This is a genomic window from Streptomyces sp. Y2F8-2, assembly GCF_014905555.1.
GTDB classification, from domain to species: domain Bacteria; phylum Actinomycetota; class Actinomycetes; order Streptomycetales; family Streptomycetaceae; genus Streptomyces; species Streptomyces cynarae.
Genome location: NZ_BNGS01000005.1, coordinates 623,434 through 681,104 on the forward strand (window position 1 = coordinate 623,434; position 57,671 = coordinate 681,104).

A 57,671-nucleotide genomic window follows, 5' to 3' on the forward strand; every position below is an offset into this window, starting at 1 on the left:
TCGTCGAGCTGTCGCCCCGTACCGAGCCGACGAGCGGATTGCTGCGCCGCTGGCTGGTGAGGGAGGGCAAGGACACCGAACCCGCTGATCTGCTGGACGCGCTCAACTCCCGTATCGACGACCCGGACTTCCGCATAGGCCCCTCGTACCTGATGAAGAAGGGTGTCTATCGGGCGGGTGGCCTCGAGCGGACCTGGCGGACGAAGATCCTTCCGCTGTTGGAGGAGCACCACTACGGCGAAGGCGTGGACATCGAGAAGCGCTACGGACTGGCCGCGCTGCGGGAGTCCCTGGCGTGACGGCCGTCGTCGCAGTCGAGGGGCCCGCGTCGTCCGTCGAGCTCGTCGAGCACGCGCCGGCGGTCAGCCTCGCCCTGCCCGACAGCATCGGCCGGGCCCTCGCCGCCGGAGACATCGTGGATGCGGCTCCCGATCCCTACACGCCGGGCCGCTGGTCGTTGCGCGCCGGCAGCAAGGTCGGCGCGGTGGCGGTCGCGGTTCCGGGCGGCGGGGAGCCGGTCACCGTGCGCGTCAGGCCGAAGGTGCCCATCGCCCGGCTCTTCTTCCTGCTCGGCTACAGCCTCGACCCCAAGGGCGCATGGCGGGACGGTGACGTCGAGGTGGCCGAGCACCGCGATCTGCTGCCCGCCCTCGCGCACGCCGTGGAGCGGCAGGTGGACCGGGCTCTGCGGCAGGGCCTGTTGCAGGGGTACCGGACGACTGAGGAGACCGGTCTCGTCGTGCGCGGCCGGATCCGGGAGGCCGAGCAGATACGGCGGCGGTTCGGTGCGACACTGCCCGTAGAGGTGGCGTACGACGAATTCACCACCGACATCGCGGAGAACCGCATCCTGCGCACGGCCGTCGAACGCCTGCTGCGCCTGCCCGGCGTACCGCGCGACGTGCGCCGGAGACTGCTGCACCAGCGTGCCCGGCTCGCCGACGTCCCGGCGATCGTGCGCGGACAGCCGGTTCCCGAGTGGCGGCCGACGCGCCTCAACGCCCGGTACCACCATGCGCTCCGCCTCGCCCGAGCCGTGCTCGACGGCACCTCGGTCGAGCACGCGCCGGGCGGGCTGCGGATCGACGGATTCCTGCTCGACATGAACAAGCTCTTCGAGGACTTCGTCACGGTCGCTCTGCGGGAGTCTTTTCGCGGCTCGAGGTTCTCCGCCCGGTTCCAGGACACGCACCACCTCGACGACGCCGCCGCGATCCGGATGAAGCCGGACTTCGTGCTGTACGGGCCGGACGGCACCCCGTGCGCGGTGGCGGACGCGAAGTACAAGGCGGAGAAGTGGGGCGGCTTCCCGGACGCCGACCTGTACCAGATGCTGGCGTACTGCACCGCCCTGGGTCTGAACGAAGGACACCTGGTGTACGCCAAGGGCAACGCCTCGCACGCGGCCCACCGAGTGCGTCACGCGGGCATCGTGATCCACCAGCACGCCCTCGACCTCGACCAGGAGCCGGCGGGACTGCTCACGGATATCTCGGCGGTCGCCCAGCGCATGACCGGCCTGTGCCGCGACTGACCTGCGCGGACCACCCCGCGCGTATGATCGACTGCGCAGGGTCCGTTCAGGGTGGGGAGTGCACGTCGTGCCGCAGCTCGCGTTCGCCAACAGCTTCTGGGAGAGCTACGACGTCCTCGAGAGGCCCGTAAGGGCCGGCGTGCGCAAGGCGATGCAGAAGTTCCAGCAGCTGACCGTTCCGGAACTGCAGGCGGACAAGGGGCTGCACCTGGAGTCGGTCGAGAACGCCCGGGATCCGCGTATGCGGACCATCCGCATCAACGACTTCTGGCGCGGGGTCGTCCTCGCCCCTGACGACGGCGGTGACGTGTTTCTGCTCGTCAACGTCGTTCCCCACGACGACGCGTACACCTGGGCGGCCAAGCGGCTGTACACGACGAACTCCGCGACCAGGGCGCTCGAGGTGCGCAACGTGGTGGCGATCGAGCAGCTGACCCCCCAACTGGAGAAGGCGGCGGCCGCCGCCGACTCCCTTTTGTTCGCCGCCTACTCGGACACTGTGCTGCGCGAACTCGGCATCGACGATCAGGTGCTGCGTGCCGTCCGCACCATCGTGGACAAGGCGCAGCTGGAGGCGTTCGGGACGCTGCTGCCGGAGGACCAGTTCGAGGTGTTGCAGTACCTCGCCGAAGGGTTCAGCCCGGAGGAGGTCTACCGGGATGTGGTCGCCGTGCGGCGTCCCGTCGATGCCGGTCCCGATCCGGACGAGAGCCTCGCCGTGGCGATCGCCAACACCACGAGCCGCATCACGCTGGTCACCGGCCCCGAGGAGCTCGCCGACATCCTGGAGAAGCCGTTCGCGGCCTGGCGCGTGTTCCTGCACCCCTCGCAGCGCCGGGTCGCCTACCGGGTGTCGTACGGCGGACCGGTCCAGGTCACGGGTGGTCCGGGAACCGGCAAGACGGTCGCGGCGCTGCACCGGGTGAAGCACCTGCTCAGTCGCTCGCCCGACGCCCGGGTCCTGCTGACCACCTACACCAACGCGCTGGCCGCCTCGCTGCGCGAGAACCTCTCTCTCCTGCTCGACGGGGACGAGTCGCTGCTCGCGCGCGTCGAGGTGACGACGGTCAACGCCTATGCGCACGGCATCGTGACCCGCCTCGACGGCAAGGCCCCCTCCCCCATCAACGACCGGGAGGAACGGCAGCTGTGGCAGCGGGTCGTCAAGAAGCTCGGGCTGCCGTGGACCGAGCAGTTCCTGGCGCAGGAGTACCGGCACGTGATCCTGGCCCAGGACCTGCGCAGCCTGGACGCGTACCGCGCGGCGACCCGCCGCGGCCGGGGCAGCGCACTGTCGCCGGCCAAGCGGGACCAACTGTGGCCCGCGGTCGAGCTGTTCGAGTCGTTGCTGCGCGAGCAGAAAGCCACCACGCACCTGAAGGTGTGTTCACGGGCCGCCGAGCTGTTGGCCGCCTCGACGCCGACGCACGACCACGTGGTGGTCGACGAGGCGCAGGATCTCCACCCGGCCCAGTGGCGCGTCCTGCGCGGCGCGGTGGCTCCCGGCAGCGACGACCTGTTCATCACGGGCGACCCGCACCAGCGGATCTACGACTCCAAGGTCTCCCTCGGGTCACTGGGAATCTCGGTCACCGGGCGCACCCACCGCCTGCGCATCAACTACCGTAGCACCGAAGAGATCCTCGCCTGGTCGACGGGGATACTCAGCCCCGTATCGGTCGACGACCTGGGCGGTGAGGGCAGTGACACCCTGGCCGGCTACCGCTCGCTGCTGCACGGCCGCAGACCGCAGGTGGACGGGTACGGCTCGGAGCAGGCAGAGGTGGCTGCTCTCGTCGAGCGCGTGGAGGGGTGGATCGCGCAGGGCATCTGTCCCTCCGAAATCGGTGTGTGCGCCCGCTTCAACGTGCTGCTCGACAAGGTCTACGACAAGTTGACCGCCGCCAGGGTGCCGGTGGTCCGGGTCCGGGACAATCCCGGGCCGGACGTGGACGGGGTGCGTCTGGCCACCATGCATGCGATGAAGGGGCTTGAGTTCCGCTGCGTCGCCGTGCTGGGAGTCACGGCCAGCGCGGTGCCGTTCGCGCGCGAGGTGACGTCGGCTTCGGTGGACGCACTCCAACACGAGTCCGACCTGCTGCGCGAGCGGTGCCTGCTGTTCGTCGCCTGCACGCGAGCCCGGGAAGCGCTCGCGGTGTCGTGGAGCGGAACGGCCAGCTCGTTCGTACCACCGGTGAAGTGACGTAGCGGCCCTGGCAGGCCCAGAAGCGACGGTTCGTCAGTCGTCCGGTGCCAGAGCGCCGTTACAGAGGCCGTCCCGCGCCAGCGCTGCGGCCTCCCGGCTAAGCTCCGCCAATCTCCTCGCCCGCTCCTCGAACTCCTGAAGGGCGCGGAACGCAGCCCCGTACCGCCGCTGCTCGGCGATGTCCATCTGCGGGACACGGGCCCCCTTGCCGTCGAGCCGGAAGGTACCGCTGGCGCTCGTGGAGCGGCGAGTATTGGCCGCGCTACGCAGGAAACCCTGGAGGAAGTCGGTGTCGAGCTGGTCGCTGGCCGATACCGGCTCTGGATCGCCGTACTCGACGAGCCCGGCCCGCGCGAGGTCTGCGACACTGACGGAACCATCCAGGGTGCTTGGTCCGCTGCCCGCCCTCAGTGTCGGAAGGGGTTCGGCCAGGAGCCGGACCTGTTCGGCCAACTCCCTCTGGAGGGCCTGGTATTCGGCCGCGTAGTCGCGATGGGATCCCTCCACGTGGCGGCCCGGAGTCAGGTCCACCATGTCGTCGAGAAGCTCGATCAGAGAGACGTCAGCCGCTTGATCGGGCCGTGGGTCCAGCGAGCCGTCCGGGTCGTTCGCGGTCAGATCGACCATGCGCACACTGGTGGCGGCGTCACGGGGTGACTGTGGGCGGCGCAGGTGCCAGAGATGCACAGGCAGTGAGTGCGACACCGCCGAGCCCGGCGGCAGCGCGGTGACCTGGGTGAGGATCCCGCGGCGCACGAGTTCCCCGCGGATGCGGCGGCCCGCCTTGCGGTAGGCGACCGAGGCGGGCATGACCATGAGGACGCGGCCACCAGGTGCGGTGTGTGCGTAGGCGTGCTGCAACCAGGCCAGCTCTCCCTCGGCGCGCGAGGGCGTGCCGAGCTCCCAGCGGGAGTCGAGAAGCAGCTCCTCGCGCCCCCAGTCGGTGTCACCGACGGGCGGATCGCACACCACCAAGTCCGCCTTGAGGCCCGTCCATTGGTCGTCGCGCAGGGAGTCGCCAGTGACGATGTCGACGCGAGCACGTCCGGTGAGATCGGCTCGCAGCTGCGCGAACCTGGCGCTACGGACGTCGGACTCCTGCCCGCACCGCCTCGGCCCCCGCTGGGGTCCCACCGCGAGCAGTAGGGTGCCTATACCGCACGCCGGGTCGAAGAGTGTCGCATCCACCTCCACCTCACCGGCGAAGTGCCGCACGGCGCGGACGATCCGCGGTGAGGTGACCTGGTCCGAACCCGCCCTGCGCACGGATTCGGTGAAGCGCTCGGCCAGGGCGTTCACCACGTCCCCCGCCGAACTGCTCTCGACCAGGCCGCGCACCAGTCGAACGACATCCTCGGGCAGCGCGTCCGGGGCTGCCTTCTCCGGGGCGGTGACGAGCTGCGCCACATCAGCGACGCCGGCGATCATCTCATCGCCAAATGCACTGCGCAGGGCCTGCCACAGTTGAACCTCCTCGGAGAGGTCCCGCCCCTTGCGCTGCTTGTCCAGCCAGGCCTTAACCTCGGCCAGGTCGAAAAGCGGGCTGTTCACGCCGCCGCCCGCCGGCGCGGGGAAGTCGTCGTACCGCCGCCTCCAGTTCGAGACCGCGGCCCGCGTGACGCCCGCGAGCCGAGCGATCTCGGAGCCGGTGACCAAGGGACTGCCCGAGGCGGCGGGTGTGTCTGCCATACGGGCCACCGTACACAGGGCGGCGTCAGCCCTTCAATGAAGTCACTTGTTGACGACGTAAACGAGTTGCTTCACCCTTAAACGTTTACGTCCGCGTCGTATCCGACCGGTGGCCCGCCCAGGAGCGCCGCAGTACTGCGCAGCTGGAGCGGGCGCTTCGGCCGCTGTGGTCTGGGGCTATATGGGCGGCAAATGGCGGTGCCCCGCCGTCACGGGCGCCTCACGCCCGCCCATGCGCCTCCTGCGACCGTCGTGACAGTGCGTCGATGACCGCCGCGGCGAAGAGGACTCCGCCGGTGATCACGAACTGGACGGCGACCGGGATGCCCGTGATCGACATGCCCGAGGAGATCGACTGGATGATCAGCGCGCCGAGCACCGCGGACCAGGTGGTGCCGCGTCCGCCGAAGAGGCTGGTGCCGCCGATGACCGCGGCCGCGATGGCGTTCAGCAGCAGGACGCCCGAGCCGGAGGACTGGCTCACGGAGGTGATCCGTGAGGCGAGGAACAGGCCGCCGATCGCGGCCATCGTGCCCGAGAACGCGAGCACCGCGGACTGCACCCAGACCACGCTGAGACTGGCGCGGCGGGCCGCCTCGATGCCGCCGCCGAGGGCGTAGACCTGCCGTCCGTAGCGTGTGCCGCGCAGGAGGACGTCCAGGCCGGCCGTGATGACGAGGAAGATCAGGAGGGCCAGCGGCAGGCCCTGGAACCGGTTGAGTACGTAGGCGGCGCCGAACGCGACCACCGCGAGTGCTCCCGTGCGTACCCCGATCTCCCCGAGTGAGCGGTGCGGCAGGCCGAGGGCGCGCCGGCGGCGCCTGTCCCGGTAGGAGATGAGGAACAGCAGGCCGGCGCCGAAGGCCGCCAGACCGTAGGCGACGCTGTGGTTGCCGAAGTAGTAGCTGGTCAGCTTGGCGACGAAACCGTTCTCGTCGAGGTCGATGGTGCCGGTGGTGCCGAGGATGTAGAGCATGACGCCGTTCCAGGTCAGCAGTCCCGCCAGCGTGACCACGAATGCGGGTACGCGGGTCCGGGCGACGGAGAGGCCCTGGATGGTCCCCGTGGCGGTGCCCGTGAGGACGGCGAGGATGACGGCGAGCCATTCGGGCATGCCGTTGTTGACGTTCAGTACGGCGAAGACGGCCGCCGCCAGGCCGCTGATCGAGCCGACCGACAGGTCGAGCTCGCCGATCAGCAGCACGAAGACGATGCCGACCGCGATCAGGCCCGTGCCCACGATGTCGACACTGAGGTTGGACAGGTTCCTGGGTGAGAGGAAGTTGGGGTTGAGGGACTGGAAGACGATCCACACCGCGGCGAGCACGAGGATGACCGGGAGCGAGCCCAGTTCGCCGGCGATGAACCTGCGCCGGGACGCCGCGGCCCAGCCCGCCACGACAGGGGCGATCTTCCGCCCGGGTTGCGGCTGACGGGGGGCGCTGGGGGCGGCCCGCGTGTCGTCTGCCCTCTTGCGGCTCTCTTTCACCACTCCACCTCCCGGTGGGCCACCCGATGCGGAACGTTCTCCGTGGCCCCGGTGATGGAGGAAATGATCTCTTCCTGCGACGCGGTGTTCACGTTGAAGAAGCCGTTGTTGCGGCCCAGTCGCAGCACCGCGGCCCGGTCTGCGAGAGCTTTGACGTCGGCCATGTTGTGACTGATGAGCAGTACTCCCATGCCGCGGTCACGCAGATGGTCGACGAGCTCCAGGACCTCGGCGGTCTGCTGGATGCCGAGAGAGGCCGTCGGCTCGTCCAGGAGGAGGAGCCGCGGGTCGCCGAGGAGCGAGCGGGCGATGGCGACCATCTGCCGCTGGCCGCTGGAGAGGGAGACGACCGGGGAGCGTAGATCGGTCAGGCCGGTCGCCAGGCGCTTCAGCAGGTCCCGGGTACAGCGTTCCATCTCCACCTCGTCGAGGAATCCCCACTTTCGGATCTCGCGACCGAGGAACAGGTTGCCGACGACGTCGAGGTTCCCGCACAGGGCGAGGTCCTGGTAGACGGTGGCGATGCCGAGTCCCCGGGCGTCGTGAGGACGCCTGATCTGCACCGGCCGGCCTTCCCACTCGATGACGCCCGTGTCCGCGGGCGCGACGCCCGAGATCACCTTGACCAGGGTGGACTTGCCGGCCCCGTTGTCGCCCAGAAGCGCCACGACCTCGCCGGCGCGAACCTCCAGCTCGATGTCGGTGAGGACCTGAACGACGCCGAAGCGCTTGCAGACGCCGTGCAGTGCCAGCAGGGGTTGAGCCGGCACGGAAACCATCTCCTTCCCGGGCCCGGCCGTGTGAACGGCTCGTCCGGCCCGTCCGGCCCGTCCAGCCGCCCGCTCGACCTGTTCGGCCTGTTCGGCCGCCCGTCAGTCCTGTTGGGCCTATCCGGTGAGTCCGGCCTTGTCGCAGGCCGCCCTGAGTCGGGGAATGCAGATCTGCTGGATCGTGTACACCCCGCCTTTCACGAGGGTGTCCTTGATGTTGTCGACGGTCACGGCCACCGGGGTGAGCAGGACGGCCGGAACCGCCTTCTCGCTGCGGTTGCTCACCTTGCCGGTGGCCATGCGGTCGAGACTCTCGCCGCGGGCGGCGGCCACGGCCATGGCGGCACCCGCGGCGGCCTCGGGCTGGAACGGCTTCCAGACGGTCATGTACTGCTCGCCGTCGACGATGCGCCGGACGCCTCCGAGGTCCGCGTCCTGGCCGGTGACCGGGGGCAGTGGGCTGATCTTGTTCGCTTTGAGGGAGGAGATGATGCCGGAGGCGAGGGCGTCGTTGGCGGAGTAGACGCCGTCGATGTGGTCGGCGCCCAGGTCGGCGATGGCTCCCGACATGTTCATGTTGGCGAGGTCCGACCGCCACATGGGTGTGTCGAACATCTTGCCGATCTTGACTTTGCCTCTGAGCACCGACAGGGCTCCCTCCTTGAACGCGACGGCGTTGGGGTCGGTGGGGTCGCCGTTGATCATGACGATCTCGTCGCCGTGCCCTCTCTCGTCCATGGCTCGCAGGAGCGCCCTGCCCTGGAGTCTGCCGACCTCCTGGCCGTTGAAGGAGACATAGCCCGAAATGGGGCCCTCGGAGAGGCGGTCGTAGGCGATCACCGGGATACCCGCATCCTCCGCCTTCCCGACCGCGGAACTGAGCGCCCTGGCGTCGACCGCCACGAGCACCAGTGCATCGACCCCTCTGGTGATCATGGAGTCGACTTGCTGCTGCTGGGTGGCCACATCACCCCGGGCGTTGGCGTGTACGACCGTGCAGTCGCCGCACAACTCCTTGATCTTCTTCTCCAGCAGGGGCCTGTCGTTCGTCTCCCAGCGGGACGTGACCGCATCCGGCACCAACAGGCCGATACTCGGACCGCCGCTCCCGCCGCCGACGGCACTCTCGCCGCTGTGTCCGCAGGCCGCCAGAGCGACGGCCACCGACACCGCGGTCACAGTGAGGACGGCGTTCCGTATGCAGGTCTTCATGCGGGAGACCTCCCTGGGCCTTCCCACCGGGGCGAGGTCCGATCAGGTCCTCAGTCGAGGGCGGCCTCGGACCGGCAGGTTTCCACAGGCCCCGGCCGTGACGGATACCGGGTCGGAACCGATACCGGGTCGGGACCGATACCGCGTAGGGACAGGTCCCGGCGGGACAGATCCCGGCGGGACAAGTCCCGGGTCCGGAGTCGTCGGCCCGGCGGCGCACGTGGGCACGGCTGCGCCGTTCGGCGGCGGGGCCCTCGGCGGCGGCGTCGACAGGACAGGTCGTCCAGCGGGCACGGGCGCCTCCCTGACTGCGCACGGCGGTACCCGGCCTCCTCACCATGCCACGCGTACTGGCAGGCCGAGGCCCGCCGGAGGGCGGACGGCGACGATGCGGGCGCCGGCGCACTGCGCCCGCAACGTGCCGTCTGAGAGTGACATGACGGCCACGTCGTCAGTCTGGCATCGGCTGCGACGACCTGCGAGCGCAACGGGTCCATAGCGGTGGCCGGCGCGCGGCGGCGGCCACCGGGCGTCGGCGAACCGGTCATCCTCAGCCGCGTAGGAGCGGGTTACCGGGACCGGCGGTCAGCCGCGGTCGCGGAGGCTGGCTTCCTCGAGGTCGAGTTCGTGCTGGATCCGGCGCCGGGTGGCGTTGCTGATCTTGTTGGCTTCATAGAGGCGCTGGAGCTCGGCCGCCTCGATCGCGATGAGTGTCCGGCGTATCTCGCGGTAGACGTCGGCAGGACGGGCGTCCGGGTCGCTGTAGTCGGCGTCTTCGACCTGGTGGATACGCGCTTCCAGATGGCGACGGGCCTGCTTCAAGGCGGCCTCGGCGGCGGCACCCAGTTCGGCGAGCTGATCCAGATCGCCGAGCTGTTTGAGCTCTTCGAGAGCGGCGTGGGCGATGTGCCGGCGGGTCCGGGCCTCCTCGCGGGCGGTGTGCTCGGGTTCCAGAGCGATGCCGGAGCGGTGGACGACCGAGGCGAGGGTGAACCCCTGGAAGACGAGGGTGAGCACGACGGTCCCGGTGGTGAGTGTGAGGATGAGCGCCCGGTGCGGCAGCGGAGTCCCTGCGTCGGTGGTCAAGGGGATGGAGAGCGTGGCGGCCAGCGGCATGACGCCCCGGGTGCCCGCCCAGGACAGGACGGCCGGAACGCGCCAGGAGAGACGACCGTCGCCCTCGCTGTGCCGGTGCTGCATCAGGGCGGACAGCGGGAAGATCCACAGCAGGCGGATCGCCAGCACGGTGAAGGCGATCACCGGCACCCACAGCGGCCAGCCGCGCTCGTCGTGCGCGAGGTGGCGGACGGCGGAGGGGAGCTCCAGGCCGATGAGGGCGAAGACGACGCTCTCCAGCAGGAAGGCCACCGTGTCGTAGACGGCGTGGACCTGGAGGCGGATGGGGGCGTTGCTGAGCTTGTGACCGGTGCTCCCGAGCACGACGCCGGACACGATGACGGCGGTCACGCCCGAGGTGTGCACTTGCTCCGCGATGACGTACGAGGCGTACGGAGTGACCAGTGCGATGACGGTGTCCAGCATGGGGTCCTCGGTCCGCCGGCGGATGAGGGCCACCACTGCGGCGACCGCCGCGCCGATGAGGACTCCCCCGCCTGCGAGGATCAGGAACTGCTCGACGGTGCCGGACAGGGTGATGGCGCTGCCGGAAACCGCGGTGGCCACGGCGACCTTGTACAGGACCAGGGACGTGGCGTCGTTGAACAGGCTTTCCGCCTGCACCATGGCCTGGACGCGCGGTGGGAGGGACAGGCGCCGGCCGAGCGCGGTCACGGCCACGGGGTCGGTGCTGGCCAGGACCGAGCCGAGGATGAACGCGGTCGCGGCGGTCAGCGGGGTGATCGCCCGGGCGACGTACCCGACGGCGACGGCGGAGGCGAGGACCAGGCCGAAGACCAGGCCGGTCACGGGCCGCCACACGGTGCGCAGGTCGCGGACGGAGATCTCCCCGGCCGAGGCGAAGAGCAGTGGCGGCAGCACCAGCACGTTGATCGTGTGAGGCGGCAGGCTCACCTCGGGAACCCACGGCATCAGCCCGACGACGAGGCCGGCGACGACGAGCAGTGAGGGGGCCGGCAGGCTCCAGCGCCGCGCACCGGTCGCCACGGCTGTGGCCAGGACCACGAGCAGAAGGACGACGGTCAGGCCGGTCATGGTGCGTCCCCGGGTGGGTTACGGCCTGTCACTACGCTCTGACCAGGCTTTATCAACGTAACCGACCACGGGCCGCGACGCAGCCGACGACGTCTCGCGACCTCGGCCCACAGGGCGGTGCGGGTGCCCGCTCATCAGGCGCTTCCCGCACCGGGCGCGGTGGCCGGTGCGGTCGCCGGGCCGCCGGGGTGGCGGACATGCCGGGCAAGGAAGACCGACATGCCGGCCAAGCACCACGCGGCGAGCACGACGTAGGGCTCGACGTGCTGGTCGTGAGGGAAATAGATGGCGTTGCGCTGGGCGCTCACCGACGCGCCCGGTGGCAGGAACCGCCCGAGAAAGCCCAGGAGCGGGGGGAGCAGCGGCCAGGCGACCGCACCCCCGGAGGAGGGGTTGCCGAGGACGACCAGCAGCACCCACGTCGGCAGCAGCGCCCAGCGGCCCAGGAAGGTGTGGAACGCGGTGAAGATCATGCCGGCGGTGAACATCGTGAGCGCGCAGATGCCCCACGACTGGGCGAACGGCAGCCGCACCACGCCGAGCACCCAGTCGGTCATGGCGCAGATGGACAGGCCGCCCAGCACGGAACAGCCGGCGGTGGCGGCGATCCGTTCGGCGGGGCGCAGTTCCAGGGCGTGCGCTCCGAGCTGGATGGCGCCGACGAACCCCAGGATGGTCGACCCCAGGGCGATGTAGAAGAGCGCGAGCCCCTGCGGGTCGGTGGCCGGAAGCGGTTTCACGTCCCTGACCTGGACGGGGATGCCGAGCTTCCGGCCCACCGCCGGGGCGCTCCGGCTGAGGACCCGGGCGACCGACGCACCCGCCGCGCTCGCCACGTCGACCTCCACCCCGGCCGGACGGCGCTGCAGGATCGCGAACTCCCGCTGTGCGTCGACCGCGGCGAGGGCCCTGTCGTAGTCGGCATACGGGTGGAGGACCAGCGAGGTGCGCAGCGCGGCCTCCAGCGCGCCGACGAACCGTTCGCCCTTGGCCGACTTTCCCGTCACCGCGACGGGGATGCGATGCGGTACGGGAGCGGCCATGGCCAAGCAGTAGGCGCCGACGAAGAGCCCGGCCAGGGCCGCGACGATGAGGGAGATCACCACGGCCGGGACGAAGCGCGAGGACGTCAGCCGCGACCATCCGCCCTGGCGAGGCTGCCGACCAGGCTCCGCTGCGGACCGATGCTCGCCCATGGCCGTGATCGTATGGCGGTGCGGAGGGTGGCGCCCGGCTGCCGCACCGGACGCGTCACCGGCATGCCGGACCCGTGTCGACCGCGTCGGGCACCTCGATGTGCCGTCCTCGTCCTCCCTCTTCGACGCTCCGGCTGCGCGGGTCTTGACCCGCCCTCACATCAGCACGTACAACGTCGTCAGAAAACGCTTACTACATCTTTCACTCGGATCAGGCCGTGCGCGGACGACGCACCCTTCAATGGGAGAGGTCCCTGACGATGAGAATTTCCGGCGACCAGGAAGAGCCCACCGCAGACAGAGCAGGCCGCTCGGGGGCGCTGTCCCGTCGGGGGGTGCTCAAGGGCGCGGCCGTCACCGTCGGTCTGGCGGCGGGGATCGGCGCAACGCCGCCCGCCTACGCGGCGGGGGCCTCGGTCAGCGCGACCGCGCGCATGGGCGGCAACTCCGTCACGATGTCGGTGGTGGACGGAGCGCTCCAGTGGTCCGCCCAGCACAACGGCAGGACGGTGATCGACACCTCCGCCCTGGGCCTCAGGCTGAGCGACGGGACCGTCCTCGGCGGCAATGTGACGGTGACCCAGAACCAGCACTGGACCCTCCACAACACCTGGTCCCCGGTGTACGGGCGCAACGCGACCGTCACCGACCACTACCAGGAGCAGCGCTGGAACCTCCAGGACACCGCGTCGGGGCTCCGCTTCAGCGTCCAGATCCGCGCCTACAAGACCGGCGTCGCGCTGCGCTACGTCCTGCTCGACACCGGCGCCGCCTCCGTCTCCGACGAACTGACGACGTTCGTGTTCCCCGACGGCACCACCGTCTACAGCGCCCGCGACGAGAACCCCTACAACCCGGTGGCACCGGGTTCCATCCCCGTCACCGGCACCTCCAGCACGGACAACGGCCCCCTGACCGACCTGCCGCTGACCGCCACCCTCCCCGGCGAGCTCATCGCCTGCATCTGCGAGTCCGCGCGGATCGACTTCCCACGCCTGATGCTCAGTTCGACACCCGGGCAGCCCAACTCCCTGGCCGCCTTCCTGATGGAGCACACCGCCCGCGGCACCGGACCGGTCGCGACCGCATCCACGGTCACCACCCCGTTCGCCACCCCGTGGCGCGCGGTGGTGATCGGCTCCACCCACGCCGAACTGGTCGACAACGCCGAGCTCGTACTCAACCTCGCGCCGCCCAGCGCGCTCGCCGACACCTCATGGATCAAGCCCGGCAAGGTCTTCCGGTGCGAGCTCACCACCGCCGCCGGCCTCGCGGGCGTCGACTTCGCCGTGGCCCGCGGCCTTCAGTACATCGAGTACGACGCCGGCTGGTACGGACCCGAGTTCTCCACCCCCGACGCCACGAAGCCGATCGCCGCCATCGACCTGCCGTCCGTCATCTCGTACGCGACGAGCAAGGGCATCGGCGTCTTCCTCTACGTCAACCGGCTCGCGCTGACCGACGCGGACTCGCTGTTCGGCCTCTACAAGAGCTGGGGCGTCGCGGGGATCAAGCTCGGCTTCATCAACGACGGCACCCAGGCGATGACGAACCAGATCACCGGCTGGGCGCAGACGGCCGCCAAGTACGAGTTGCTGATAGACATGCACGACGACGTCCGGCCGTTCGGCTACGAGCGCACGTACCCGAACTACATCAGCCTGGAGGGCGTCCGGGGCAACGAGAACTTCCCGACCGCCACGCACAACGTGATCCTGCCCTTCGCGCGCAACATCGGCGGCCCGCTGGACTACACCATCTGCTACGGCCAGTCGCGCGACAAGACGACCAACGCCCACCAGATGGCGATGGCGGCGGTCTACTACCAGCCGCTGAACTTCCTCTTCTGGTACGACAAGCCCTCGAAGTACTCCAACCCCGCGAACTGGCCCGGGCTGCCCTGGTTCAACGCCATCCCCACCACCTGGGACGAGAGCAGGGCCCTGGCCGGGTCCATCGGCGAGTACGTGGCGGTCGCCCGCCGCAACGGGGACACCTGGTACCTCGGAGCGATGACCAACGAGACGTCCCGGACCCTGTCGATCCCGCTGTCGTTCCTGGACGCCGGAACCTACACCGCGACCGTCTACGCCGACGGCACGCCGGGCACCAACCCGTACCAGACCCCGGTCGTGGTCAGCACCCGGACCGTCACCTCGCAGTCCACGCTCGACATCGCCATGGCCGGCGCGGGGGGCCAGGCGATCATCCTGAAGCCGAGCTGACCTCAGGCGGTCGTCGTCTTCGCCCAGTCCTCGATGAGCCGGATCGTGCGGTCGACGTGTTCCTCGTGCAGGTAGTGGCCGGAGTCAGGCCGGTGCTCCACGCGGGACCCCGGCACGTGCAGCGTGCCGCGCTCCCAGGTCGCGGCCTCCTCGGAGGTCCATACGGTGAGTGCCGGCCGGGTGCGCAGGCGGAGGTACGCCTCGCTGTGCGGGCGGACGCCGACCGCGCCCCGGTCGGTGTACATGCCGGCGTACGCCTGGGCGATGACGTGGTCGGGCGTGCCCAGCATGGTGCGGACGTGGGCTGTGCGCAGGCCGGCGAGAGCGTGACGCGGCACCATCCGACCCTGCTCCCGCGCCGTCCGACCCTGATCTGTCTCGCTGCTGCGCCTGGCCTGCTTCGCCGCTGAACGGCCGCGGCATCCCGCGACATCGAGCCCGCCGACCCTGCCACCGCCGCGTGACGTACATCACAGGCTCCCGAACTGCGCGCTCAGGTCATCATATGACCTGACGACTCGGGGTGACCTGAACACCGGACGGCACAGCAAGACGAGGATGAGCATGAACGACCAGGACAATCCGGCACTGCCGCGCGTGGGCGTGGTGGGACTCGGAGCCATGGGTCTCGGCATGGCCCGCAGCCTGCGGAACGCGGGCTACGACGTAGGGGTCCACGACCTGCGATCTGATGTGGCCGCTGCCTTCGCCCGTGACGGCGGGACGGCATTCGCCTCCCCCGGCGATCTGGCGGCCGCCGTCGACGTCCTGGTCGGCGTGGTGGTCAACGCGGCGCAGGTCGAGTCAGTACTGTTCGGCACCGCCAGGGCGGCCGACCGGCTCCGCCCGGGAGCCGTCTTCGTGATGTGCTCGACGGTCGACCCCGCCTGGTCCGCCGGGCTCGAGGCGCGTCTGGCCAGGAAGGGCGTGCTCTACCTGGACGCCCCCGTCTCCGGTGGCGCCGCGCGCGCGGCGGCCGGCGAGCTCACCATGATGACGTCCGGCTCCGACGCGGCCTACGCGGTCGCCGACCCGGTACTCGAGGCGATGAGCAGCACCGTCTACCGCCTGGGGGACCGTGCCGGGCTCGGTTCGAAGGTCAAGATCGTGAACCAGCTGCTCGCGGGGGTGCACATCGCCGCGGCCGCCGAGGCGATGGCTCTGGGCATCAAGGCCGGTGTTCCGGCCGAGGCGCTCTATGAGGTCATCACGCACAGCGCCGGCAACTCGTGGATGTTCGAGAACCGCATGGCGCACGTCCTCGCCGGTGACTACACGCCCCTGTCAGCGGTCGACATCTTCGTCAAGGACCTGGGGATCGTGCTCGACTCCGCCAGGCCCGAGCGATTCCCACTCCCCCTGGCCGCCACCGCCCACCAGATGTTCCTCCAGGCCTCGGCGTCCGGTCTGGGCGGCGAGGACGACAGCGCGGTCATCAAGATCTTCCCGGGGGTCGACCTGCCCGAGCCGACGGAGGTCTGACATGGCAATCCGACTCGGCTGCATCGCCGACGACTTCACCGGCGCCACGGACCTGGCCAACAACCTGGTGCACGCGGGCATGCGCGTGGTCCAGCTGATCGACGTACCGCAGGGCGGCACCGAGGAGGCGATGGACGCGGACGCCGCGGTCATCGCGCTCAAGTCGCGGACCGTCCCGGCGGCCGACGCCGTCGAGGCGTCGCTCCGGGCGCTCGCCTGGCTGCGGTCCGCGGGGGCCGAACAGATCTACTTCAAGTACTGCTCCACCTTCGATTCGACACCCGCCGGCAACATCGGGCCGGTCACCGAGGCCCTGATGGACGCACTGGGCACCGACTTCACCATCGCCACACCCGCGTTCCCCGACAACGGACGCACGGTCTTCAAGGGCCATCTCTTCGTCGGTGACGTGCTGCTCAGCGAGAGCGGCATGCGCCACCACCCCCTCACCCCGATGACGGACTCCAACCTGGTCTCGGTCCTCGGCGCGCAGACCACGCGAACGGTCGGCCTCGTCGACCACACGGTCGTCGCCGGCGGCGTCCCGGCGATCCGGGCCCGCATCGACGACCTGCGCGAGGACGGCTTCGGGATGGCCGTCGTCGACGCCGTCTCCAACGACGACCTCCTGCGGCTGGGCGCGGCGGTCCAGGGGCTGCCCCTGGTGACCGCGGGCTCGGGCCTGGCGATCGGTCTGCCCGCGAACTGGGGGTTCAAGCCGTCCCGCGCCGCCGCACAGTTGCCCGCACCCGGCGGCCACGCGGCCGTCGTCTCGGGCTCGGTCTCCGTCGCCACCAACCGCCAGGTGCTGGAGTTCCTGCGCGGCGGCCGACCCGCGTTCAGCGTGGACCCGTTGCGCGTCGCAGCCGGCGACGACGTGGCCGGCGAGGCCCTGGCCTTCACCGAGTCGCACCTGGACGACGGGCCGGTCCTCGTCCACTCCACCGAGTCACCCGACACCGTGCGTGCCGTCCAGGGCCGGCTCGGCGCCGCCGAGGCCGGTGAGCTCGTGGAGCGGACTCTGGCCCGTGTGGCCCAGGGGCTCGTGGAGCTGGGTGTCCGACGGCTCGTCGTCGCGGGCGGCGAGACCTCGGGAGCGGTCGTCCAGGCGCTCGGCATCACCGGACTGCGGATCGGACCGCAGATCGACCCCGGTGTGCCGTGGTGTGCCGCGACCCTTCCGGGCGGGGACACGCTCCACATCACCCTCAAGTCCGGCAACTTCGGGGCCCCCGACTTCTTCACCTCCTCATTCGCCCTCCTCGACCGGGAGACCTCATGAACCAGCCCCTGGAGACGGTGGGCGACAGGGCACGCGACGAGGCCTACGACGAGGTCGACGCGGCACGCGACGAAATCGTCCGGGTGGGCACGAGCCTGTTCGCCCGGGGCTACGTCCACGCCAGCGCCGGGAACATCAGCGCCAGGATCGGCGACCACCATCTGATCACACCCACCGACGCCGCCCTGGGCTTCCTCGAACCCCACCGCCTGGCACTGGTCGGCGCCGCCGGCGAGCAGATCGCCGGCGACCGCGCCAGCAAGACCCTGACGCTCCACCGACGCATCTGCGCCACCGACCCGACGGCGCGGTTCGTCATCCACACCCACTCCACGCACCTGGTCGCACTCACGCTGGCCGGCGTGTGGAGCGGGAACGACGTGCTCCCGCCCCTCACGCCCTACTACGTGATGAAGGTCGGGCACGTCCCGCTCATCCCCTACCACCGGCCCGGCGACCCCCGTGTGGCCGACCTGGTGACCGCCCGTATCACCGAGCGAGCAGCGAGCCGCACACCCCTCAGGGCCGTCCTGCTCGACCGGCTGGGCCCCGTGGTCTGGGGCCCCGACGCGGCCACCGCCCTCGCCGTCCTCGAAGAACTCGAGGAGACGGCACGTCTCTGGCTCCTGACCGACCGTCGACCCGAGCCGCTCCCCGCCGACGCGATCGCCGAACTGAGGGACACGTTCGGCGCCGCGTGGTGACCAGCTCCTCCCCAGTCGGAGAATCCCCCGAGCCGCACGAAGGATTCCGCTCATGTCCATGCCCACGACAACGGCGGCCGGCCTCCCCGGTCTCGCCCGTGAGAACGCCGTCTTCCGCAAGGTCACCGCACGCATCGTCCCCTTCCTCATGCTCTGCTACGTCGTCTCCTATCTGGACCGGGTCAACGTCGGCTTCGCCAAGCTGCAGATGTCCGCCCAGCTCGGGATCAGCGACGCGGCGTACGGCCTCGGTGCCGGCCTGTTCTTCATCGGCTACTTCTTGTTCGAGGTCCCCTCGAACCTGATACTGCAACGCGTCGGCGCCCGCACCTGGATCGCCCGGATCATGATCAGCTGGGGCCTGGTCTCCGCGGCCTCCATGTTCGTCACCAACGAGGCGACGTTCTACGTGCTCAGGTTTCTCCTCGGTGCCGCCGAGGCGGGGTTCTACCCGGGAGTGATCCTCTACTGCACCTACTGGTTCCCGTCACACCGTCGCGCCCGGGTGATCGCGCTGTTCATGTCGGCCATCCCCGTGGCCGGTATCTTCGGCAACCCCCTCTCCGGCTGGATCATGGACCGGTTCCAGGGCCTGAACGGCTGGCAGGGCTGGCAGTGGATGTTCCTGCTGGAGGCGATCCCCGCGGCCGCCATCGGTGTCATCGCGCTGTTCTACCTCGACAACGGTCCGCGCAGCGCCAAGTGGCTCGCCGATGAGGAGAAGGCCGTTGTCGAGCGGGCACTCGCCGACGACGTCGCGGACCACACGGTGCACAGCCGGCTCGGGTCCGCCTTCCGCGAGCCCAAGGTGTGGCTGATGTGTCTCATCTACTTCTGCTTCGTGCTGGGCCAGTACGCCCTGACCTTCTGGATGCCCACGTTCGTCCAGTCCACCGGCATCAAGGGGAACTTCGAGATCGGGGTGCTCAGCGCCGTGCCGTTCGTGGCCGCACTGGTCGCCATGAACCTGTTCGGGCGTTCGGCGGACAAGCGGCGTGAGCGCCGCTGGCACCTGGTCGTCCCGTCCCTCACGGGTGCCGTCGGGTTCTCGCTGGCCGCCGGCTGGACCGGGTCGACCACGCTGTCCCTCGTCGCGCTGTCCTGCGCCGCGGCCGGGGTTCTGACCTGCGCGCCGCTGTTCTGGTCGCTCCCCACCGCGTTCCTGGGCGGGACCGCCGCGGCGGCCGGCCTCGCCGTGATCAACTCGGTGGGCAACCTCGCCGGCTTCGTCAGCCCCTACATGATCGGCGCGATCAAGGACGCCACCGGCTCGGCCTCGATCCCGATGTACGTCCTCGCGCTCAGCCTCGTCGTCGGCGCCGCAGCGGTGCTCACCACCAAGAAGCACGTCGTCAACCACTGACCCGGGCCGCACTCGGCCCGAACACGGGAGCCACCATGCCGAGGTTCGCAGCGAACCTGTCCATGATGTACACCGAACACGATTTCCTCGACCGCTTCGCCGCGGCCTCGGCTGACGGCTTCGAGGCCGTCGAGTACCTCTTCCCCTATGCGTACGACGCCACCGAACTGCGCCGCCGGCTCGACGACCACGGTCTGCGGCAGGTGCTTTTCAACGCGCCTCCCGGGGTCTGGGAGTCAGGGGAGCGCGGTATGGCGGCACTGCCCGGACGCGAGGCGGAGCTGCGCTCCGGGATCGACCGGGCACTGGAGTACGCCGCGGAGCTCGGCAGCCCGCGGGTGCACGTGATGGCCGGTCTGGTCCGGCCGGACGCGACGCCGGTCGAGCGGGCCAAGCACCGCGACACCTATCTGGCCAACCTCGCCCGGGCCGCGGAACGGGCCGCCGCGGCGGGCGTCGACGTCCTGATCGAGCCCATCAACGGCCGCGACATGCCCGGGTACTTCCTGACCACCCAGGCCGAGGCCCACGCCGTGGTGCGGGATGTGGGAGCCTCGAACCTCAAGGTGCAACTGGACCTCTACCACTGCCAGATCGCCGAGGGCGACATCACCGCGACCCTGCGCCGCGACGTGCCGACCGGGCGGGTCGGTCATCTGCAGATCGCGGGGGTGCCCGACCGCCACGAGCCCGACCTGGGCGAGCTCAACATCCGCCACCTCTTCGACGTCATCGACGAGCTGGGCTTCGACGGGTGGATCGGCTGCGAGTACATCCCCCGCGCCGGCACGAGCGAGGGTCTCCGCTGGCTCGACGCCTACCGAAGCGACCGGAGGAACAACGCATGAGGATCGTCATCACGGGTGGCTTCGGCTTCCTGGGACAGCAGGTGGCCGCCGCGCTGCTGCGGACACGAACGTTCTGTGGTGCACCGATCGACCGGCTGGTGCTCGCCGACCGGATCGTGCCGCCCGAAGCGACGGCGGCGGCCGACCCGCTCGTGGATGTCGTACAGGGCGACCTGGTGGACCACCTCGACGAGGTGTTCGGTGAGCCGGTGCATGTGCTGATCCACCTCGCCGCCGCGGTCTCGGCCGCCTGCGAGGCCGACTTCGACCTCGGCATGAGCGCCAACGTGGACACGACCCGTGCGCTGCTCGAAGCCACCCGGGCACAGTCGGCCGCCGGTGGCCCGACGCCGCGGGTGGTGTTCTCCAGCAGCGTCGCGGTATACGGTTCCGACCCGATGCTGCCGCTGCCGCCGGTGGTCAGCGAGTCGACCCTGCCCACGCCGCGGTCGAGTTACGGGACGCAGAAGCTCGTCTGCGAGCAACTGATCGCGGACTACACCCGCCGCGGCTTCGTCGACGGACGCGTCGCCCGCCTCATGACCGTCTCCGTACGGCCGGGCAAACCGAACGCGGCCGCCTCCGGTTTCCTGTCCGGCATCATCCGCGAGCCGCTCGCGGGCCTCCCGGCCGGCTGCCCGGTGCGTCCCGGGCTGCGGGTGGCCCTGGCCTCGCCCCGGCGCACGGTCGAGGGCATCCTCCGCGTCGCGGAGGTCGAGCGAGGCGCCGGGCCGGGCCGCCTCGACGGCGGCGTGCCGGTCAACCTTCCGGCTCTCACGGTTTCGGTCGCCGAGATGCTGGCCACGCTGCGGCGAGTGGCCGGTGACACCGTCGCCGACCTGGTGACGATCGAACCGGATCACGACGTCGAGGCCATCGTGGGCTCATGGCCGGCTGTCTTCGACAACGCGCGCGCCGCCGCCCTCGGGCTGGAACCCGACCCGAGCTTCGAGTCGGTGGTACGGGACTACGTCGAGGACCACGCCGACGCGGTGCTGGTCGACGTCGCCCCGCTCGCAGCCGGGGCGGACGGGGCCGTGCCGATAGACTGAAGACCATGTTTTCCAAGGTGAACGGTCCCGTGCGGCTCGCGGACCAGGTCGCCGCTCTGCTGTCGGACGAGATCGAGTCGGGGCGGCTGGCCGTCGGCGACAAGCTGCCGACCGAGGTGGAACTCGTCAAGCAGCTGGGCGTCAGCCGCACGGTGGTGCGCGAGGCCGTCTCCAGGCTTCGCAGCGCGGGCCTGCTCGAAGCGCGCCAGGGCCTCGGCGTGTTCGTGCTGCCCCGGCGCACCCGACCGCTCGACCTGGAAGCCGAGGCCTCTCAGACCAAGTCCAAGGTCCTGCAGATCGTGGAGGTACGTCGCCCCATCGAGGGTGAGGCGGCGTACCTCGCAGCCGCCCGTGCCGCACCGGACGACCTTGCCCGGATACGTCAGGCCCTCGATGCGATCGACGCGGCCGTGGCGGCCGGGGGCGACGGCGTGGACGAGGATCTCGCCTTCCACACGTCCATCGCCGAGTCGACCGGGAACCCCGTGATGGTCTCGACGGTCCGGTACCTGGGCGAGGTACTGCGCAGCGGAATCCGCGTCACCCGCGCGAACGAGGCGCGGCGGGGCGACTTCATCGAAGCGGTCCGGCAGGAGCACCACGCCATCTTCACCGCCATCGAGGCAGGTGACACCGAGGCGGCACGCGCCGCCGCGCGCCGCCACCTGAAGCACGCCGCCTCTCGGCTCCAGGATGCGGACGACAGGTTCTGGACCGAGGCGCAGGACCTCGCCGTGGATCTCGGCACTGCTCCGTGACGGGTATGGCAGCCTTGATCGCCGTTCGGGGCACGCGCGCCTGCGCCAGCCCCCTTACGGGGTGCTTCGCAGGGGTCGCAGGGCAGCGGCACCGACCCGCGCCATCGCGGACACCGGTGACGCTGCCCATCGCATGAGGTCGCGCGGGAAGCCGGCGTCGAGCTCGATGGTCACCCGCACGTATCGGGTGTCCAGCCGAGTGACCTTGACGGGACGCGGTGCGGCGGCGTCCGGTTCGCGCTGCAACGCGGCTCGGTAGGTGTCCTTGCGCTGGTTCATGCCTTGTCCTGTCGCTTGATGAGTTCGTCTGCGAGGTCCATGTACGCCGAGCCTTTGACGTCGACGGGGCTGCCGAACGACTGGGCGTACAAGTCGAGCCGCGGAATGTGGGTGGACAACACGTCGAAGCCCCGCTCGGTGAGAGCCTCGCGGGCGTCGGCGTCGGGACCGGTGCGCGTGGCCTCGGCACGGTTCGTTCGGTTCAGCAGAACGGCGGCGCGGGCCGGCTGGGCGCGCAGGGACTGTACGTCGCCCATCTCGCCGCCGATGGGCGCCATGCGATCCAGCTCGATGGGGGCCGGGGTCACCGGCACGATCCACTCGCTTGCGTACCTCATGATGCTCCGGGTGATGTGCGCGTGGTCCTCGAGCTGCGGGGCGTCGAAGACGACGGCCTTGCGGTCGCCGAGGAAGTCGTTCACGCGCCGGTGCACGTCACCCACCGGAAGAGCGACCACCGGAAACGGGAAGCCACCTGCCAATTCGCTCCAGCGCAGCGCGGAGGAGGCGGCGTCGCTGTCGACCAGCAGCGGTGGGATACCCGATTCGTGAAGTGCGTGCGCCAACCAGACCGCGCTCGTCGTCTTTCCCACTCCGGGCTTCAGGTTCACAAAGGCGTAGCTCAGCGGCACAAGAGTCAACGTACGGTCACGAGCGGCCGTCGGCCGTCGGCTCGAGGCACCCGGTCCCCTCGTTCACCCTGCGGCGCCGGTGAATCATTCGTATGGGCCAGTGCGGAGGCCGCAAGTCCCCATCGGGGCCGGTACGGAGGCCGCAAGTCCCATCGAGCTCAGTCGGCCGCCGCGACCGCGTCCCTGATGAGGCGGCGAGCGGCCGCGTCGGTACGGGCCACGTCATGGGTCACCAGGCGGTCCTGGCACAACCCGCGCAGGCCGGAGACGAGCAGCGTGGCCCCTGCCCGCGCCTGCTGTGGCGGGTGCCCCAGCCGGACGTAGGCGGCGGCGATGGGGCCGATCATGACCTCGACGCTGTCGGCGGCGAGGTTGCCGTACTGCTCCGGATCGGTGGCGGCCAGGCTGAGCAGCTGCAGCAGCATGCGGACCGGTCCGGACTGCTCCCCGACGGTCATCGCTTCCCACAGGGCTTGCGCGGCCTCGCGCAGCCCGGCGGTGTCGTGGACGTCGTCGAACATCGCGTGGGCGTCGGGGCGGCTGGCGGCCAGTGCCTGGGCCAACAGGTTCTCGCGGCTGCCGAAGTAGTACAGAAGCATGCGCTTGGTGGTGCCGATCGACTCGGCGAGAGGGCTCAGCGACATCTGCGCGACGCCGTGGTGCTGGAGGTGGTGCACGACCTGCTTCAGCAGCTCGGCACGCTTCTCGACGTTGACGGGGCGAGGCACGACTTTGACTGTACCGGCCGGTACACGTATGGTCCACCCAGCATAGATGTGCCGATCGGTACATGAATGGGATGGCGCCACGGTGACGGGCCGGCGCGGGCAACGGAGACAAGGGTGGTTCCGTGAAACACCGGATCGAACGTCCTCGGCGCATGCCCTTGGCCGGGACTCTGGCCGAGGCGCTGACGATCCCGGCGCTGCTCTTCCTCGGCCTGCTGTTCTGCTTCCCCCTGGCCTTTCATGAGCCGCAGCCGAACCACGTGAAGATCGTGAACGCCGATCCGGCAGTGGAACGCAAGATCGACACCGCTCTGCAACGGCAGCATCCCGGTGGCTTCGAAGTCGCCGCTGTGGCAGGCGCCCGGGAAGCCCGCCAGGCGGTACTGGACCGGGGCGCCGTGGCGGGCTACGCCGCCAGGGGCAGACATGCCGTGCTGTACGTGGCCAAGGCCAACGGGGTGGCCCTCGAGCAGGTGCTGACGAAGGGCTTCACCCAGCTGGCGGCGCACGACCACCAGAGGCTCACGGTCACGGACGTGGCGCCCACCGTACGCAAGGACGGGCTCGGCGCGACCCTGGTCCACTTCGGAATCGCCTGGAACGTCCCCGGCTACATACTCGCGACGACCCTGCTGCGGGCGGTGACGTTCAACCGTCGGAAGAAGCTCATGACGATCGCGGGCGCAGCCGCGCTCTTCAGTGTCGCGGGCTTCTTCGTCGGCGTAGGGCTGGGCTTCTTCCCCGACGAGCCCTCGGCCCTGGCGATCGCCTTCCTGCTCACCACGGCGGTGGCCACGTTCTCCCTCGGCGTGGCGCCTTTCACCAAGCAGTTCTTCCCTCTGGTGGGTCTGGGTCTGTACATCGTGCTGAGCGTTCCCTCCAGCGGCGTGGCCCCCGTCCAGTTGCTGCCGGGGTTCTTCCAGGGCCTGCACGCCGTCATGCCGCTGGGCAACGCCGTGGACGCCCTGAAGGGGGTCCTGTACTTCCACGGTGCGGGGGTGCTCAAGCCGGTCCTCGTGCTGTGCGCGTGGACCACGGCGGGAATGGTCCTGCTGGGCCTCGACGCGTGGCGGCACCACCGCATGGCCGTACGGCGGGGGCCGGAGGACGAGCAGGAGGACGTTCCGGAGCCGCCGGTGGAGGACCCGTCCGTGGAGGCGCCGACGCCCACCGCGCTTCCGGTGCACCGGCACCACTTCGGCGAGCCGTTGCCGATGCTGGAGGGCACCGTCCACGACGGCGAGCAGCATCCCCTCCGCCATGCCGCGGTGACCGTCATGGACGCCGGCGGCCGGCAGTTGGTGCGGACCGCGACGAACGCACGCGGCGAGTACGCCGTGACCGGTCTACCCGAGGGATACATCAGCGTCGTGGTCTCGTACCCCGGCCGCAATCCAGTGGTCCGCCAGAAGCTGCTGCAGTCCGGTGTGGCCGTCCGGTCCGACTTCACCATGCATGACCGGCGCAACGGGATGTCACCTCTCGCGGCTGCTCAACGCCACTGACAGTGACACGGGAGGTGTGAGGGGGCTTGATCCCATTCAGAAGCAACACTGCTGAATCCGATGAATCGGCGCTATTGGACTTCAGAGTCGCGCAGGAGCACCGTTGGGAGCGCCCCCTCGAACCCGACGGGGGCATCCTTCACCGCACCACCCGGAGATCGCCCGATGAACCACGTCGCTGATCCTGAGCGCTACAACGGCACCATGCGCTACCGGCGCAGCGGCCGCTCAGGGCTCGACCTTCCCGTCCTGTCCCTGGGCTACTGGCACAACTTCGGCGACAACCGGCCGTTCGAGGCCCAGCGGGAGATCGCGCTGCGCGCCTTCGACCTCGGGATCACCCACCACGATCTCGCGAACAACTACGGCCCGCCCTACGGCTCCGCGGAGATCAACTTCGGGCGCCTGATGAAGCAGGACCTCGCGCCGTACCGGGACGAACTGGTGATCTCCACCAAGGCCGGCTGGGACATGTGGCCCGGCCCCTACGGCCAGGGCGGCGGCTCCCGCAAGTACGTGCTCGCCTCGCTCGACCAGTCGCTGCGGCGCATGGGCCTGGACTACGTCGACATCTTCTACTCCCACCGGCTCGACGCGACCACCCCGCTCGAGGAGACGATGGGCGCGCTGGCCACCGCCGTCCGTCAGGGCAAGGCGCTCTACGTCGGCATCTCCTCCTACGACGCCGAACGGACCCGCGAGGCGGCCGCCATCCTCCGGGACCTGGGCACGCCGCTTCTCATCCACCAGCCGTCGTACAGCATGCTCAACCGCTGGATCGAGACCGACGGTCTGCTCGACACCGCCCAGGAGGAGGGCTTCGGCGTCATCGGGTTCACGGCCCTCGCCCAGGGGCTCCTGACCGGCCGCTACCTCGACGGCATCCCCGGTGACTCGCGGGCCGCGCAGGGCACGTCGTTCGACACGGAGTGGCTGTCGGACGACATGCTGCACCGGCTGCGCGCCCTCAACGACATCGCGGCCCGTCGCGGGCAGACCCTGGCCCAGATGGCCCTCGCCTGGGCCCTGCGCGACGAGCGCGTCACCTCCCTCGTCATCGGCGCGTCGCGCACCGAACAGCTGGAACAGAACGTCGCCGCGCTGGACAACCTCGACTTCACCGCCGAGGAACTGGCCGAGATCGACAAGTACGCCACCGACGGCGGCGTCGACCTGTGGCAGGACGCCCGTCTCGGAAACCTCGGCTGACCATCACCGGTACGACAGAGAGCAGCGAAATGATCTTCATCACTGCAAAGTTCCGGATCAAGCCGGAGCACGCGGACCACTGGCCGGAGATCGTCCGGGAATTCACCGAGGCCACTCGCGGCGAACCGGGCTGTCTCTGGTTCGACTGGTCACGCAGCCTGGCCGACCCGGCCGAGTACGTACTCGTCGAGGCCTTCCGCGACGCCGACGCCGGCGCCGCACACGTCCAGTCCGCCCACTTCAAGGCCGCACAGCAGACCCTGCCGCCGTACCTGGCGGAGACACCGCGGATCGTCAACGCGGAACTGGAACAGGACGACTGGTCCTTGCTCGGGGAGATGGCCGTCGAGGACTGATCCGCGTCGCAGTGCCCGAGGTTTTGCCGTGCGCCCGCCGACGCACACGAGGGTCACGGACGCAACGCGGTGCGGTCGGACGTAACCCCAGGTCCCGTGCGGTCGCCAGGAGGCGCGCACGGCAGCAGGGCCCGCTGAGACGCCGAGCGCACCGCGAGGGAAGGACCGGTCAGGCAGGCGAGGAATTGTTCGGAGCCCTCACGCGCTGACGTAGCCAGAGGGTATGGGACGCCGACGGTGTGCGAGCCGGGCGGCGCGAATGACCGAGGCGACAGACAGTGGAAGGGCCGACATGGCAGCGCAGACGCAGAGGGCCGTACTGGCGGGCGGTTGTTTCTGGGGAATGCAGGACCTGATCCGCCGGCTCCCGGGCGTGACGGCGACCCGGGTGGGCTACACAGGGGGCGACGTGCCGAACGCCACGTACCGTAACCACGGGACCCACGCGGAGGCCATTGAGATCCTTTTCGACCCCGAGAAGATCGACTTCCGCACGATCTTGGAGTTCTTCTTCCAGATCCACGACCCGAGCACCAAGAACCGCCAGGGCAACGACATCGGTCTCAGCTACCGCTCGGCGATCTACTACGTCGATGACGAGCAGAAGCGGATCGCCGAGGACACCATCGCGGATGTGGACGCCTCCGGACTGTGGCCGGGCAAGGTCGTCACCGAGGTCGAGCCGGTCGGGCCCTTCTGGGAGGCCGAGCCCGAGCACCAGGACTACCTGGAGCGCTACCCCGACGGCTACACCTGCCACTTCCCTCGCCCGGGATGGCGGCTGCCCGCCCGCACCGAGGGCTGAACCACTCCGCCACCGGCACAGGCCACGATCCGCATCAGCGCGTCGCCGCACCGGTGCTCACGTCGTCCGCCCCACCGGCGGTGCCGGGCCGGCCGCTGATGGAGGCGTGGTCGCTTGACGAGGCCGGCCGGATGGACGGCAGGGGCCAGGGGGTCGGTGTGCCGTGGGAGCGGCCGGCGGATCACCGGCAACCGGACGTCGGCGCCCTGCCCGGGCTCGCCGACGTCTCCGAGCCCGAACTGCTGAGCCTCCTCCGCGGCGGGGCGCCGCGCCCGTCTCTGCTTCGGCGGCTTGCGCCCGCGCTCCGGCTGCACACCGCGGACCTCTTCGTGATCGCGGGTGCGGAGGTGCCCGGCGCCTTGTCCCTGCGGACACCAGGGCCGGAGAGCGGGCGCCCGGCCTCGTCCGTCACGCCGTCGCTCTGCCGCCGGAGAAGCGTGCCGAGTGGCGCGATTTCGCGGCGTCCCTGCCGCGCCGGGAGCGCACGCAGCCTGTTCCCGGCCTGCCGGTCCACGAGCGGTGTCTTCCGGCCCCCGGGGCTCTGCTGATGCGCATGGCCCGGAACCGCAATCTCGACCGGCTCACCACCGCCAGGACGTTCTTGATGGTCACCGGCCGGCATTGGTCGGCTGCCACCTACGGCGAGGTGGCCACGGTCGCACGCAGCTGACGCCCGAGCTGCTGGTCGACGTCTCCACTGTGCTCGACGTGCCCGCCGGCGACCTGGCGGCGTTGACCGGCGTCCCGCTCCAATCGCCTGTCCCCGAGCCTCTGGTCCGCCGCTGCCGGCCTCGCCGAGCTCATCCGGGACGTGCGGCGTCTCACCGCCAGTCAGCTTCAGCAAGTCAGCGACATGGCGGAGTCCATGCTGCGGTAGCTCTGCGGACGGAGTCGGGCGGAGCCGGGGCGGTGTCAGGCCCACCCTCGCGGCCACGGCGACCGGGGCGGACGGGCGGTGCGCGGCTTCCTCCTGCACGGCGACGACGCGGGCAAGCCGCCGTGAGCAGTCGTCGTCCGCGTTCGTTGCCGTCATCGCCGTCGCCGGCCACCCCCAGCGCCCTGCGACGGCGAACGCGGTGGACCAACAGCGAAGGGTGCAAGGGCACTCGTTCCCCTTGCGGTGCTCGGCCGTCGCGCATTCAACTCCCGTACGCATCAAGGCGTCAAGGGAGTCGAGCGGGATCTGTGACGCAACTTCGTGAAACGGCGCTGCGGGCCGGGACGCGCAGCCGTTCGAAGAAGTCGAAGTCAGCGACGACAGGAACCTTTCCTGTCAGTTCTCTTGCGCATTGCTTTCTTCGCTAGTTGACTTCGCGCTGCTCGGCCGCTCCATCTCCTCCCCCACGAACCGGTCCCTCACCAGACCCAGTTGGATGGCCCATGCGCATCAGACATCTGTCCCCCCTCGTCGGCTTCCTGGCGTCGGTCTCCCTGCTCGGTGCCGCCCCTGACGCCCAGGCAGCAGCCAACCCCGGACCGGGCTTTCCCGCCCAGTACGTCGCGCCCTGGGTGGAGACCTGGAACCCCCCGTCCGCCATGGCGAACGCCCAGGCCGCCACGGGCGTCAACCACTTCCACCTCGGGTTCGTTCTCAGCGACGGCACCTGTAACGCCACCTTCAACGGCAACATGGCGATCGGCGACGGCGGCTGGACCACCGCGATCAACAACCTGCGGGCCTCCGGCGGCGACGTCATCGCGTCCTTCGGCGGCGCCTCCGGAACCGAACTCGCCCAGGCGTGCGGCACCGTGTCGGCTCTCCGGACCCAGTACCAACGGGTCATCGACACGCTCAACCTCACCCGGCTCGACTTCGACATCGAGGGGTCGGCGCTCAAGGACACCGCCGCCAACGACCGCCGGAACCAGGCCATCGCGGGCCTCCAGGCGGCTGCCGCGGCCGCCGGCCGGAAACTGGACATCGACTACACGCTGCCGACGAACCCCGACGGTCTCGACAAGGACGGGCTGAGCCTGGTCGACAATGCCAAGTCCCGCAATGTGAACGTCAACCTGGTCAACATCATGACCATGGACTACTACCAGAACGTCTCCGACATGGGTTCGGCCGCCGTCAGCGCCGCCACCGCACTCCACACCCAGTTGGGGAACGTCTGGCCCACGAAGACCTCCGCCCAGCTGTGGGCCATGGAGGGCAACACCCCCATGATCGGCGTGAACGACTCCCTCAACGAGATCTTCACGACGGGCAACGCCACCACGCTCACCGACTTCGCCAAGTCCAACGGCATCCAGCAGATCGGCTACTGGTCCCTCGGCCGTGACACGGCCTGTGCGGCCAACGGCACGCTCTCCGACACCTGCAGCGGCACCCCGCAGAGCCCCTACCAGTTCGCCCGCATCTTCAACGGCATCGGCGGCGGTGGCGGCGGCGGCACCACCCACACCGGTCCGATCACCGGCTACGCGGGCCTCTGCCTCGACGACAGGGGCGCTTCCACGGCCAACGGCAACCCGATCCAGGTCTACACATGCAACGGTACGAACGCCCAGACCTGGACGGTCAACGACTCCAACCACACCCTGCGGGTGCTCGGGAAGTGCCTGGACGTCACGGCCGGCGGCACCGCAAACGGCACCAAGGTGCAGCTGTACGACTGCAACGGCACGGGCGCGCAGGTATGGGTCCCGCAGGCCGACGGCTCGTTGCTGAACCCGCAGTCGGGCAAGTGCCTCGACGACACCGACTGGTCCACCACAGCCGGCACGCAGTCCCAGATCTGGTCCTGCGGCGGCAGCGCCAACCAGAAGTGGGTCCTGCCCGCCTGATCCGTTCCGCACCGGTAAGACCAGTCCGAAGGGCAGAACCTGCCATGCAACTGCGTCAATTCCTGCGGCGGATCCGCGCCGCAACCGTGCTTCCCGGAACCCTCGCGGCAGCGGCCCTGCTCTGTGGCGGCCTCGCCGGCCCGGCCTCCGCGCAGGGCACCGCCACCACCGGGGAGACGGTCGCCGCCTCACCCACCACCTTCACCCATCCCGGCGTGATGGTGAGCAGACCCCAGCTGGACTACGTCCGTGCCCAGGTACGGACAGGCGTCCAGCCATGGGCCTCCGCATACCGGCAGATGACGTCGAGTTCCTACGCCTCGCTGTCGCGCGTCCCCAAGCCGTGGTCGGTCGTCGAGTGCGGCTCCTACTCCAACCCGGACCACGGCTGCACCGACGAGCGGCAGGACGCCATCGCGGCCTACACCGACGCGCTGATCTGGTACGTCAGCGGCGACAGCCGGTACGCCGACAAGTCGATCCAGCTGATGAACGCGTGGTCCGCCGTGATCACCGACCACACCAACAGCAACGCCCCGCTGCAGACGGGCTGGGCGGGTTCGGTGTGGCCCCGGGCCGCCGAGATCATCCGCTACACCTACACCGGCTGGTCCTCCTCGGACATCGGCCGTTTCACGGCGATGCTGCGGAACGTCTACCTCCCCGAGGTCATCAACGGATCCAACAGCAACGGCAACTGGGAGCTTTCGATGATGGAGGCAGCCGTCGGCATCTCCGTCTTCATCGAGGACCCGGCCGGCTACGACTCGGCCATCAAGCGTTACCTGAACCGGGTCCCGGCCTACATCTACCTGTCCTCGGACGGCTCCCTGCCCAAGACGGTGCCCGGCAGCGGCCTGGACACCTCGCAAAAGGTGATCAACTACTGGCAGGGGCAGTCGACCTTCGTCACGGGCCTCACCCAGGAGACCTGCCGGGACTTCACCCACACTGGGTACGGCATCTCCGCGATCTCCCACGTCGCGGAGACCGCGCTGATCCAGGGTCAGGACCTGTACCCCCAGGTCGGTGAGCGGCTGCGGCAGGCGCTGGGCTTCCAGACCACCTACGAGAACGGCGCCGCGGTCCCGGCGTGGCTGTGCAACGGCACGCTCAACCTCGGTCTCGGCCCGGTCACCGAGCCCGGTTTCAACGCCATGCACAACCGGTACGGCTATGCGATGGCCAACACCCGGTCGTACACGGAGTCGCACCGTCCGCAAGGCACCAACAACCTCTTCGTGGCCTGGGAGACCCTGACCAACGCCGACAACCCCTACGTTGCCTCCAGTACGCCGCCACCGCCGTCCCCGGCCGGTCCTGTCACCGGTATCGGTGGCAAGTGCGTCGACGTCGCCGGGGCCGGCACCGCGGACGGTACGGCCATCCAGCTCTGGGACTGCAACGGCACCGCGGCCCAGCAGTGGACCGTGGCCACCGACGGATCCCTGCGCACCCTCGGCAAGTGCATGGACGTCACTGGCGCCGGGACAGCCGACGGCACCAGGATCCAGCTGTACTCGTGCAACGGCACCGGTGCTCAGCAGTGGAAGCCCCAGGCGAACGGCACCCTGGTGAACTCCGCGTCCGGGAAGTGCCTGGACGCCACCGGGCAGAGTTCCGCCAACGGCACGCGGTTGCAGATCTGGACCTGCGCCGGCACGCCCAATCAGCTGTGGACGCTGCCGACATGACCTGACGCGGCCGTGCGACCAGCGCGAGCCCACTTCGCGGGGAAGGTGCGCCCGAGGATTCCAAAGTGATGGTCAGCAGGCGACGTCACAGGGGAGGATTGTCGACATGACGGATGAAGGCTCCTCCATCGACCCCACCAAGCCCAGTATCGCCCGCGTCTACGACTACCTGCTCGGCGGCAAGGACAACTACGCCGTGGACCGGGAGATCGGCGACGTGTTCAAACGTGACCTCCCTGGTTCGGTGGCAATCGCCTTCGCCAACCGGGCAGCCCTGATCCGGGCGGTCGGGGAGATCGCGACGACCACCGACGTACGGCAGTTCATCGACTTGGGCAGTGGTCTTCCGACCGCCGACAACGTCCACCAGGTCGCGCAACGGCACGCTCCGGAGTCTCGGGTCGTGTACGTGGACATCGACCCCCAAGTGCTGGTCCACGGCCGTGCGCTGTTGGAGGAGAACGACCGGACCCGGTTCGTCCCGGCCGACGTACGCAACCCCGAAGACGTCCGTACCCACCCGGACACCCTGGAACTGATCGACTTCGATCGTCCCGTCGCCGTCATGTTCAGCGCGATCCTTCACCACGTCAACGACGAGGAGGACCCAGCCGGAATCGTCCGCTACTGGCGCGACCACGTGCCGTCCGGCAGCTACTTCTTCGTCAGCCACTTCCGTTCCGGCAACAACCCGGAGACAGCGGAGGCCGAGGCAGTCCTCCAGCGGACTTTCGGCCGCGGCCGGTGGCGCACCGACGAGGAGATCGAATCCCTGCTGGACGGCCTGGAGATCCTCGACCCCGGGATCGTCCCCGCGTCCCGGTGGCGTCCTGACGTGGTCGACAACCCGTGGAACAGCAGCGGCGAACGGGAGCTCACCGTCTGGGAACGTCTCATCGCCGCCGGCCTGGCCCGTAAGGCCTAGTGCCGCAACAGGCGACATTCGCCCCGTCGCGCGCCCCGGCACGCTCCCCCAAGCTCTTCGAGCAGGGGGGAGCCCCACTCGCCCATCACAAGATCGCGACCCGGACCGCCCACCAGGCGTTCACCAAAGCCGCCTTGCTCGCCTTCTGCGACACGCCGGCACTCGCGCGCTCGACGGCCAGCACGAACTGGCGTGGGAACCACCAGTTGAGCACGGGGACGAACCAAGCCACGACGAGCCACTCACGGCGGAAGCGGTGCTCGCACGGGGCGTCGGGGTACTGCGCGGTTCCGCGGACCCGGCGCTTGGTGGGACGCTACGCGTTCTCGCGCGCCGGTACTGACCGACCTGAATGGGGTGGTTGCGTGTGGCGGGCATACGTCACCTCCCTCACGCACCGCACCCGATTGATAGCGGTCGGCGATGGACAGCCCTCGAAGGCAGGATGAGCGGCACCCTGGAGGAGGAGAAGGTGTGACGGCGGGAGAGGGGGCGTGATGCGTACCAGCGACGAGATCTATCACTGGATCCGCTGGGACCCGCGGTTCGACCCGGCCCGGTTCGTGCTGGGGATCAGCCAGCGCGGGGATGCCTTCAAACGCATCCCGCTGCCTTCCTTCGTGCCCGGAGGCGACATCCCCTGGCATCGGGTGGTGTTCATCGAGGCGGACGGCGAGGTGGTCTGGGACCGGGCCACGGGTGTGGACCGCATCGACGCGTCGGGCGCCGGCCGGGTGCGGGCCCCGCGAGCGGACCCGGGCTTCGGCAGGGGCGAACCCGCCGGCGTCCTCGGCGTGTCCCCGACGACCCGCACGGCGGTGGCCTGGATCCCGCCCGCGGAGCTGTGGCCGCCGATCCAGGACATCCGCCGGGACTACGATCCACAGATCCACCGCTGGCCCCCGCACGTCAATGTCCTCTTCGGCTTCGTGCCGGAGTCCGACTTCGAGCGGGCCGCCCCGCTGCTCGCCGCGGCGATGGCCGAGACGCCGGTCTTCACCGCTCGGCTGGACGGGGTGCGCACCTTCCGGCACAGGGCGTACTCCACCGTGTGGCTCGACCCCGCGGCGGCCGGCACGGCGCCGTGGGCGGACCTGCACAGCGCACTGCAGCAGCGGTTCCCGCACTGTCGTGGGCCCGCCAAGAACTTCACCCCACACCTTTCCCTGGGCCGGACCCGGGATCCGCAGCGAGTCAGCGCCGACTGCGCCACCCGGCTCGACGCCATGACGGTGACAGTCTGGGAACTCGTCCTGCTCTCACGCAGGGGTCAGGGGCCGATGCGGCCACGTGCCACGGTCGCCCTGCGCACGGGCGAGGTCCGCCGGCTGCCCGCACCCGGCCCCGAAGCGCCCGGCCCGGAGGACACGGCATGGCTCTCCGATATCACCGACAGGTGAGGCCATGGCAGCTCCTCGGGCGCCAGGTGAACTCCGGCCTGGCGGAATTCCGGGCCGGGCAGGGGCCCGACCAGCATCCCGTCCACGTCCACAGCCGCCACGGCGCCACCACGGCGCAGCACCAGCGGCGGCGGATGCCCGCCGCCGGTGAGGACGACGTCCAGGGCGCCTCCGGGGCTCGGGCGGGCGGTGCCGATGACCAAACTGGCGAATCGTCCCGAGTCCGCCTCGAGCAGCGACTGGTTGAGCACGTCGAGCACACGGAGCGGCCGGGACTCGACGAGGGTTGGTCCGCGGCGCCGCCGGTGCCGTAACGAAGAGTGCCTTGACGGTTCGGTCGATCCGGGCGTCGACCACCGCAACTGCTGGGCGAGATCGTTTTCCGTGGGCATCCGGTCGCCCGGCACCAGCCGCGCCTCGGCGATGAACTCGAGGATTCGCTCGGCCACGATTTCGTAACCGGGGCGGTAGTCACGCTGCTCGTCCGAGTCTTTCGCCGCTGCTGCCGCAGCGGGAGAGGCCTGCGCAGGCAGGGCCGCTGCGATCGCGGGCGTGTCGTTCATCTGTCCTGCCTCCGGGAGTGACTGCGACGAGTGCATTGCCCAGGTCTGCGAGCGGCACGGCACCACCCTGCCGGCCGCTGCCATCGCCTTCCCCTCCACGCATCCCAGCGTCGTCAACGTCACCCTTGGCATGCGAACTCCGGAGCAGGTGGAGCGGAACGTGGATCTGCACCGGAGCGCCGTCCCCCAGGCTCTCTGGGACGACCTCAGGAGCCAAGGGTTGATCAGGCCCGACGCTCCACCTCCGTCGTGAGGTGAGCCCGCACCCTTTGTGGTGGACGTCTACATCGACGGCAGCCTCGTGCCCAGTCGGCGGCTGCCGGTGAGGCGGAAAGGCTGAGGGCGGCGAAGGTCCCAGGGGCTGGTCGGTGGCGGGAGCGGGTGTGGTCTGGCCATGCCTCCGCGTGTCACCGTCAGGGTGTTCGGGCCGCGGCGGTGTCGCGGAGGAGGCCGGCGAAGGTCAGGGCGGCGGGGGTGAGCGAGTGGTCGGCCATGCGAACCAGGAGGATGCGGCGGACGGGGGCCGGCGGCTGGAGGGGCAGGACGTCGACGCCGGGTCGGATGCCCTCCAGGGCCAGGGTGGGGGCGAGGGCGACGCCGATGCCGGCGGCGACCATGGCCTGGGCTTCCTGGTAGTCGTGGGCCTCGTAGGCGATGTGGGGCTCGAAGCCGACGGCGCGGCAGCCGCGGACGAGGGCTTCGGCCACCGGGTGATGGTCGGCGCGGGTGATCCAGGGGTCGTGTGCGAAGTCGGCGAGTGAGGCGGCGGCGCGGCCGGCGAGTGGATGGTGGTCGCTGACGAGAAGGGCCGGCGGGTCATCGAGGAGAGGGGTGATGACGATGTCCTCCCGGTCGATTCGGCTCCAGTCGTAGTCCCACATCAGCGACATCTCGATCTCCCGGTTCTCCAGCATCGTCCAGAGTCCGGCGATCCGGGCGCTGCGGACGGTCAGCCGTACGTCGGGGTGGGCGTCCCGGAAGGCGATCACGGCATGCGGGAGGAGCGAGGCGCCGACGGTGGGGAAGGTGCCGATGCGCAGTGTGCCCGCGCGCAGTCCGGCGTAGTCGGCGAGTTCGTTTTCCGCGGCCTGCAGTTCCCGTGCGATCCGTTGCCCTCGTTCGGCCAGCGCCCGTCCTGCGTCGGTGAGGGTGACGCCTCGGGCGTGGCGCTCCAACAGGGGCTGGCCCGCCTCCGTTTCCAGGCGGCTGATCTGCTGCGACACCGCTGACGGGGTGTAGTTGAGGGCGCGGGCCGTCGCGGTCACCGAGCCGCGCCGGGCGACCTCCGTGAACAGCAGGATGCGCCGGACGTCGAGCATGCCGCCACCTCCAGCGTTCACTTCACCTTAATAGCCATGCAGATTTCCGAGATTGTACTTCACGCTGCCGTAACCCACCGTGGAGGGCACCACGCACGGCGAGACCGTCGGGTGGACTTCCCTTTCCACGTCTGTGAGGAGTCGGTTGTGCTGCGTCTGCAGGGCGAGATGATCCGCGGAGGAACCAGCAAGTGCTGGATCTTCGACCACCGCGACGTGGCCGCCACGGGCGTGGACGTCGACGCCCTCCTGCTCGCCGCCTTCAACGCCGCCGACCCTCGCCAGATCGACGGCGTGGGCGGCGCCTCCTCCACCACTTCCAAGGCCGCCGTCGTACAGGCGTCGACCCGACCCGGTGTGGATGTCGAGTACGCCTTCGCGCAGGTCGGCATCGGCGACGAGCGCGTGGAGTGGGCCAGCAACTGCGGCAACTGCGCCACCGCCGTGGCCCTGTACGCCGTCCACCACGATCTCGTGCCGATCGCGTCGGACACCACCACCGTCCGCATGCTCAACGTCAACACCGGGGCCCGCCTCACCGGCACGATCCCCACCCCCGCGGGCATGGCCCCGGAGGAGGGCACGGCCGTGGTGCCGGGTACCTCGGCGCCCGGCGTGCCGGTCCTGCTCGGGTTTCAGGACCCGGCGGGCTCGACGACCGGCCGCGCCCTGCCGACCGGCCGGGCACTGGACGAGCTGACCGGACCGGACGGTCCCGTGGAGGCATCCCTGGTGGACGCCGGTGCGCCGGCCGCGCTGTTCGAGGCCAAGGCGTTCGGCCTCGACGGCACGGAATCCCTCACCGCGTTCGCCACCGCAGTGCCCGCGCTGACACTGCTGCGCCGCCAGGCAGCGCTGGCCATGGGCCTGGCCCGCGAGGGCGATCCGGTCAGCCACGCGGTGCCGAAGGTAGGCATCGTCGCCCGGCCCGCCCCCTATCGCACCACACAGGGCATACTCGTCAACCAGGACGAGTACGACCTGGCCGTGCGCATGGTCTCCATGCACGCCCCGCACCCGGCGATCGGCCTGACCTCCGCCGTGGCCCTGGCCACGGCCGCCGCCACCCCCGGCACCCTCGCCCACCGCGTCGCCCGGCAGACCGCCGACGGCACGCTGCGCCTGGGCACCCCCGCCGGCGTGGTCACCACCCAAGCCGTCCCCGCACCGGACGGCGCGTCCCCCACGGTGCTCCTGCACCGCGCCGCCCGGCGTATCGCCCGAGCCGAACTCCTCGTTCCCGTCCTGGAAGGACGCCCCGCATGAGCCGCAACGACGCCGCCCCGGGTACCGTCACCGCTCCACCGGGCCGCATCCGCCGGATGCTGTCCCACCTCTACATCCAGTGCCTGATCGCCGTCCTCCTCGGCGCCGCCGTGGGCGGGCTGTGGCCGTCCTTCGGCGCCGACCTCAAGCCGCTCGGCGACGGGTTCATCGCGCTGGTGAAGATGTTCATCGCGCCGATCATCTTCTGCACGGTCGTCCACGGCATCGCCTCCATGGGCAACGCCCGCGCGGTCGGCCGTGTGAGCCTGAAGGCTCTGGTCTACTTCGAGGTGCTGACCACCGTGGCCATGGTGATCGGCCTGGTCGTCGTCAACGTCGTCAAGCCGGGCAGCGGTCTGCACATCGACCTCTCGACCCTCACCACCAAGGGCCTGCCGCCGGAGGCGACCACGGCCCACGAGGGCTTCGCCGAGTTCGCCCTCGCCATCATCCCGGCCACCCTGGTCAGTGCCCTGACCGGCAACGAGATCCTGCCGGTGCTGCTGGTGTCGGTGCTGTTCGGCTTCGGCCTGCACGCCAGTGGGGAGGCGGGCCTGGGCATCGCCCGGGGCATCGAGAAGTTCTCCACGGTCCTGTTCACGCTCATCCGCTGGATCATGCGGCTCGCCCCCATCGGCGCGTTCGGCTCGATGGCCTTCACCATCGGCAACTACGGCCTGGGCACCCTGCGCCATCTGGGCCTGCTGGTCGGCTCGTTCTGGCTGACCGCCCTCTTCTTCGTCCTGGTCGTCCTCGGGACCGTGATGCGCCTGAACGGACTGCGGCTGCTGCCCTTCCTGCGCTACATCAAGGAGGAGCTGCTGATCGTCCTGGGCACCTCCTCCACCGAGCCCGTCCTGCCGCGCATGATGGCCAAGCTCCAGCACGCGGGTGCCTCGAAACCGGTCGTCGGCATCACGCTGCCCGCCGGGTACTCCTTCAACCTCGACGGGACCGCCATCTACCTGACCATGGGCTCCGTCTTCCTCGCACAGGCCCTCGGCATCGACCTCAGCCTCACCCAGCAACTGACCATGCTCGCCGTCATGCTGCTCACCTCCAAGGGCGCCGCAGGCGTCACCGGCTCCGGCTTCATCGCCCTGGCCGCCACTCTCAGCGCCGTTCCGCACGTCCCGGTCGCCGCCCTCGCGCTGATCTTCGGCATCGACCGGTTCATGTCCGAAGCCCGCGCCCTGACCAGTCTGGTCGGCAACGGCGTCGCCACCCTGGCCGTCGCCCGCTGGGAGGGGGAGCTCGACGAGGACCGTGCCAAGGCCGTCCTGCGCGGCGAGATTCCCTACGCCCCTGCCCCCGCTCCTTCTGCGGTGCCGGCCGAGACCGGTCCGAAGGAGACACCCGCATCAACCCGCGACCCCGTCCCCGCCGCAGGCTGACGTCGCGTGGGCGGGCCGGTCCGGAGCACATGCTCCGGACCGGCCCGCCCACGTCTCAAAAGGTCTCCCGACAACTGGCGAAGAGGGCCTCACGCCGGCGCACACGTCAGTACATCAGCGTCCCGGTAAGACGTGACCCGGCGCGGACGAAGACGGGTATGCGCTCGAGCGGAGCGGCGACGCGCAGCGTCTTGCCGCCCTCGTGTTCCGTGCCGCTCGCGGTGTCGATCCAGCGGGCCCCGTGCGGCAGGTGGACGGTCCGCTCGCGGGCGCCCGCCTCGATCACCGGTGCGACGAGCAGTTCGGGGCCGAGCATGTACTGGTCGTCGACGTCCCAGGCGGTCTCGTCGTCGGGGAAGTCGAAGAACAGCGGGCGCATGGGCGGGGCGCCGGTGCGGTGGGTGGTCTCGGCGAGCCCATGGAGGTAGGGGCGCAGGCGTTCGCGCAGCAGGAGGTGGTCACGCAGGATCGGGTAGGCCCGCTCGCCGTACGACCAGACCTCGTTGGGGCCGCCGCTCATCCGCGCGCTGAAGGGCTGATTGGGCTCGCGGTCGCCGTGCAGGCGCATGACGGGGCTGAAGGTGCCGTACTGGAACCAGCGGATGAGGAGTTCCCGGTACGCCGGGTCGTCCGGGTTGCCGCCCAGGAAGCCGCCGATGTCGGTGTGCCACCAGGGGATGCCGCTCATGGCGACGTTCAGACCCGCGCGGACCTGGGCGGCCAGGGAGTCGAAGGTGGGCAGGATGTCCCCGGACCACAGCGCGACTCCGTGGCGCTGGCTGCCGGCCCAGGCCGAGCGGACCAGGCTCAGCGGCTGGTCGTCGCCGGTTGCGCGCAGTCCTTCGGCGACGGCGCGGGCGTGCTCGTGACCGTATGCGTTGCCGACCTGCGGGCCCGGTCCGGCGTGGTAGACGGCTCGCGGCGCGAGACTCGGCGGCAGGTCGGGTTCGCAGGCGTCGAGCCAGAAGGCGGTGACGCCCAGTTGTGTGTAGTTGGCGCGGAGTTGCTCCCACAGCAGGTGCCGGGCGCGGGGATGCGTCGCGTCGTAGTACGCCATCGGCAGGGAGCGCTGGTCACCGCCGCGCGCCGGCCAGTGGTGGCGCAGCAGGCCGCCGTGGCTGTCGCGGACCAGGCCGCCGCAGGCGCGCAGGGCCTCGTAGTTGGCGCTGTCGTCCTGCAGGGTGGGCCAGACGGACACGACGAGACGTACGCCGAGGGAGCCCAGCTCCCTGGTCATGGCAGCGGGGTCGGGCCAGTCCTCGGGGTCGAAGGACCAGTCGCCCATGCGGGTCCAGTGGAAGAAGTCGCAGACGATGACGGACAGCGGCAGGCCGCGGCGGTGGTGCTCACGGGCGACGGCGAGGAGTTCGTCCTGTGTGCGGTAGCGCAGCTTGGACTGCCAGAAGCCGCTCGCCCAGTCGGGCAGCACGGGTGGGTGGCCGGTGGCGTCGGCATAGGCGGCCATGATCTCGGCGGGGGTGTCGCCCGCGACGATCCAGTAGTCGATCTGGCGGGTCTGCTCGGCGACCCAGCGGGTGGCGTCCGCGGCGAGTTCGACGCGGCCCGTGGCGGGGTTGTTCCACAGCAGTCCGTAGCCGCGGGAGGAGTGCAGGAAGGGGATCGAGACGACGGTGTTGCGCTGGACCAGGTCGATGACGCGGCCCTTGTGGTCCAGGCCGCCGTGCGGCTGCTGGCCCAGGCCGTGGATGCGCTCGCCGTCGTAGCCTTCGAAGGTCTGCTCGGCGGTGTAGGTGCCGTCGCCGCGCGGGGTGTGGACGCGGGGGCCGGGACAGCCGTGGTACGGCCGCTTCTCGGCCAGCAGTTCGCGGGCGTCCTGCCCCTCCCCGGTACGCAGGAAGTGCAGTCGCCCGTCCCCGTCGGCCTCCACGGTGATGCGTCCGTTGACCAGGCGGGCTGTACCGTCCTCGCGGACGTGCACCTCGGCCTCGCCCGCGTCCCGCACCGGCAGGTCGAGCGCCCAGCTCAGTTCGTCGTCGATGGTGTCGGCCGCCGCACGTACCCGGACCGCGTGCGGGCCCCAGGGTACGACGCGCAGCACCTCCCCCTGGGTGCGGCGCTCGATCCCGGCCTCGACGTGCTGATACATGGGCGGGCGGTTCCTTCCGATGAGAGTGGTGAGAGCGACACGGCGGGGGCCTGAGCACGGCCTGCGCCACGTGGAGATCGAGTTCACCGTCGAGTTCGACGGCCGGGACGGTGGCGTGCGGGTCGAGTGCCGACGCGGACGGTGCGGTGTCCCACAGCACGCCGGGGACGTCGCCGTAGCCGCCGGGGACTTCCCCGTAGCCGCCGGAGACGTCAGGGGTCAGCTCCTGACCGGTCCGAGAACGGTGACGCACTTGACGTCGTTGCGCAGGCCACGGACCGAGACGGTGTCGCCGGGGGCGCCGGAGTGAGTTCTGCCGCCTGGCCTCCTCGGAAGCGGCGATGCGCTCCCGCCCGCGCCGCTCTCAGACGGCTCCGGCCTCGCCGTGCGGGTCGTCGGCGGGCGAGTCGAAGCGGAAGGCGGCGAGGCGGAAGGCGCCGTGCAGGGTCAGCCGCAGGTCGTGGACACCGTCGCCGGGGGCCTCGGTGTCGGCGGTTGCCGTGGTCCACGTGTAGCGACTGCCCGTGACCGGTACGGCGATCTCCGTCAGAAGCCGGTCGCCGGCCCGGACCTCAAGGCGTGCTTCACCCGGCCCGGTGTCCTCCCGCGCGACCTCCGCCTCGAAGCGGGCGGCACGCGACAGGTCCACGGAGCGGAACAGCAGGGTCGCGGGGCGTGCGGGATCGGCCGGCGTCACCGCGTCGCCGGCAGTGCGGGTGGCGTCGACGAGGGTGACGTCCGTGTAGTCGTCGAAGTCGACGGCCAGGGTGCGCCGGTCGACGACCGCCCGGGGTGCGGGGGCCGTGCCGGTCACCGTCAACCGTGCGGTGAGGGTGACGTGTTCCGCGGAACGGGCGACGAGGACCTCGTAGGCGCCGGGGTCCACGGTGAAGGTCCCGGTGGCGACGTCCCAGTGAGCGAGCTGTTCGGCGGGCAGCCGGAAGGCCAGTTGCCGGCTCTCGCCTGCCTCGAGCCGTACCTTGCGGAAGTCCGCGAGCTTGAGCCGGGGTGCCTCGTAGCGGGTGTCCAGGGCACGGACGTACAGCTGGACCACCTCGCTTCCGGGCCGCGCTCCGGTATTGGAGAGCGCCACCGTGACGTCGAGCGTGCCGTCCTGCGCCACCGTCGCTGTGGACAGCCGCAGGTCGTCGTGGGCGAAGTCGGTGTAGGACAGGCCGTGGCCGAACGGGTACAGGGGTGCCGTGCGGTGGTACTGGTAGGTCCAGCCCGCCTTGACGACGTCGTAATCGAGGGGGTGCGGGAGCTCGTCGTCGCCCCGGTACCAGGTCTGCGGCAGCCGGCCCGCGGGGTCGGCCTCGCCGAGCAGCACGGCGGCCAGTGCCCGGCCTGTCTCCTGCCCGCCGTGGGACGTCCACACCACGGCGGGCAGGTGCTCGTCGGCCCAGTCGAGGGCGTAGGGGTAACTGCTCATGACGACCAGCGCCGTCTCCGGGCGGACCGCGGCCACCGTGCGCAACAGCGCTTCCTGGGTCTCGGGCAGGGCGATTCCGGTACGGTCCTCGGTCTCGCGGCCGTTGATGAGCGGGTGGTTGCCGAGGACGACGATCGCCACGTCGGCCGCCTCGGCGACGGCCTGGGCCTGCGCCGCGCCGTCCCGCAGCAGCTCCCGCTGCCAGCGTTCGGCGGCCTGCGGGGTTTCGGCGGTGACGCGGACGCGGCCGTCGGCGGGATCGACGACCGCGTAGCGGCCGGTGAAGACGTTGCGCAGGAGCACGGTGTCGGAGTCGCCGACCGGATCGGGCTCCAGGAGGAAAGTTTCGTTGATGAACCAGGTCTTGATGACCTCCTGGTCCGCGACGAGCGAGTCGTCGTCCTTGCGCGTGAGGTAGCGGCCGGTTGCGGTGTCGCGCAGGGTCAGGACACCGTTTCCCCACTCGGAGACGTCGAACGCGGTCCCGCCCAACGGGTCGCCCGTGGTGCGGGAACGCAGCGCGATCCGGTCGGCGCACTCCGCGGTGACGACGTCGCCCCGGCCTTCACCGAGCGCCGCGCTCAGCCCGGAGGCGATGCCGACCTGGTAGGGCAGGGTGCCGCTGTACCAGTCCTCGTACAGGGCGTCGGCGAGCGGGCCGATGACGGCGATCCGCGGTGCGCGGTCCGCGTCGAGGGGCAGCAGGCCGTCGTTCTTGAGCAGCACCACCGACTCGGTCGCGGCGCGCAGGGCGAGGGCGCGATGCTCGGCGCAGTCGATCACCTCCGGGCCGATGCCGCTGTACGGGTCGAGGTCCGGGTCGAACTCGCCGAGCCGGAAGCGGAGTTGCAGCTGGCGCCGTACCGCGCGGTCGACGTCCGCCTCGTCGATCAGGCCGCGCTCCAGCGCCTCGCGCAGTCGGCCGATCACGGTCGTGCTGTCCTCGTTCTGGTCGGTGAAACTGTCGATGCCGGCTTTCAGTGCGGCGGCGTGGCCCGCGGCGTGGTCGTCGAAGTAGTGCTCCTGGTCGACCAGGTTGGACGGCGCCTCGGCGTCGCTGACGACGAACAGCTCATGTCCGGTCGGCAGGACCCAGCTGCGCAGTTCGGTCTCGATGAGCGGACTGACGTGGCAGGGACGGCCGTTGACCAGGTTGTACGCGGCCATCGCGCCGGTCGCCGCGCCCGAGGCGACGACGGGCCGGAAGGCGGCCAGGTCGTACTCCTGCAGGACGCGGGGGCGCAGACCGGAGGAGGTGACGCAGCGGTCGTCCTCGTTGTTGTAGGCGAGGAAGTGCTTGAGCACCGCGGCCGCGCGCAGGTAGGTGGGGTGGCCGCCGGCCAGGCCCGCGCAGTAGGCCGTGCCCAGCCGCGCGGTGTGTACCGGGTCCTCGGAATAGCCCTCCTCGTTGCGCCCCCATCGCGGGTCGCGGAGCAGGTTCACCACGGGGGCCCAGGCCTGGAGGCTGTTGGTGCCGATGCCGTTCGCCGTCGGGCGGTGGTGGTGGAAAGCGCGCAGCTCGGTGGAGACGGCCTCGGCGACCTGGTGGACCAGGTCCTCGTCCCAGGTCGCGCCCAGTCCCACGGCCTGCGGGAAGACCGTCGCCTCGCCGAGCCAGGACACGCCGTGCAGCGCCTCCGTGCCGGTGCGGAACGCGGCGATGCCGAGGCGTTCGACGGCCGGCGCGTACTGGTGCAGCAGCGCGATCCGCTCGTCGAGCGTGAGCCGGCCGAGCAGGTCGTCGACGCGCTTGTCGATCGGCAGCGCCGGGTCGCGGAACGGGAGCCGGGCGGCGGGCAGGGAGGGAGAACCCACGAGGTAGACCCCTAAGCAGGCTGGGTGCGGGCTGTCGAAGCGCTTCGACGCTCTCACCGCAGCCACAGGCTGTCAACGACCTGGGACAAAAGAAATTTTCTTGATGCCTGCCCTCTTGTTTCGCAAGAAAGGTGTCAATAAGGTTCGGCCGCCAGGTGAAGCGCTTCGACGCTCCGAAGGGGAAGGGCCGCCGCCTTGAGTAACGAGTTGAACCGCAGAAGCTTCGTCGGCACAGCATGGTCGACTCCGGTTCCCGTGAGCACAGCGGTGCGGAAATGCTCCTGCACGAACGGGTGGACGATCAGCGCGATCAAAAGGTGAACCGGTCGCGCGCCTGCAACGCCGCCCTTTGACCGGGAGCGGCTCCGCCCGCCCATTCCCCGCTGCTGGAGCGGAGCCGCTCCCTCACCACCGCCAGGAAGGACACCGAGCGCCACCATGGTGAGACCCGCACGCGCCTCCAGCACGGTCGGCTACGCGCTCGACGGCAAGCGCCCGATCTCCGAGGAGACCCGGCGTCGCGTCCCCCGTTCCGCGGCCGCTCCGGGCTACCACCTCGACGCCGGCGCCCGCGCGCCGGCGGGCCGCCGCTCGCACGTCATCGCCCTCATGGTGCCGCTGCGCACCGACGTGTACGTGCCGATCACGACGGAGATCGCCCTCTCCGTCACCACGGCGGCCCGCCGGCACGGGTACGACGTCCTGCTGATCACCGACGACGAGGGGCCCGACGGGGTGCGGCGGGTGGCGGCGAGCGGGCTGGCGGACGGCGTGATCCTCATGGACGTCGGGCTGGACGACCAACGCGTCCCCGCGCTGCGGGCCGAGGGCACGCAGTCCGTGCTCATCGGCCTGCCCGACGACCCGCGCGGACTGTCCTGCGTCGACCACGACTTCGCGGCCGCCGGTGCGCTGTGCGTGGACCACCTCGCCGATCTCGGCCACCGGGACGTCGCCTTCATCGGCTACGGGTCCGGCGTCCACAAGCGGCACGCCGGATACGCCGTACGCACCCTGGCGGGCTTCGGTGAGCGCGCCGGGCAGCGCGGTGTGCGCTTCCTGCACCGTGCGTGCGACGGGACGCACGAGGGCACCGCCGGGACACTGGCCCGCATTCTCGCCGACCGGCCCGAGACCACCGGGTTCGTGGTGCAGAACGAGGGAGCGATCGGCCCGCTGCTCACCCTGCTGGGCGCCGGCGGGCGGTCGGTTCCCAAGGACGCCTCGGTGGTCGCCCTGTACCCGGAGCAGCCGGCCGAGCAGCACACGTCCGCGCTCACCGCCGTCTCCGGACCGGCACAGGAACTCGGCCGTGTGGCGGTCGAGCAGTTGATGAGCCGGCTCGACGCCGTGATGCGGCAGGAGCAGCCCGTGGACGAATGTGTCCTGCTCGCACCAGCGCTGACGGTACGTCAGAGCAGTCACCCAGCATTTGCCGAGTCCCTTCGTTCCAAGGACCAGTCATGACCACCCGCAGCCTGACCGACCGCCTGGGCGGCCTCGCCTTCGGCGGCGACTACAACCCCGAGCAGTGGGACGAACCGGTGTGGAAGGAGGACGACGAGCTGATGCGCCGGGCCAGGGTCAACCTGGCCACCGTCGGCGTCTTCTCCTGGGCCCTGCTGGAACCGGAGGAGGGCCGTTACGACTTCACCTGGCTGGACGCCCACATCGACCGCCTGCACGCGAACGGCGTGGCCGTCGACCTGGCCACCCCCACCGCCTCCCCGCCGCCCTGGTTCACCCTGGCCCACCCCGACGCGCTGCCGGTCACCCCGGACGGCACCCGCCTCACCCACGGCAGCCGCGACACCTACTGCCTCACCGCGCCCGCCTACCGCAGCGCGGCCCGCCGGATCGCCTCCGCCCTGGCCGAACGGTACGGCGACCACCCCGCCCTCGCGCTGTGGCACGTGCACAACGAGTACGGCACGCTCTGCTACTGCGACCACACCGCTGCCGCCTTCCGGGTGTGGCTGCGCGCCCGCCACGGCTCGCTGGACACCCTCAACCACGCGTGGGGGACCGCCTTCTGGAGCCAGCGCTACACCTCCTGGGAGCAGGTGCTGCCGCCGCGCGCGACGCAGTGGCACAAGAACCCCGGCCAGGCACTGGACTTCCGCCGCTTCTGGTCCGACGAGATCATCGCCGGCTGCCGCGAGCAGCGCGACGCGATCCGCGCGCACAGCGACCGGCCGGTGACGACCAACCTGATGCTCCCCGCCTACCAGAACATCGACCTGTGGGCCCTGGCCCGCGAACTCGACGTCGTCACCTCCGATCACTACCCCGGCTCACCCGGCCTGGACGCCGCCGCCGACACCGCCTTCCACGCCGACCGCACCCGCTCCCTGGCCGGCGGCCACCCCTGGCTGCTGATGGAACAGGGCACCAATACCGTCTACGACCGCGACCGGGTCCTCGCCAAGGAACCCGGGGACATCCTGCGCCACACCCTCGGCCACATCGCCCGCGGTTCGGAGGGCGCCCTCTTCTTCCAGTGGCGGCAGTCCCGGGCCGGCGCCGAGACGTGGCACTCGGCGATGGTCCCGCACGCGGGCCCCGACAGCCGCATCTTCCGTGAGGTCACGCAGGCCGGCGAGGCGGTCGCCCGACTCGGGGAGCTGGCGGGATCGACGGTCACCGCTTCGGTGGCGGTCCTGCACGACTCGGACGCCTGGTGGGCGCTCGGCGTGGACGGCCTGCCCTCCGCGGACCTCGACTACCACGCGGCACTCGGCCGGGCGCACCGGGCACTGTGGGACGCCGGCGTCACGGTCGACTTCGCGCACCCCGAACACGACTTGAGCCGCTTCCCGCTCGTCATCGCGCCGGCCCTGTTCCTCCTGTCCGACAGGGCGGCCGAGAACCTGCGTCGTTACGTCGAGGGTGGCGGAACCCTCCTCGTCCAGCACGCGAGCGGATACGTCGACGACCGCATGCACGCCCGGCTCGGCGGTTACCCCGCCGACCCCCTCCGCGAGGCGCTGGGCATCCGCGTCGAGGAGTACCGGCCACTGCGCCACGACGAGCGGATCACCCTGTCGGACGGATCGCACGCCACCGTCTGGAGCGAGTCGCTGCGCGCCGAAGGTGCGGAGACGCTCGCCTCCTACACCCACGGCATGCTCGCCGGCAGCCCGGCGCTGACCCGTCACCGCTACGGCACCGGGCAGGGCTGGTACCTGTCCACCCGCCTCGACGACGCCGACCACGCCGCCCTGGTCGCCCGGCTGCTCGGCGAGGCGGAGGTGGGTCCCGAGGTGCCGGGCCTGCCTGCTCAGGTCGAGGCCGTCGTCCGGCAAGCCCCGGACGGCCGCCGCTGGCGCGTCCTGATCAACCACCGCCCCGAGCCCGTGCCCCTGCCGGAGCCCGGCCACGACCTGCTCACGGACAGCACGCTGTCCGAACTGCCGCCCGGCGGCTGCGCGGTGCTCCGCACGGCATGACTCCCCCGCCCGAGCCCATCCCTCACCACTGGGGCCTGCCCCCCGTGCGTCTCACCCCCACCAGAAAGGCCATCATGACCAGCGCACCGCAGACCCTCCGATGGGGCCACGCCGCCCTGGAGGTCGAGATCGGCGTCGGCGAGGACGGCACCGCCCGACTCATGCACATCGGCCTACCCGGCGGAACACCTCCCGAGCGGCGCTCCTGGCCTGCGCTGCCCCTGGTGGAGGTGACGGCCGCGGGGCACGGCCGTGCCTGGTCGAGCGGGCGTCTCATCGACTCGTACATCGGCGGGCGGCTGCGCTACCGCGCGCACCGTGTGACCCGCGACGGCGACTGGCACGTGCTGACCGTCGAACTGCGCGACTTCGAGACCGGGCTGGGGGCGGAGGTGGTCCACCGCTCGCCGGACGGGGTGCCCGTACTGCGCAGCGAGGTGGTCCTGCGCAACGACGGGGAGGCCACGCTGCACCTGGAGTCGGTCTCCTCCCTCGTCGTGGGCTGCCTCGCGGACGGTCCGGAAGCCATCGGTGGCGCGGATCTGCTGTGGGCGGAGAACGACTGGGTCGCCGAATGCCGCTGGCAGCGCCGGCCGATGCGGGTGACCTCGCCGGTGCTGAGCGACCGCGTCGTCTACGACAACGGCAAGGGCGAGTTCACGCAGACCGGGCGGGGCGTGTGGTCCAGCTGCGGCCGCCTGCCCATGGGCGGCCTCACCGACCGTCACTCGGGCCGCACCTGGCTGTGGCAGATCGAGCACAACGGCGGCGGCTGGCACTGGGAGTGCGGTGAACGCGACGAGCTGGCCTACCTGGCGCTGCTCGGCCCCACCGACACCCACCACGGCTGGCGCCATCCCCTGGAGCCCGGCGGCGAGTTCCGCACCGTACCCGTCGCCCTCGCCTTCAGCGCCGAGGGCGGCCCGGACGACGCGTTCGCCGCGCTCACCCGTTACCGCCGTGCGATCCGCCGCCCGCACCCCGACCACCAGCAGCTCCCCGTCATCTTCAACGACTACATGAACTGCCTGATGGGCGACCCCACCACCGAGAAGCTGCTGCCGCTGATCGACGCGGCGGCCGAGGCGGGCGCGGAGTACTTCGTCATCGACGCCGGCTGGTACGACGGCGAGAACGGCGGCTGGTGGGACAGCGTCGGCGTCTGGGAGCCGGCCGCCTCCCGTTTCCCCGGGGAGCGCGGGATCCACGAGGTGCTGGACCGCATCCGGGAGCGCGGCATGGTGCCCGGCCTGTGGTTGGAGCCGGAGGTGATCGGCGTACGCAGCCCCATGGCCAAGGCCCTGCCGGACGAGGCGTTCTTCCGCCGCGACGGCGTCCGCGTCACGGATACCGGCCGCCACCACCTGGACCTGCGTCATCCGGCCGCCCGCGCCCACCTGGACCAGGTCGTGGACCGTCTGGTCGGCGAGTGGGGCGTCGGCTACCTGAAACTCGACCACAACATCGACCCCGGGTCCGGCACCAGCGCCCACCCCGGCGAGACCCCGGCCGCCGGCCTGCTCGGCCACAACCGCGCCCACCTGGACTGGCTCGACGGCATCCTGGACCGCTACCCGCACCTGGTGGTGGAGAACTGCTCCTCCGGAGGCATGCGCTGGGACCACGCCTTGCTGTCGCGGCTGCAACTGCAGTCCACCAGCGACCAGCAGAACCTCCAGCTGTACGCACCGATCGCCGCCTCCGCGCCCACCGCCGTCACCCCCGAGCAGGGCGCCGTCTGGGCCTACCCGCTGCCGGACGACTCCCTCGACGAGGTCGCCTTCACCATGGCCAACGCACTCCTCGGCCGCATCCACCTGTCCGGCCTGCTCCCGGACCTGCGGCCCGAGGCCCGGGCCCTGGTCCATGAGGCCGTCACCGTGTACAAGGCCATCCGTGCCGACCTGCCTCAGGCCGTCCCCTCGTGGCCGCTCGGTCTCCCGGCCTGGGACGACCCGTGGCTCGCCGTGGCCCTGCGCGCCCCGGCCACCACCTACCTCACCGTCTGGCGCCGCCCCGGCGCCGAGTCGACCATGAGTCTCCCCCTGCCTCACCTCCGCGGCTCCGCCGCTCGCGTCGACCTCCTCTACCCCACCGCGAGCCGGGCCGTCGCCGCCTGGAACCCCGACACCGCCGGCCTCACGCTGACGCTGCCCACAGCTCCGTCCGCCGTGCTGCTCCGCCTCACCCACACGGTGCCGGACGCGTCCTGAGCCGCCTGGCGCGTAACAACGATCCAAGGAACGAGAGGACTTGACCGAGTGTCAGTAAAACAGCAGGCGGACGCCACCGTGACCAACCCCGTGATCCCCGGCTTCCACCCCGACCCCAGCGTCTGCCGCGTCGGAGACGACTACTACCTCGTCTGCTCCAGCTTCGAGTACTTCCCCGGCATCCCCGTCTTCCACAGCCGCGACCTGGTGAACTGGACGCAGATCGGCAACGCCCTGGACCGGCCCGGCCAACTCCGTCTCACCGCCGACACGCCGTCCTCGGGTGGCATCTACGCCCCCACGCTGCGCCACCACGACGGCCGCTTCTGGCTGATCGTCACCAACGTGACCGAGGGCGCCGGCAACATGCTGTTCACCGCCACCGACCCGGCCGGGCCCTGGTCCGACCCGGTCCGACTGCCCGAGGTCAAGGGCATCGACCCGGATCTCGCCTGGGACGAGGACGGCACCTGCTGGTGCACGGTCGCCGGGGGCGCGCAGGTCCGCATCGACCCGTACACCGGGGAGACGTTCGGACCGCCGCACCAGGTATGGGCCGGCACCCCCGGCGCCCAGGCTCCGGAGGCGCCACATCTCTACCGCATCGGCGAGTACTGGTACCTGCTCATCGCCGAGGGCGGCACCGAGCGCGGCCACGCCGTCTCGATCGCCCGCGGGCGCACGCCCACCGGCCCGTTCGAGCCGTGCCCGGCCAACCCGGTCCTCACCCACCGCGGCACCCACCGCCCCATCCAGAACACCGGTCACGCGGACCTGGTCCAGGGGCCCGACGGTTCGTGGTGGATGGTGTTGCTGGGCGTCCGGCCGCGCGGTGGCACGCCGGGCTGGCACGTGCTGGGCCGTGAGACCTTCCTGGCACCGGTGACCTGGGTGGACGGCTGGCCCGTCGTCGGCGAGGTGTCCCCCGAACTGCCCGCGCCCGCCTGGCCCCTCGTGCCCGGCCCCGCCGAGGCCCGCCGGGACGACTTCGACCTCAGCGAGTTGCGGCCGCAGTGGATCTCCGTGCGCGACCGTCCGGAGGAGCACTGCACCACCAAGGAGCGGGCCGGATGGCTGACGCTCCGCGCCCGCGGCGCCTCGATGGACGAGCCGGACGTCGTGTTCGTCGGCCGCCGCCAGCAGCACCTGACATGCCAGGTGCGCACCTGCATCGATCCGGCGGAAGGGCGCGGCGGCCTGGCCGTCCGGCTGGACGAGGAACACCACTACGAGATCGAGGCGTCCGACGGGGAGGTGCGGGTGCTGTGCCGGGTCGGCCCGCTGCGCACCGTCATGGGTTCCGGGTCCGTGCCCGCCGGGCCCGTGGTCCTCGGCGTCCGGATCTCCGGCACCCCACCGCGGGGGCCCCGTACCGGGCCCGACACCGTCACCCTCGGCGTCGAGGAGCCGGACGGTACGTTCACCGTGCTCGGCGCGCTCGACGGCCGCTATCTGTCGACGGAGGTGGCCGGCGGATTCACCGGCCGGGTCATCGGCCTGTACGCCTCGGCCGGCACGGTCCACTTCGACTGGTTCGACTACGAGCCGCTCGGCCTCTGAACCGGCGCCGCGAGCCGAGGCACCACGTCGCCTTCCGAAGACGACGCGCCCTCCCCCTTGACTGCCTGCCGCTCCATCCCCCCACGGGCGGAATTCCGCTCGGCCAACAGAGAAAGGTCAGAGATGAAGGGAACGCACCACCCCGCCGGCCACCGCAGAAGCGGCCTGGGCCGGGTGCTCGGCCTGCTGCTGACGCTGGTCGCCGCGATCGGGCTGACCAGCACCACCGCGTTCGCCGTACCGTCCCACAAGGACAGGTCCGCGGCGACGAAGAACATCGCGCTCACTCCGATGAGCACGGTGGCCGCGATGCAGCCCAGCTGGAACCTGGGCAACACCCTGGACGCCATCCCCGACGAGACGTCCTGGGGCAACCCACCGGCCACGAAGGCCCTGTTCGACACCATCAAGTCCCAGGGCTTCCGCAGCGTCCGGATCCCCGTCACCTGGAGCGGCCACCAGTCCTCCACCGCCCCCTACACGATCGACGCGACATGGATGAGCCGCGTCAAGCAGGTGGTCGACTGGGCGCTGGCCGACGGTCTCTACGTCGTGATCAACGTGCATCACGACTCGTGGCAGTGGATCGCCGACATGCCCACCGACCACGACAACGTCCTGGCCCGCTTCAAGGCCACCTGGACCCAGATCGCCGCCACGTTCAAGGACTCCCCGAAGGGCCTGCTCTTCGAGAGCAACAACGAGCCGCAGTTCAACAACACCACCGACGCCCAGGGCATCCAGTACAACGACGAACTGAACACCGCGTTCCACACCGTGGTGCGCCAGTCCGGCGGCAACAACGCGACCCGTCTGCTCGTGCTGCCCAGCCTGCACACGAATTCCGGCCAGGTCTTCCTGGACGCCCTGGTGAGCGAGATGAAGTCGCTGAACGACCCCGATCTCGTGGCCACCGTGCACTACTACGGCTGGTACCCCTTCAGCGTGAACGTCGCCGGCGGCACGCAGTACGACGCCACCGCGCAGAAGGACATGACCGACAACTTCGCCCGGATCCGCGACACCCTTGTCTCCAAGGGAATCCCCGTCTACCTGGGCGAGTACGGCCTGTTGAACTACCCCGACTACAACCACCCCGCGCGTGTCGAACAGGGCGAGGCACTGAAGTACTTCGAGATGCTGGGCTACGAGGCCCGCATCTCAGGGGTGACCACGGCCCTGTGGGACGCCTTCAACTTCCTGAACCGCTCCACGCTGCAGTGGCGTGAGCCCGAGCTGATCAACCAGATCAAGTCGAGCTGGACCACCCGCTCGGGCAACGCCTCCTCGGACCGTGTCTTCCTGGCGAAGTCGAGTGCGATCACCGCCAGGACACTCACCCTGAACCCGAACGGCACCACCTTCCAGGGGGTTTGGCAGGGCAGCACAAAGCTCGTCCAGGGCCGGGACTACACCGTTTCCGGCAACCAGCTCACGCTCACAGCCACCGCGCTGACCCGGCTCGCCGGCAACCGCGCCTACGGGATCAACGCGACGATCGAGGCCCGTTTCTCCCGGGGGCTGCCCTGGAAGATCTACGTGACCACGTATGACAGGCCGGTGCTCTCCGACGCGACCGGCGACACCAGCGGTCTCACCATCCCCACCCAGTACCGCGGTGACCAGCTGGCCACCATGGAGGCCAAGTACGCCGACGGCAGCAACGCCGGCCCGACCGACTGGACTCCCTACCAGGAGTTCAACGAGGCCTTCTCTCCCGACTACCCGGGCAACGGTCTTCTCCTCACCGCCAAGTTCGTCAATTCACTGCGTGACAACACCCAAGCGACGCTCGTCTTCCACTTCTGGAGCGGAGCCACCGTGACGTACCACGTGACCAAGAACGGAGGCTCGGTGACCGGAACCGCCGCCTGACCGATCCCCGCCCCGGCTGTCCCCCGGCAACCGGGGCTCTCTTCCCGTCCGGTCAGCTCTTCGGCGGGGCCGTACTCTCCCGGATGGTGAGCGTGGTCGCGATCTCCAGTCCGACCTGGGGCACGTCCTCGCCACGGCCCAGCGCCAGCGCCAGCTCGGTGGCGGCCACCGCCATCTCCGCCAGGGGCTGGTGGACGGTGGTCAGGGGCGGATCCACCCACGCCACGGCCGGCACGTCGTCGAAGCCCACCACACTCAGGTCGTCCGGGATACGCAGACCGAGTTCACGGGCGGCCTGGTAGACGCCGAGCGCCTGCATGTCGTTGGCGGTGAAGACGGCGGTGGGGCGATCGGACCGGGAAAGCAGGTCGCGTGCCGCCGTGCGGCCGTCCTCGCGGGTGAGGAGGGTCTTGACCACCAGCTCCGGATCGACCGGCAGTCCGGCTTCGGTGAGTGCCGAGACATAGCCGGCGGTCCGCGCGAGACAGAAAGGATGATCAGGTCCGGTGATCATGGCGATGCGCCGGTGCCCCAGCCCGATCAGGTGCCGGGTCGCGGCCTGGCCGCCCCTCCAGTTGGTGGCACCGACGAACGGCACGTCGTCGGGGAGTTCCCGGTTCGGGTCGAAGACGACGAACGGGATGCCCTTCGCCTTCAGCTGGGCCCGCTCCTCCTCCGACAGCCACGCCACCGACAGGACGCACTGCGGGCGCCGCCCCACGGTCTCGTCGATGGTCCTGGCCGGTGTGTCGTGAAGACCGAGCTCCGACACCAGAACACCGACCTTGTTCCTGCGGGCCGCCCGTTCGACGCCACGGATGATCTCCACGGCCCACATGCTCTCCAGCTCTCGGAACACGAGCTCCACGAGGTTGCTGCGGTTCTTCGGCGGCTTGCGGTAGCCGTACTTCTGGATCAGTTCCTCGACGCGGGCCCGGGTCTCGTCCGACACACCGGACCGGCCGTTGAGCACCTTCGACACCGTGGGGACGGAGACGCCGGCGGACTCGGCGATGTATGCGATGGTGACGGCTGCCGGCCCTCCACCGCTCGCGCCGCGCTCTTCAGGTTCTTGCGGCTCTTCCGTCTCATCGGTCTCTTGCGTGGAAGGTGCTTCTGATCGGTTGTCCGGCACGTTGCCGTCCTCATCCCCTCGCCCGGTGAAACCGTCATTGTGGCACCCCTCGCACTACCGAGGGTTACGAAAGCATACCTGCACTTTCGTAACCGGGAAGGAGTTGCGAAACCACCCGGGAAAGCCCTTCGACCAGGCAGGAAGAGGATCACAGCCTTTCCGCCGGCTACATTCGACACCATGGCCGCGCGCGATACTTTCGCACCGCAGCAGAGGAGTGCCATGCCCCCGCGCTACTTGGAGGAACTCTCGCCCGGCTACCGCAGGACGAGCCCACGACCGCTTTTCCTCGAACGCGCCAAGGCTCGACCTGAACGGCGAATGGGCCTCCCGGTTCTCGCCCACCGGACTCGACGGGTCAGCCAGACCCGGGCGCACGACTCGACTCCTTCGAAGCGCACCACTGCGGGCCGTCGGGACGTGCCGCTGACGTGTTGTCGATGAAGCGGCACAACATCAACTCCGTACGCACCTCCCACCACCCGCCGGGGTGGTCAGGCGTTGCGCGACAGGGGCCTCGTCAACGCTTCAGGCCGATCCGATCGTGAGCTCGCGAAGTCTGGCGGCTCGCCAGACATCCAATGTCTGCCTCGCCAACCTGTGCGCTTTGTCCATGCATCACGAACGCCTGCAAGAAAATCGTGTCGAAGACCTGGACAGACACATGACAGACAGTCGTTAATTCATCCCATGTCTCGAATCCGGAACGGGACAGGCAGCCGACTCCCCCGGCCCCGGACCCACCGGCCGGATCAGTGCTGTCGTCAGGCTCAAGGTCGCCAACACCCGGGCGGGCTTCAGAGGATCGAACAGGAGGAACCACAGGTGCCCGAATCCATCTCGCGCAGATCGGTTCTCGTCGGCATGGCGTCCATGACGGCGGCCGCCGCGGTCGGAACCGTCGCGGTGGCGACGCCCGCGTTCGCCGCGACCGCCGCCCCACTGCCGCTCCCTCCCCTGCGCATCCCGCAGACCGACATGGGCGTCCAGCAGCAGCCCGACTCCAAGATCCAGTGGCTGCAGGACGCGAAGCTGGGCATGTTCATCCACTGGGGGGTGTACTCCGGGCCCGCCAAGGGCGAGTGGTGGATGCACAATGCGCCCATCACGCCTTCCGACTACCAGAAGTACGTCACCGACGCCACCAGTGAGCAGTTCACCGCGGACGCCTACGACCCGGCAGCGTGGGCGCAGTTGGCGAAGGACTTCGGCGCGAAGTACGTGACGCTGACCACGCGTCACCACGACGGCTTCGCGCTGTGGCCGCTGAACCACCCGGGCAGCTGGAACTCCGGCCAGGCCCCGCTGAACCGGGACTTCGTGAAGGACTACGTCGCGGCGGTGCGGGCGGCCGGGCTGAAGGTGGGCCTGTACTACTCGCCGATCGACTGGCGCTACCCCGGCTACTACGACGTGTACGGCACCGACTGCGCGCCCAACCCCTGGAACTACACCACGGATTCCGCGCACAAGGAGAACGCGCGGATCATGAAGACCGAGGTGTACGAGTCCATCAAGGAACTGGTCACCCAGTACGGCGTCATCGACGACCTGTGGTGGGACGGCGGCTGGATCGCGGAACAGGGCACCGACGCCGACGGCGCGTTCTTCTGGGAACCCGGCCAGTACCGGGACCCGGCCAACCAGTGGCCGGTGGACGCCACCTACGGCGAGACCGACGCGGCCGGCAGGCCACTCGGCCTGATGGGCATGGTGCGCAAGCACCAGCCCGACATCGTCGCCACCTCGCGCTCCGGCTGGATGGGCGACTACGCCAGCGACGAGGGCGGCTCCGTCCCCTCCGGGGCCATCCGCACCGGCAAGCTCGTCGAGAAGGTCTTCACCGTCGGCACCACCTGGGGCTACAACTCCGACGGCAAGGTGATGAGTTACAGCACCGCCATGAACATCCTGGTCAACTGCTGGATACGGAACATGACCGCGATGGTGAACGTCGGCCCGGACCGCCACGGCACCGTCTCCGACGCCCAGGCGAGCCTGTTGCGGCAGATCGGCACCTTCATGGCCTCCTGCGGCCAGTCGATCTACCGGACCCGCGGCGGCCCGTGGAATCCGGTCGACGGCCAGTACGGCTTCACCTACAAGGACAACACCTTCTACGTCCACCTGCTGCCCGGCTACAGCGGCACCACCTTCACCACCCCGCCGATCGGCGACGCCCAGGTCACCCGAGTCTTCGACGTGCGCTCCGGCAGCAACCTCTCCTACACCGCCGGCGCCGACGGCCGGGTCACCATCACCGGCATCGACCGCACGACCCACCCGCAGGACAGCGTCGTCGGCGTCACCCTGGACCGCTCCGTGCAGCCCGCCGACATCGCCGCCGGCAAGACCGCCACCGCGGACAGCGAGGAGACCTCCAAGGGCAACACCGCCGCCAAGGCGGTCGACGGATCCACCGCCACCCGCTGGTGCGCCAACGACGGCAGCACCGGCCACTGGCTCAAGGTCGACCTCGGCTCGACCCGCTCCCTCACCGGCACCCGCATCGCCTGGGAGCTGGACAAGACCAACTACCGGTACAGGATCGAGGGTTCCACCGACAACACCACCTGGGCCACCCTCGTCGACAACACCGCCACCACCAGCACGAGCCAGGTCCAGGTGGCCGTGTTCCGGGCCCAGGCACGGTACGTCCGCGTCACCGTCACCGGGCTGCCCTCCGGTGCGTGGGCGTCCATCCGCAACCTGGAGGTGTACGACCGGCCCTTCTCCGCGGACCTGGGCACCTACAGGCTGGTCAACCGAGGCAGCGGCAAGGTGATGGACGTCGCCAACGCCTCGACCGCGGACGGTGCCCAGGTCATCCAGTGGCCCTCGACCGGCGGCACCAACCAGCAGTGGAACCTCATGCCGAACACCGACGGCTCCTACCGGTTGGTCAACGTCAAGAGCGGCAAGGTCCTGGACAGCCCCGGCGGCTCCGCCCAGGGCGCGAACCTCGACCAGTGGACCGACACCGGCAGCGACAACCAGTGGTGGAAGCTCGTCCCCTCCACCACCAGCGGCTACTACCGGCTGGTCAACGTCCGCACCGGATGGTGCGCCGACGTCGCCAACGCCTCGACCGCCGACGGCGCCCAGGTCATCCAGTGGCCCACGACCGGCGGCACCAACCAGGACTGGCAACTCGTGGCCCTGTGAACGTCGGCCCCGCTGGGCCGTGCCGCCGTGCGGCACGGCCCCCGCTGCAAGTGAGGCAGCCGTACGCGAACGC

At 70.2% G+C, this 57,671-nt stretch carries 41 protein-coding genes and 4 pseudogenes (1 of these 45 running past the window's edge); 29 read left to right on the forward strand and 16 right to left on the reverse strand.

Going from position 1 to position 57,671, the window contains the following annotated elements; all coding sequences use genetic code 11:
- The 3 genes from SY2F82_RS20360 to SY2F82_RS20370 form a co-directional block, all read left to right on the forward strand.
- Positions 1-299, forward strand: partial view of a DUF4357 domain-containing protein gene (locus tag SY2F82_RS20360; RefSeq protein ID WP_200420522.1) — the end only. It extends 1,522 nt beyond the left edge of the window; the window shows 299 of its 1,821 coding nt (coding positions 1,523-1,821); the start codon falls outside the window, past its left edge; the stop codon is at positions 297-299.
- Entirely contained in the window at positions 296-1,534 is a 1,239-nt protein-coding gene (locus SY2F82_RS20365) for an McrC family protein (RefSeq protein WP_200420523.1), read from the forward strand. Before SY2F82_RS20360 ends, SY2F82_RS20365 begins: the two co-directional genes overlap by 4 nt.
- Before the next feature lie 67 nt (positions 1,535-1,601).
- Positions 1,602-3,737 carry a UvrD-helicase domain-containing protein gene (locus SY2F82_RS20370; protein WP_200420524.1) on the forward strand — a complete coding sequence of 712 codons (2,136 nt, stop codon included), beginning with the start codon at positions 1,602-1,604 and terminating at the stop codon, positions 3,735-3,737.
- A gap of 36 nt (positions 3,738-3,773) precedes the next feature.
- Here the strand turns inward: SY2F82_RS20370 and SY2F82_RS20375 are convergent, their stop codons facing one another.
- From SY2F82_RS20375 to SY2F82_RS20400, 6 genes are all read right to left on the reverse strand, one after another.
- Positions 3,774-5,429: an N-6 DNA methylase gene (locus SY2F82_RS20375; RefSeq protein WP_200420525.1), complete on the reverse strand. Its 1,656-nt coding sequence runs from the start codon at positions 5,427-5,429 to the stop codon at positions 3,774-3,776.
- 220 nt (positions 5,430-5,649) lie between these two features.
- Positions 5,650-6,921, reverse strand: a complete 1,272-nt coding sequence (locus tag SY2F82_RS20380; protein ID WP_200420526.1) for a sugar ABC transporter permease — start codon at positions 6,919-6,921, stop codon at positions 5,650-5,652.
- Positions 6,915-7,697: an ATP-binding cassette domain-containing protein gene (locus SY2F82_RS20385; RefSeq protein WP_200420527.1), complete on the reverse strand. Its 783-nt coding sequence runs from the start codon at positions 7,695-7,697 to the stop codon at positions 6,915-6,917. The genes SY2F82_RS20380 and SY2F82_RS20385 overlap by 7 nt, the downstream gene beginning before the upstream one ends.
- Positions 7,698-7,805: 108 nt before the next feature.
- Positions 7,806-8,900, reverse strand: coding sequence for a sugar ABC transporter substrate-binding protein (locus SY2F82_RS20390; protein ID WP_200420528.1), 1,095 nt, complete (start codon positions 8,898-8,900; stop codon positions 7,806-7,808).
- Positions 8,901-9,485: 585 nt separating this feature from the next.
- Complete coding sequence (locus SY2F82_RS20395; protein ID WP_200420529.1) at positions 9,486-11,072, reverse strand: Na+/H+ antiporter; 1,587 nt, start codon at positions 11,070-11,072, stop codon at positions 9,486-9,488.
- A 134-nt stretch (positions 11,073-11,206) separates the two neighbouring features.
- Positions 11,207-12,268, reverse strand: a complete 1,062-nt coding sequence (locus SY2F82_RS20400; protein ID WP_236041641.1) for an ABC transporter permease — start codon at positions 12,266-12,268, stop codon at positions 11,207-11,209.
- Between the two features lie 260 nt (positions 12,269-12,528).
- Between SY2F82_RS20400 and SY2F82_RS20405 the strand changes: the two genes are divergently transcribed.
- Positions 12,529-14,493: a glycoside hydrolase family 97 protein gene (locus SY2F82_RS20405; protein ID WP_200420530.1), complete on the forward strand. Its 1,965-nt coding sequence runs from the start codon at positions 12,529-12,531 to the stop codon at positions 14,491-14,493.
- A gap of 2 nt (positions 14,494-14,495) precedes the next feature.
- Here the strand turns inward: SY2F82_RS20405 and SY2F82_RS20410 are convergent, their stop codons facing one another.
- Complete coding sequence (locus tag SY2F82_RS20410) at positions 14,496-14,834, reverse strand: hypothetical protein (RefSeq protein ID WP_236041642.1); 339 nt, start codon at positions 14,832-14,834, stop codon at positions 14,496-14,498.
- A gap of 223 nt (positions 14,835-15,057) precedes the next feature.
- Between SY2F82_RS20410 and ltnD the strand changes: the two genes are divergently transcribed.
- The 7 genes from ltnD to SY2F82_RS20445 are packed head-to-tail and all read left to right on the forward strand — an operon-like array spanning position 15,058 to position 21,982.
- Complete coding sequence (ltnD, locus tag SY2F82_RS20415) at positions 15,058-15,975, forward strand: L-threonate dehydrogenase (RefSeq protein ID WP_200420531.1); 918 nt, start codon at positions 15,058-15,060, stop codon at positions 15,973-15,975.
- A 1-nt stretch (position 15,976) separates the two neighbouring features.
- Positions 15,977-17,257, forward strand: a complete 1,281-nt coding sequence (otnK, locus tag SY2F82_RS20420) for a 3-oxo-tetronate kinase (protein WP_200420532.1) — start codon at positions 15,977-15,979, stop codon at positions 17,255-17,257.
- Positions 17,254-17,961: an aldolase gene (locus tag SY2F82_RS20425; RefSeq protein WP_200420533.1), complete on the forward strand. Its 708-nt coding sequence runs from the start codon at positions 17,254-17,256 to the stop codon at positions 17,959-17,961. Before otnK ends, SY2F82_RS20425 begins: the two co-directional genes overlap by 4 nt.
- A 58-nt stretch (positions 17,962-18,019) precedes the next feature.
- Positions 18,020-19,324 carry an MFS transporter gene (locus SY2F82_RS20430; protein ID WP_236041644.1) on the forward strand — a complete coding sequence of 435 codons (1,305 nt, stop codon included), beginning with the start codon at positions 18,020-18,022 and terminating at the stop codon, positions 19,322-19,324.
- Between the two features lie 35 nt (positions 19,325-19,359).
- The gene (gene otnI / locus SY2F82_RS20435; protein WP_200420535.1) at positions 19,360-20,172 is read left to right on the forward strand and encodes a 2-oxo-tetronate isomerase; all 813 of its coding nucleotides are present in this window, start codon (positions 19,360-19,362) and stop codon (positions 20,170-20,172) included.
- Positions 20,169-21,224, forward strand: a complete 1,056-nt coding sequence (gene denD / locus SY2F82_RS20440) for a D-erythronate dehydrogenase (protein ID WP_200420536.1) — start codon at positions 20,169-20,171, stop codon at positions 21,222-21,224. The genes otnI and denD overlap by 4 nt, the downstream gene beginning before the upstream one ends.
- A gap of 5 nt (positions 21,225-21,229) precedes the next feature.
- The gene (locus SY2F82_RS20445) at positions 21,230-21,982 is read left to right on the forward strand and encodes a FadR/GntR family transcriptional regulator (protein WP_200420537.1); all 753 of its coding nucleotides are present in this window, start codon (positions 21,230-21,232) and stop codon (positions 21,980-21,982) included.
- A gap of 54 nt (positions 21,983-22,036) precedes the next feature.
- Here the strand turns inward: SY2F82_RS20445 and SY2F82_RS20450 are convergent, their stop codons facing one another.
- From SY2F82_RS20450 to SY2F82_RS20460, 3 genes are all read right to left on the reverse strand, one after another.
- Positions 22,037-22,261 carry a hypothetical protein gene (locus SY2F82_RS20450; protein WP_200420538.1) on the reverse strand — a complete coding sequence of 75 codons (225 nt, stop codon included), beginning with the start codon at positions 22,259-22,261 and terminating at the stop codon, positions 22,037-22,039.
- The gene (locus tag SY2F82_RS20455; RefSeq protein ID WP_236041646.1) at positions 22,258-22,893 is read right to left on the reverse strand and encodes a ParA family protein; all 636 of its coding nucleotides are present in this window, start codon (positions 22,891-22,893) and stop codon (positions 22,258-22,260) included. Before SY2F82_RS20455 ends, SY2F82_RS20450 begins: the two co-directional genes overlap by 4 nt.
- Before the next feature lie 158 nt (positions 22,894-23,051).
- Positions 23,052-23,621 (reverse strand): TetR/AcrR family transcriptional regulator, encoded by a 570-nt coding sequence (locus SY2F82_RS20460; protein ID WP_200420539.1) that lies wholly within the window; start codon positions 23,619-23,621, stop codon positions 23,052-23,054.
- Positions 23,622-23,773: 152 nt separating this feature from the next.
- On the opposite strand from SY2F82_RS20460, the gene SY2F82_RS20465 reads away from it, so the two are divergent.
- The 8 genes and pseudogenes from SY2F82_RS20465 to SY2F82_RS20500 all read left to right on the forward strand — a co-directional run bounded on the left by SY2F82_RS20465 (position 23,774) and on the right by SY2F82_RS20500 (position 32,905).
- Positions 23,774-25,126, forward strand: a complete 1,353-nt coding sequence (locus tag SY2F82_RS20465) for a carboxypeptidase regulatory-like domain-containing protein (RefSeq protein ID WP_236041648.1) — start codon at positions 23,774-23,776, stop codon at positions 25,124-25,126.
- A gap of 165 nt (positions 25,127-25,291) precedes the next feature.
- Positions 25,292-26,335, forward strand: a complete 1,044-nt coding sequence (gene mgrA, locus SY2F82_RS20470; protein ID WP_200420540.1) for an L-glyceraldehyde 3-phosphate reductase — start codon at positions 25,292-25,294, stop codon at positions 26,333-26,335.
- A gap of 29 nt (positions 26,336-26,364) precedes the next feature.
- A complete protein-coding gene (locus SY2F82_RS20475) occupies positions 26,365-26,691 on the forward strand; it encodes a putative quinol monooxygenase (RefSeq protein WP_200420541.1) in 327 nt (108 codons plus the stop codon).
- 292 nt (positions 26,692-26,983) lie between these two features.
- Positions 26,984-27,496: a peptide-methionine (S)-S-oxide reductase MsrA gene (gene msrA / locus SY2F82_RS20480; RefSeq protein WP_200420542.1), complete on the forward strand. Its 513-nt coding sequence runs from the start codon at positions 26,984-26,986 to the stop codon at positions 27,494-27,496.
- Positions 27,497-28,876: 1,380 nt separating this feature from the next.
- On the forward strand, positions 28,877-30,286 hold the full coding sequence (locus tag SY2F82_RS20490; RefSeq protein ID WP_200420543.1) for a chitinase: 1,410 nt from the start codon (positions 28,877-28,879) through the stop codon (positions 30,284-30,286).
- Between the two features lie 44 nt (positions 30,287-30,330).
- Positions 30,331-31,563: pseudogene (locus tag SY2F82_RS20495) on the forward strand (alginate lyase family protein); the annotation flags it as partial.
- A 54-nt stretch (positions 31,564-31,617) separates the two neighbouring features.
- Complete coding sequence (locus SY2F82_RS39025) at positions 31,618-31,980, forward strand: RICIN domain-containing protein (protein WP_268980401.1); 363 nt, start codon at positions 31,618-31,620, stop codon at positions 31,978-31,980.
- A gap of 106 nt (positions 31,981-32,086) precedes the next feature.
- Entirely contained in the window at positions 32,087-32,905 is an 819-nt protein-coding gene (locus tag SY2F82_RS20500; protein WP_200420545.1) for an SAM-dependent methyltransferase, read from the forward strand.
- An 85-nt stretch (positions 32,906-32,990) separates the two neighbouring features.
- On the opposite strand, the pseudogene SY2F82_RS20505 reads toward SY2F82_RS20500, so the two are convergent.
- A pseudogene (locus SY2F82_RS20505) lies at positions 32,991-33,170 on the reverse strand (DUF4328 domain-containing protein); the annotation flags it as partial.
- 232 nt (positions 33,171-33,402) lie between these two features.
- Here SY2F82_RS20505 and SY2F82_RS20510 point away from each other — a divergent pair.
- Positions 33,403-34,119 (forward strand): annotated as a pseudogene (locus SY2F82_RS20510) (RNA repair domain-containing protein); the annotation flags it as partial.
- A 56-nt stretch (positions 34,120-34,175) separates the two neighbouring features.
- Here SY2F82_RS20510 and SY2F82_RS39030 read toward each other — a convergent pair.
- Positions 34,176-34,868, reverse strand: coding sequence for a SpoIIE family protein phosphatase (locus tag SY2F82_RS39030; RefSeq protein ID WP_236041650.1), 693 nt, complete (start codon positions 34,866-34,868; stop codon positions 34,176-34,178).
- A gap of 34 nt (positions 34,869-34,902) precedes the next feature.
- Here SY2F82_RS39030 and SY2F82_RS39035 point away from each other — a divergent pair.
- Positions 34,903-35,121: pseudogene (locus tag SY2F82_RS39035) on the forward strand (aldo/keto reductase); the annotation flags it as partial.
- A gap of 160 nt (positions 35,122-35,281) precedes the next feature.
- On the opposite strand, the gene SY2F82_RS20520 reads toward SY2F82_RS39035, so the two are convergent.
- On the reverse strand, positions 35,282-36,187 hold the full coding sequence (locus tag SY2F82_RS20520; protein WP_200420618.1) for a LysR family transcriptional regulator: 906 nt from the start codon (positions 36,185-36,187) through the stop codon (positions 35,282-35,284).
- A gap of 147 nt (positions 36,188-36,334) precedes the next feature.
- Here SY2F82_RS20520 and SY2F82_RS20525 point away from each other — a divergent pair, with 147 nt between their 5' ends.
- Entirely contained in the window at positions 36,335-37,453 is a 1,119-nt protein-coding gene (locus SY2F82_RS20525) for a PrpF domain-containing protein (protein WP_200420547.1), read from the forward strand.
- Complete coding sequence (gene dctA / locus SY2F82_RS20530; RefSeq protein ID WP_200420548.1) at positions 37,450-38,847, forward strand: C4-dicarboxylate transporter DctA; 1,398 nt, start codon at positions 37,450-37,452, stop codon at positions 38,845-38,847. Before SY2F82_RS20525 ends, dctA begins: the two co-directional genes overlap by 4 nt.
- A gap of 106 nt (positions 38,848-38,953) precedes the next feature.
- Here dctA and SY2F82_RS20535 read toward each other — a convergent pair whose 3' ends face one another.
- Both SY2F82_RS20535 and SY2F82_RS20540 read right to left on the reverse strand, forming a co-directional pair.
- The gene (locus tag SY2F82_RS20535; protein ID WP_200420549.1) at positions 38,954-40,954 is read right to left on the reverse strand and encodes a TIM-barrel domain-containing protein; all 2,001 of its coding nucleotides are present in this window, start codon (positions 40,952-40,954) and stop codon (positions 38,954-38,956) included.
- A 364-nt stretch (positions 40,955-41,318) separates the two neighbouring features.
- Positions 41,319-44,201, reverse strand: a complete 2,883-nt coding sequence (locus SY2F82_RS20540; RefSeq protein WP_200420550.1) for a glycoside hydrolase family 3 protein — start codon at positions 44,199-44,201, stop codon at positions 41,319-41,321.
- 438 nt (positions 44,202-44,639) lie between these two features.
- Here SY2F82_RS20540 and SY2F82_RS20545 point away from each other — a divergent pair, with 438 nt between their 5' ends.
- The 5 genes from SY2F82_RS20545 (at position 44,640) to SY2F82_RS20565 (ending at position 53,298) form a co-directional block, all read left to right on the forward strand.
- Positions 44,640-45,668, forward strand: a complete 1,029-nt coding sequence (locus SY2F82_RS20545) for a LacI family DNA-binding transcriptional regulator (protein WP_200420551.1) — start codon at positions 44,640-44,642, stop codon at positions 45,666-45,668.
- Positions 45,665-47,650: a beta-galactosidase gene (locus SY2F82_RS20550; RefSeq protein ID WP_200420552.1), complete on the forward strand. Its 1,986-nt coding sequence runs from the start codon at positions 45,665-45,667 to the stop codon at positions 47,648-47,650. The genes SY2F82_RS20545 and SY2F82_RS20550 overlap by 4 nt, the downstream gene beginning before the upstream one ends.
- Before the next feature lie 74 nt (positions 47,651-47,724).
- Positions 47,725-49,863, forward strand: a complete 2,139-nt coding sequence (locus tag SY2F82_RS20555; RefSeq protein ID WP_200420553.1) for a glycoside hydrolase family 36 protein — start codon at positions 47,725-47,727, stop codon at positions 49,861-49,863.
- Positions 49,864-49,911: 48 nt separating this feature from the next.
- Entirely contained in the window at positions 49,912-51,423 is a 1,512-nt protein-coding gene (locus SY2F82_RS20560) for a glycoside hydrolase family 43 protein (RefSeq protein WP_200420554.1), read from the forward strand.
- A gap of 123 nt (positions 51,424-51,546) precedes the next feature.
- Positions 51,547-53,298, forward strand: coding sequence for a cellulase family glycosylhydrolase (locus SY2F82_RS20565; protein ID WP_200420555.1), 1,752 nt, complete (start codon positions 51,547-51,549; stop codon positions 53,296-53,298).
- A 52-nt stretch (positions 53,299-53,350) separates the two neighbouring features.
- Here SY2F82_RS20565 and SY2F82_RS20570 read toward each other — a convergent pair whose 3' ends face one another.
- Positions 53,351-54,322, reverse strand: a complete 972-nt coding sequence (locus tag SY2F82_RS20570; RefSeq protein WP_236041684.1) for a LacI family DNA-binding transcriptional regulator — start codon at positions 54,320-54,322, stop codon at positions 53,351-53,353.
- A 936-nt stretch (positions 54,323-55,258) separates the two neighbouring features.
- Between SY2F82_RS20570 and SY2F82_RS20575 the strand changes: the two genes are divergently transcribed.
- Positions 55,259-57,598, forward strand: coding sequence for an alpha-L-fucosidase (locus tag SY2F82_RS20575; protein WP_200420557.1), 2,340 nt, complete (start codon positions 55,259-55,261; stop codon positions 57,596-57,598).
- Positions 57,599-57,671: the final 73 nt, after the last annotated feature.

Bases quoted from the DNA above. Each gene is read 5' to 3' on its own strand.
- SY2F82_RS20375 (WP_200420525.1), bottom strand. From the start codon at position 5,429: ATGGCAGACACACCCGCCGCCTCGGGCAGTCCCTTGGTCACCGGCTCC.
- SY2F82_RS20385 (WP_200420527.1), bottom strand. From the start codon at position 7,697: ATGGTTTCCGTGCCGGCTCAACCCCTGCTGGCACTGCACGGCGTCTGC.
- SY2F82_RS20390 (WP_200420528.1), bottom strand. From the start codon at position 8,900: ATGAAGACCTGCATACGGAACGCCGTCCTCACTGTGACCGCGGTGTCG.
- SY2F82_RS20395 (WP_200420529.1), bottom strand. From the start codon at position 11,072: ATGACCGGCCTGACCGTCGTCCTTCTGCTCGTGGTCCTGGCCACAGCC.
- SY2F82_RS20400 (WP_236041641.1), bottom strand. From the start codon at position 12,268: ATGGGCGAGCATCGGTCCGCAGCGGAGCCTGGTCGGCAGCCTCGCCAG.
- SY2F82_RS20405 (WP_200420530.1), top strand. From the start codon at position 12,529: ATGAGAATTTCCGGCGACCAGGAAGAGCCCACCGCAGACAGAGCAGGC.
- SY2F82_RS20410 (WP_236041642.1), bottom strand. From the start codon at position 14,834: ATGGTGCCGCGTCACGCTCTCGCCGGCCTGCGCACAGCCCACGTCCGC.
- ltnD (WP_200420531.1), top strand. From the start codon at position 15,058: ATGAACGACCAGGACAATCCGGCACTGCCGCGCGTGGGCGTGGTGGGA.
- otnK (WP_200420532.1), top strand. From the start codon at position 15,977: ATGGCAATCCGACTCGGCTGCATCGCCGACGACTTCACCGGCGCCACG.
- SY2F82_RS20425 (WP_200420533.1), top strand. From the start codon at position 17,254: ATGAACCAGCCCCTGGAGACGGTGGGCGACAGGGCACGCGACGAGGCC.
- SY2F82_RS20430 (WP_236041644.1), top strand. From the start codon at position 18,020: ATGCCCACGACAACGGCGGCCGGCCTCCCCGGTCTCGCCCGTGAGAAC.
- otnI (WP_200420535.1), top strand. From the start codon at position 19,360: ATGCCGAGGTTCGCAGCGAACCTGTCCATGATGTACACCGAACACGAT.
- denD (WP_200420536.1), top strand. From the start codon at position 20,169: ATGAGGATCGTCATCACGGGTGGCTTCGGCTTCCTGGGACAGCAGGTG.
- SY2F82_RS20445 (WP_200420537.1), top strand. From the start codon at position 21,230: ATGTTTTCCAAGGTGAACGGTCCCGTGCGGCTCGCGGACCAGGTCGCC.
- SY2F82_RS20450 (WP_200420538.1), bottom strand. From the start codon at position 22,261: ATGAACCAGCGCAAGGACACCTACCGAGCCGCGTTGCAGCGCGAACCG.
- SY2F82_RS20465 (WP_236041648.1), top strand. From the start codon at position 23,774: ATGCCCTTGGCCGGGACTCTGGCCGAGGCGCTGACGATCCCGGCGCTG.
- mgrA (WP_200420540.1), top strand. From the start codon at position 25,292: ATGAACCACGTCGCTGATCCTGAGCGCTACAACGGCACCATGCGCTAC.
- SY2F82_RS20475 (WP_200420541.1), top strand. From the start codon at position 26,365: ATGATCTTCATCACTGCAAAGTTCCGGATCAAGCCGGAGCACGCGGAC.
- msrA (WP_200420542.1), top strand. From the start codon at position 26,984: ATGGCAGCGCAGACGCAGAGGGCCGTACTGGCGGGCGGTTGTTTCTGG.
- SY2F82_RS20490 (WP_200420543.1), top strand. From the start codon at position 28,877: ATGCGCATCAGACATCTGTCCCCCCTCGTCGGCTTCCTGGCGTCGGTC.
- SY2F82_RS20500 (WP_200420545.1), top strand. From the start codon at position 32,087: ATGACGGATGAAGGCTCCTCCATCGACCCCACCAAGCCCAGTATCGCC.
- SY2F82_RS39030 (WP_236041650.1), bottom strand. From the start codon at position 34,868: ATGAACGACACGCCCGCGATCGCAGCGGCCCTGCCTGCGCAGGCCTCT.
- SY2F82_RS20520 (WP_200420618.1), bottom strand. From the start codon at position 36,187: ATGCTCGACGTCCGGCGCATCCTGCTGTTCACGGAGGTCGCCCGGCGC.
- dctA (WP_200420548.1), top strand. From the start codon at position 37,450: ATGAGCCGCAACGACGCCGCCCCGGGTACCGTCACCGCTCCACCGGGC.
- SY2F82_RS20535 (WP_200420549.1), bottom strand. From the start codon at position 40,954: ATGTATCAGCACGTCGAGGCCGGGATCGAGCGCCGCACCCAGGGGGAG.
- SY2F82_RS20545 (WP_200420551.1), top strand. From the start codon at position 44,640: ATGGTGAGACCCGCACGCGCCTCCAGCACGGTCGGCTACGCGCTCGAC.
- SY2F82_RS20550 (WP_200420552.1), top strand. From the start codon at position 45,665: ATGACCACCCGCAGCCTGACCGACCGCCTGGGCGGCCTCGCCTTCGGC.
- SY2F82_RS20555 (WP_200420553.1), top strand. From the start codon at position 47,725: ATGACCAGCGCACCGCAGACCCTCCGATGGGGCCACGCCGCCCTGGAG.
- SY2F82_RS20565 (WP_200420555.1), top strand. From the start codon at position 51,547: ATGAAGGGAACGCACCACCCCGCCGGCCACCGCAGAAGCGGCCTGGGC.